This is a genomic window from Alphaproteobacteria bacterium, from assembly GCA_035625915.1.
In the GTDB taxonomy this organism is placed as follows: Bacteria; Pseudomonadota; Alphaproteobacteria; order JACZXZ01; family JACZXZ01; genus DATDHA01.
On the sequence record DASPOR010000205.1, the window covers coordinates 1 to 55235 of the forward strand.

At 62.9% G+C, this 55235-nt stretch carries 50 protein-coding genes; 32 read left to right on the forward strand and 18 right to left on the reverse strand.

The genetic code is table 11. The features are described from left to right. Positions 1–141: 141 nt before the first annotated feature. The 3 genes from coaBC to ubiE form a co-directional block, all read right to left on the reverse strand. Positions 142–1344 (reverse strand): bifunctional phosphopantothenoylcysteine decarboxylase/phosphopantothenate--cysteine ligase CoaBC, encoded by a 1203-nt coding sequence (gene coaBC, locus VEJ16_16340; GenBank protein HYB11232.1) that lies wholly within the window; start codon positions 1342–1344, stop codon positions 142–144. 121 nt (positions 1345–1465) lie between these two features. Then, the gene (ubiB, locus tag VEJ16_16345; protein ID HYB11233.1) at positions 1466–3016 is read right to left on the reverse strand and encodes a 2-polyprenylphenol 6-hydroxylase; all 1551 of its coding nucleotides are present in this window, start codon (positions 3014–3016) and stop codon (positions 1466–1468) included. Positions 3017–3028: 12 nt separating this feature from the next. Next, a complete protein-coding gene (gene ubiE, locus VEJ16_16350) occupies positions 3029–3820 on the reverse strand; it encodes a bifunctional demethylmenaquinone methyltransferase/2-methoxy-6-polyprenyl-1,4-benzoquinol methylase UbiE (protein HYB11234.1) in 792 nt (263 codons plus the stop codon). A 47-nt stretch (positions 3821–3867) separates the two neighbouring features. On the opposite strand from ubiE, the gene mutM reads away from it, so the two are divergent. From mutM to VEJ16_16395, 9 genes are all read left to right on the forward strand, one after another. Next, positions 3868–4701, forward strand: coding sequence for a bifunctional DNA-formamidopyrimidine glycosylase/DNA-(apurinic or apyrimidinic site) lyase (mutM, locus tag VEJ16_16355; protein HYB11235.1), 834 nt, complete (start codon positions 3868–3870; stop codon positions 4699–4701). Between the two features lie 17 nt (positions 4702–4718). Further along, the gene (locus tag VEJ16_16360; protein HYB11236.1) at positions 4719–5117 is read left to right on the forward strand and encodes a hypothetical protein; all 399 of its coding nucleotides are present in this window, start codon (positions 4719–4721) and stop codon (positions 5115–5117) included. A gap of 57 nt (positions 5118–5174) precedes the next feature. Further along, on the forward strand, positions 5175–5951 hold the full coding sequence (locus tag VEJ16_16365; GenBank protein ID HYB11237.1) for an enoyl-CoA hydratase: 777 nt from the start codon (positions 5175–5177) through the stop codon (positions 5949–5951). Between the two features lie 231 nt (positions 5952–6182). Then, positions 6183–6443 (forward strand): 30S ribosomal protein S20, encoded by a 261-nt coding sequence (gene rpsT, locus VEJ16_16370; protein ID HYB11238.1) that lies wholly within the window; start codon positions 6183–6185, stop codon positions 6441–6443. A gap of 579 nt (positions 6444–7022) precedes the next feature. Then, complete coding sequence (gene dnaA / locus VEJ16_16375) at positions 7023–8405, forward strand: chromosomal replication initiator protein DnaA (GenBank protein HYB11239.1); 1383 nt, start codon at positions 7023–7025, stop codon at positions 8403–8405. A gap of 397 nt (positions 8406–8802) precedes the next feature. Continuing rightward, positions 8803–9921, forward strand: coding sequence for a DNA polymerase III subunit beta (gene dnaN / locus VEJ16_16380; GenBank protein HYB11240.1), 1119 nt, complete (start codon positions 8803–8805; stop codon positions 9919–9921). Beyond that, positions 9918–11129 carry a DNA replication/repair protein RecF gene (recF, locus tag VEJ16_16385; protein ID HYB11241.1) on the forward strand — a complete coding sequence of 404 codons (1212 nt, stop codon included), beginning with the start codon at positions 9918–9920 and terminating at the stop codon, positions 11127–11129. Before dnaN ends, recF begins: the two co-directional genes overlap by 4 nt. A 33-nt stretch (positions 11130–11162) precedes the next feature. Next, entirely contained in the window at positions 11163–13607 is a 2445-nt protein-coding gene (gene gyrB / locus VEJ16_16390) for a DNA topoisomerase (ATP-hydrolyzing) subunit B (protein ID HYB11242.1), read from the forward strand. A 76-nt stretch (positions 13608–13683) separates the two neighbouring features. Next, positions 13684–14082, forward strand: a complete 399-nt coding sequence (locus tag VEJ16_16395) for a DUF1330 domain-containing protein (protein HYB11243.1) — start codon at positions 13684–13686, stop codon at positions 14080–14082. A gap of 17 nt (positions 14083–14099) precedes the next feature. Here the strand turns inward: VEJ16_16395 and VEJ16_16400 are convergent, their stop codons facing one another. Together VEJ16_16400 and alr are read right to left on the reverse strand one after the other, a co-directional pair. After that, on the reverse strand, positions 14100–14858 hold the full coding sequence (locus tag VEJ16_16400) for a glucosamine-6-phosphate deaminase (protein ID HYB11244.1): 759 nt from the start codon (positions 14856–14858) through the stop codon (positions 14100–14102). Positions 14859–15310: 452 nt separating this feature from the next. Next, positions 15311–16456 carry an alanine racemase gene (gene alr, locus VEJ16_16405; GenBank protein ID HYB11245.1) on the reverse strand — a complete coding sequence of 382 codons (1146 nt, stop codon included), beginning with the start codon at positions 16454–16456 and terminating at the stop codon, positions 15311–15313. Between the two features lie 284 nt (positions 16457–16740). On the opposite strand from alr, the gene VEJ16_16410 reads away from it, so the two are divergent. The 8 genes from VEJ16_16410 to VEJ16_16445 all read left to right on the forward strand — a co-directional run bounded on the left by VEJ16_16410 (position 16741) and on the right by VEJ16_16445 (position 25764). After that, entirely contained in the window at positions 16741–18039 is a 1299-nt protein-coding gene (locus tag VEJ16_16410) for an extracellular solute-binding protein (protein HYB11246.1), read from the forward strand. A 200-nt stretch (positions 18040–18239) separates the two neighbouring features. Further along, entirely contained in the window at positions 18240–19190 is a 951-nt protein-coding gene (locus VEJ16_16415) for a sugar ABC transporter permease (protein ID HYB11247.1), read from the forward strand. A 4-nt stretch (positions 19191–19194) separates the two neighbouring features. Then, positions 19195–20037: a carbohydrate ABC transporter permease gene (locus VEJ16_16420; GenBank protein ID HYB11248.1), complete on the forward strand. Its 843-nt coding sequence runs from the start codon at positions 19195–19197 to the stop codon at positions 20035–20037. Beyond that, on the forward strand, positions 20038–21174 hold the full coding sequence (locus VEJ16_16425) for an ABC transporter ATP-binding protein (GenBank protein ID HYB11249.1): 1137 nt from the start codon (positions 20038–20040) through the stop codon (positions 21172–21174). It abuts the gene before it with no gap. Positions 21175–21187: 13 nt separating this feature from the next. Then, a complete protein-coding gene (locus VEJ16_16430; protein ID HYB11250.1) occupies positions 21188–22015 on the forward strand; it encodes an amidohydrolase family protein in 828 nt (275 codons plus the stop codon). A gap of 4 nt (positions 22016–22019) precedes the next feature. Continuing rightward, a complete protein-coding gene (locus VEJ16_16435; GenBank protein HYB11251.1) occupies positions 22020–23054 on the forward strand; it encodes a Gfo/Idh/MocA family oxidoreductase in 1035 nt (344 codons plus the stop codon). Between the two features lie 115 nt (positions 23055–23169). Next, on the forward strand, positions 23170–23847 hold the full coding sequence (locus VEJ16_16440; protein ID HYB11252.1) for a MarC family protein: 678 nt from the start codon (positions 23170–23172) through the stop codon (positions 23845–23847). Positions 23848–23952: 105 nt separating this feature from the next. Continuing rightward, on the forward strand, positions 23953–25764 hold the full coding sequence (locus VEJ16_16445; protein HYB11253.1) for a potassium/proton antiporter: 1812 nt from the start codon (positions 23953–23955) through the stop codon (positions 25762–25764). Between the two features lie 63 nt (positions 25765–25827). Here VEJ16_16445 and VEJ16_16450 read toward each other — a convergent pair whose 3' ends face one another. Together VEJ16_16450 and VEJ16_16455 are read right to left on the reverse strand one after the other, a co-directional pair. Further along, positions 25828–26439: an HD domain-containing protein gene (locus VEJ16_16450; GenBank protein HYB11254.1), complete on the reverse strand. Its 612-nt coding sequence runs from the start codon at positions 26437–26439 to the stop codon at positions 25828–25830. Positions 26440–26522: 83 nt separating this feature from the next. Then, positions 26523–27386 carry a phytanoyl-CoA dioxygenase family protein gene (locus VEJ16_16455; protein HYB11255.1) on the reverse strand — a complete coding sequence of 288 codons (864 nt, stop codon included), beginning with the start codon at positions 27384–27386 and terminating at the stop codon, positions 26523–26525. A gap of 103 nt (positions 27387–27489) precedes the next feature. On the opposite strand from VEJ16_16455, the gene VEJ16_16460 reads away from it, so the two are divergent. The 6 genes from VEJ16_16460 (at position 27490) to VEJ16_16485 (ending at position 34519) form a co-directional block, all read left to right on the forward strand. Then, positions 27490–29295, forward strand: coding sequence for a cobalamin-dependent protein (locus VEJ16_16460; GenBank protein HYB11256.1), 1806 nt, complete (start codon positions 27490–27492; stop codon positions 29293–29295). After that, on the forward strand, positions 29292–30626 hold the full coding sequence (locus VEJ16_16465; protein ID HYB11257.1) for an aromatic ring-hydroxylating dioxygenase subunit alpha: 1335 nt from the start codon (positions 29292–29294) through the stop codon (positions 30624–30626). The genes VEJ16_16460 and VEJ16_16465 overlap by 4 nt, the downstream gene beginning before the upstream one ends. Before the next feature lie 114 nt (positions 30627–30740). Then, on the forward strand, positions 30741–31553 hold the full coding sequence (locus VEJ16_16470) for an IclR family transcriptional regulator (GenBank protein ID HYB11258.1): 813 nt from the start codon (positions 30741–30743) through the stop codon (positions 31551–31553). Between the two features lie 70 nt (positions 31554–31623). Further along, on the forward strand, positions 31624–32853 hold the full coding sequence (locus VEJ16_16475; protein ID HYB11259.1) for an FAD-dependent oxidoreductase: 1230 nt from the start codon (positions 31624–31626) through the stop codon (positions 32851–32853). A 9-nt stretch (positions 32854–32862) separates the two neighbouring features. Further along, complete coding sequence (locus VEJ16_16480; GenBank protein ID HYB11260.1) at positions 32863–33717, forward strand: DUF2272 domain-containing protein; 855 nt, start codon at positions 32863–32865, stop codon at positions 33715–33717. 151 nt (positions 33718–33868) lie between these two features. After that, complete coding sequence (locus VEJ16_16485; protein HYB11261.1) at positions 33869–34519, forward strand: nitroreductase family protein; 651 nt, start codon at positions 33869–33871, stop codon at positions 34517–34519. An 81-nt stretch (positions 34520–34600) separates the two neighbouring features. On the opposite strand, the gene VEJ16_16490 is transcribed toward VEJ16_16485, so the two are convergent. Genes VEJ16_16490 through pxpB form a run of 3 tightly spaced genes read right to left on the reverse strand, consistent with a single transcriptional unit; the run spans position 34601 to position 37208 of the window. After that, positions 34601–35395 (reverse strand): GntR family transcriptional regulator, encoded by a 795-nt coding sequence (locus tag VEJ16_16490; protein ID HYB11262.1) that lies wholly within the window; start codon positions 35393–35395, stop codon positions 34601–34603. A 59-nt stretch (positions 35396–35454) separates the two neighbouring features. Continuing rightward, a complete protein-coding gene (locus VEJ16_16495; protein ID HYB11263.1) occupies positions 35455–36489 on the reverse strand; it encodes a biotin-dependent carboxyltransferase family protein in 1035 nt (344 codons plus the stop codon). Beyond that, entirely contained in the window at positions 36486–37208 is a 723-nt protein-coding gene (gene pxpB / locus VEJ16_16500; GenBank protein HYB11264.1) for a 5-oxoprolinase subunit PxpB, read from the reverse strand. Before pxpB ends, VEJ16_16495 begins: the two co-directional genes overlap by 4 nt. Positions 37209–37422: 214 nt before the next feature. Here pxpB and VEJ16_16505 point away from each other — a divergent pair, with 214 nt between their 5' ends. From VEJ16_16505 to cofH, 6 genes are all read left to right on the forward strand, one after another. Beyond that, positions 37423–38199, forward strand: a complete 777-nt coding sequence (locus VEJ16_16505; protein ID HYB11265.1) for a 5-oxoprolinase subunit PxpA — start codon at positions 37423–37425, stop codon at positions 38197–38199. A gap of 99 nt (positions 38200–38298) precedes the next feature. Beyond that, a complete protein-coding gene (gene npdG, locus VEJ16_16510) occupies positions 38299–38976 on the forward strand; it encodes an NADPH-dependent F420 reductase (protein ID HYB11266.1) in 678 nt (225 codons plus the stop codon). 111 nt (positions 38977–39087) lie between these two features. After that, positions 39088–39861: a coenzyme F420-0:L-glutamate ligase gene (gene cofE, locus VEJ16_16515; GenBank protein ID HYB11267.1), complete on the forward strand. Its 774-nt coding sequence runs from the start codon at positions 39088–39090 to the stop codon at positions 39859–39861. A gap of 37 nt (positions 39862–39898) precedes the next feature. After that, positions 39899–40927 carry a 2-phospho-L-lactate transferase gene (gene cofD, locus VEJ16_16520; GenBank protein ID HYB11268.1) on the forward strand — a complete coding sequence of 343 codons (1029 nt, stop codon included), beginning with the start codon at positions 39899–39901 and terminating at the stop codon, positions 40925–40927. Continuing rightward, positions 40924–41655, forward strand: coding sequence for a 2-phospho-L-lactate guanylyltransferase (gene cofC / locus VEJ16_16525; GenBank protein ID HYB11269.1), 732 nt, complete (start codon positions 40924–40926; stop codon positions 41653–41655). Before cofD ends, cofC begins: the two co-directional genes overlap by 4 nt. A 1-nt stretch (position 41656) precedes the next feature. Then, positions 41657–44095 carry a 5-amino-6-(D-ribitylamino)uracil--L-tyrosine 4-hydroxyphenyl transferase CofH gene (cofH, locus tag VEJ16_16530; protein ID HYB11270.1) on the forward strand — a complete coding sequence of 813 codons (2439 nt, stop codon included), beginning with the start codon at positions 41657–41659 and terminating at the stop codon, positions 44093–44095. 97 nt (positions 44096–44192) lie between these two features. On the opposite strand, the gene VEJ16_16535 is transcribed toward cofH, so the two are convergent. From VEJ16_16535 to VEJ16_16550, 4 genes are all read right to left on the reverse strand, one after another. Continuing rightward, positions 44193–45146, reverse strand: a complete 954-nt coding sequence (locus VEJ16_16535) for a TIGR03619 family F420-dependent LLM class oxidoreductase (GenBank protein HYB11271.1) — start codon at positions 45144–45146, stop codon at positions 44193–44195. 61 nt (positions 45147–45207) lie between these two features. Next, complete coding sequence (locus tag VEJ16_16540) at positions 45208–45999, reverse strand: CoA-transferase (protein ID HYB11272.1); 792 nt, start codon at positions 45997–45999, stop codon at positions 45208–45210. Continuing rightward, positions 45989–46942, reverse strand: coding sequence for a CoA-transferase (locus VEJ16_16545; protein ID HYB11273.1), 954 nt, complete (start codon positions 46940–46942; stop codon positions 45989–45991). The genes VEJ16_16540 and VEJ16_16545 overlap by 11 nt, the downstream gene beginning before the upstream one ends. A 63-nt stretch (positions 46943–47005) precedes the next feature. Continuing rightward, entirely contained in the window at positions 47006–48478 is a 1473-nt protein-coding gene (locus VEJ16_16550; protein HYB11274.1) for a pyridoxal-phosphate dependent enzyme, read from the reverse strand. 276 nt (positions 48479–48754) lie between these two features. Between VEJ16_16550 and VEJ16_16555 the strand changes: the two genes are divergently transcribed. Continuing rightward, entirely contained in the window at positions 48755–49153 is a 399-nt protein-coding gene (locus VEJ16_16555) for a PPOX class F420-dependent oxidoreductase (GenBank protein ID HYB11275.1), read from the forward strand. A gap of 74 nt (positions 49154–49227) precedes the next feature. On the opposite strand, the gene VEJ16_16560 is transcribed toward VEJ16_16555, so the two are convergent. Beyond that, a complete protein-coding gene (locus VEJ16_16560) occupies positions 49228–49770 on the reverse strand; it encodes a cell wall hydrolase (protein ID HYB11276.1) in 543 nt (180 codons plus the stop codon). A 528-nt stretch (positions 49771–50298) separates the two neighbouring features. On the opposite strand from VEJ16_16560, the gene VEJ16_16565 reads away from it, so the two are divergent. Beyond that, the gene (locus VEJ16_16565) at positions 50299–50772 is read left to right on the forward strand and encodes a hypothetical protein (protein HYB11277.1); all 474 of its coding nucleotides are present in this window, start codon (positions 50299–50301) and stop codon (positions 50770–50772) included. A gap of 151 nt (positions 50773–50923) precedes the next feature. Here VEJ16_16565 and VEJ16_16570 read toward each other — a convergent pair whose 3' ends face one another. Then, complete coding sequence (locus tag VEJ16_16570) at positions 50924–51220, reverse strand: hypothetical protein (protein HYB11278.1); 297 nt, start codon at positions 51218–51220, stop codon at positions 50924–50926. A 311-nt stretch (positions 51221–51531) separates the two neighbouring features. Beyond that, a complete protein-coding gene (locus tag VEJ16_16575; GenBank protein HYB11279.1) occupies positions 51532–52824 on the reverse strand; it encodes an MFS transporter in 1293 nt (430 codons plus the stop codon). A gap of 212 nt (positions 52825–53036) precedes the next feature. On the opposite strand from VEJ16_16575, the gene VEJ16_16580 reads away from it, so the two are divergent. Continuing rightward, positions 53037–53474 (forward strand): DUF4399 domain-containing protein, encoded by a 438-nt coding sequence (locus VEJ16_16580; protein ID HYB11280.1) that lies wholly within the window; start codon positions 53037–53039, stop codon positions 53472–53474. A gap of 80 nt (positions 53475–53554) precedes the next feature. Here VEJ16_16580 and VEJ16_16585 read toward each other — a convergent pair whose 3' ends face one another. Further along, positions 53555–54958, reverse strand: coding sequence for an MFS transporter (locus VEJ16_16585; GenBank protein HYB11281.1), 1404 nt, complete (start codon positions 54956–54958; stop codon positions 53555–53557). Between the last annotated feature and the right edge of the window lie 277 nt (positions 54959–55235).

The window sequence follows — 55235 nt, forward strand, 5'->3', positions numbered from 1 at the left end:
GGGCCAGCTCGATCGGGCTTGCGATCGCTGCGGCAAGGTCGAGACCCGCGCTGCCCGGCGTCGCGTAGGCGGGCAAGGGGAGATCCGATCCGTGGGGGAGACGCTGGAGACGGATCGCCGGCATCGCACGGCCGTGAACCATCACGACTCATCTCCGAGCTCGATCGCCACGCGTGCTGCGATGCGCTCGGCGACTTGCGCCTTGGTCATGGTCGGCCAGTCCTCCACGCCATTCTCGGAGATCAGGTGGATCGTATTGGCGTCTCCGCCGAACGTTCCGGTTTCCGGTGAAACGTCGTTTGCGAGAATCCAGTCGCAGCCCTTCTTCTTGCGCTTGGCCTGAGCATTGGCGATGACCTTCTCGGTCTCCGCCGCGAATCCGACGACAAGGCGAGGGCGTCGATTGCCCGATTTGCTTAGCGTGGCAAGTATATCCGGATTTTCGACGAGCGAGAGCGACGGGGCCTTGCCGTCCTTCTTGATCTTCTGGGCGACGGCCTCGGCGGGACGCCAGTCGCTCACCGCGGCGGCGCACACCGCCACGTCGGCGGGCATGGCGGCGAGACAGGCCGACAGCATTTCGCGCGCCGACTCGATTCGCACGACCGTCACCCCCGGCGGATCCACCTCGAAGGTCGGCCCGGTCACGAGGGTCGTCGTGGCGCCGAGCCGCGCCAGAGCCGCTGCGATCGCATGACCTTGCTTGCCCGAGGAGCGATTGGCGATATAGCGGACCGGGTCGATCGCCTCATGGGTCGGGCCGCTCGTCACCAGGGCGCGCCGGCCCCGAAGGGGCGAGCGGTCATGGAAATGCGCCTCGATGGCGGCCACGATCTCCAACGGTTCGGCCATGCGGCCCGGGCCGTATTCGCCGCACGCCATGTCGCCTTCATTGGGGCCGACACGACGGACGCCGCGGGCCTCGAGAAGTGCGAGATTGGCTTTCGTCGCAGCATGTTCCCACATGCGCACGTTCATGGCCGGCGCCATCATCACCGCCTTGTCCGTTGCAAGCAGCGTTGTGGTCGCGAGATCGTCCGCAATTCCCGCCGCCATCTTCGCCATGATGTCGGCACTCGCCGGCGCGATCACGAGAAGGTCGGCGGAACGCGAAAGCTCGATGTGCCCCATCTCGCTCTCATCGGTCAGCGAGAAGATGTCCTGATAGACCTTTTCCTCGGTGAGCGACGCGACAGAGAGCGGGGTGACGAACTGGGCGCCCCCGTTCGTCAGGATCGCGCGCACGGCCGCGCCGCGCTCGCGCAGGCGCCGGATCAGCTCGAGACTCTTATACGCGGCGATGCCACCCGCGATGATCAGCAGAACGCGTTTGCCGACCAGCACTGTAATTATCTCCAAAATATACGTGCAAGACCTGTGAATAACCTATCGCTCAATACGCCGAGGCGCAACCTTCCCGTGGCCAATGGAGGCGCACCCGACGGCGCGCCTGGGTAACCGCGAATCAGAGGAGTATCAGCAGGATCAGCGCCAAAAGCAGCACGACGGCCCAGAGTGGGAGGAGCAGCGCCACCTCGCCCCGCTGTGCGGCCGACAGTACCTGTAGCGTTTCCGGATGCAGCATGAGGCCGATATTGGCGAGGCGCGAAATCGCCACTTCGGTCTCGCGGGCGAATTCGGGCAGGCGTTCGACGAGATCGACCAGCTCATACATGCTTTCGCGGATGCGCGCCTCCGGTCCCCGATTCGCGCGCATCCATTCCTCGACGAGCGGACGGGCGAGCGTCCACATATTGATGTCGGGGTTGAGCCTGCGACCGACCCCCTCGGCGAGCAGCATCGACTTCTGGAGAAGGAGGAGCTGAGGTTGGGTCTCCATTTCGAAGGTCTCGGTGATCTGGAAGAGCTGGGCCAGGAGTCGTGCGAGCGAGATTTCGTGGAGCGGCTTGTTCATGATCGGCTCGCCGATCGAGCGGCAAGCCTGCATGAAAGCGTCGACGGATTTTTCGCGGGGGATGTATCCCGCGCGGAAATGCACGTCGGCGACGGCCCGATAGTCGCCCTGAAGAAATCCGACAAGCATCTCCGCGAGATAGATGCGGGTTTTGCGGTCGACCCGCCCCATGATGCCGAAATCGACCATCACGAGGCGGCCGTCGCGATCGACGAAAACGTTTCCCGGATGCATGTCAGCGTGGAAAAATCCGTTGCGGAAAACCTGGACGAAGAACGTCTCGGCCGCCCGCGCCACGATCCGGTCGGGATCGTGGCCGGCGGCAATCAGGTTGTCGCGCTCGTCGATCGGGATTCCTTCGATGCGCTCGAGCGTCATCACACGGCGCGAGGTTCGCAGCCAATCGACCGTCGGAACATGCACGTTCGGATCGTCGGAGAGCGACTCGGCGAATTCCGACGCGGCCGCCGCCTCCATCCGCAAATCCATCTCGATGTGCACCGTCTCGCGAAACGTGGTGACGACGTCGCGCGGCTTGAGGCGGCGCAGGGAGGGCCTCGTTCGTTCGACGAGCCCGGCAAGCCAATCTAAGAGCGCTATATCGCGCTCGAAGGACGCCTCGATCCCGGGACGGAGGACCTTGACCGCGACGGGGTCGCCGGTCGTCGTCTCGGCATAGTGGACCTGTGCGATGGAGGCGGCGGCGATGGGCTTGTCGTCGAAACGCGCAAAAAGGGTCTCGACCGGTTTACCCAATTCCCGCTCGATTGTCGCCCGTACCTCTGCGCTAGCGAAGGGAGGAAGGCGATCCTGGAGCAAGGACAAATCTTCGGCGACCTCCTCGCCGAGCAGATCCGAGCGTACCGAAATCGCTTGGCCGAGCTTGATGAAGCTCGGGCCGAGTTCCTCGAGTGCTGCCGCAAGGCGTTGGCCGGGCCGCAGCACATTGTCCCCGCCACGCCGTTTTTTAGCCAATGCGCGCGCGAGGAATGTCACAATCGGTGCGATTTCCGCAGCCTCGAGCGGGAAAAGCGCGTCATGACGCGCAAGCGTGTGCGCGATAGCGAGAAGCCGGGCGACGTGACGTAAGGGTTCGAGCATCCGGCCCGGCGCTCAAAGCCGCCAAGCGGAATGCATGGCCGCGATCCCGCCCGACAGATTGCGCACGCGCACCTGGCCGAGGCCGGCGCGTTCGATCCGCTCGGCGAGCAAATGCTGGGGCGGAAAGCGGCGAATGCTCTCGACCAGATAACGATAGGCCTCGCGATTGCCGGTCACATTCGCGCCAATCCAGGGAATGACCGAGAAGGAATAGCGGCTGTAAAGATCGTCGAGAAGCGGCACCGTGACGCGGCTGAATTCGAGACACAAAAATCGCCCGCCCGGCTTCAACACGCGCTTGGCTTCGCGCAGGGCCGTTTCGATATCCGTCACGTTCCGAAGCCCGAAGGCGATCGTGTAGGCGTCGGCCGAGTTCGCAGCGACCGGAAGATCCTGTGCATCGCCGACAAGCCAGTCGATTCCAGAGAGCATGCCCCGGTCGAGCGCGCGGTCGCGCCCGATTTGCACCATCCGCTCGTTCGCGTCGCAAACCACGACGCGGCATGTCCGCTTTGTGCGGGCAGCGAGTCGAAAGGCGACATCCCCGGTGCCGCCGGCAACGTCCAGGATCGTTTGTCCCGAACGGGGCGCGAGCCAGTCGACCAATGCATCCTTCCAAAGCCGGTGGACGCCCGCACTCATCAAATCGTTCATCAGGTCGTAGTGGTTGGCCACCGTGTCGAAGACCTCGCGCACGAGATTCTTCTTGGCCCCGGCCGGCACGCGACGAAAGCCGAAATCCGCCTCCTCCCGCACGCGGGCCGAGGGCGAGTCGCGAGGTTCCAGGCCGCTTTTCTCCGACATGTAGCGGACCATAGCGCAGCGCCTATCTATAGGCTAGCTTGCCGCCTATGCCTGAGCTTCCCGAAGTCGAGACGGTTTGCCGAGGGCTGGCAGCCAAGCTGGTCGGCCGCCGCCTCGCGCGGGTCGAAACCCGTCGACCCGATTTGCGCGTTCCCCTGCCCCGAGGATTTGTCAATCGCGTTCAGGGCCTCACGGTCGAGCGCATCGATCGCCGGGCAAAATACATTCTCATGCGACTCGAAGGTGGGCTCGTACTTTTGGTGCATCTCGGCATGTCCGGACGAATGATCATCGCGAACGGCGCGCCACCCGATCGTCACGATCACGTAGTCTTCGTGACCGATGACGGCAGCGAAATCCGCTTCAACGATCATCGTCGTTTCGGGCTCATGCTTCTCACCCGAGAAGGCGAACTCGCAAACCATCCGCTACTTGCCGGGATCGGACCCGAGCCGCTTGGCAACAGCTTCAACGCCGAGGTTCTTGCGGCAGCACTCAAGGGCAAAAAGACGCCGATCAAGGCCGCCCTTCTCGACCAGACCGTCGTCGCCGGTCTCGGCAACATCTATGTCTGCGAAAGCCTCTATTGGGCCGATGTCTCGCCCAAGCGGCTGGCGCGCACTTGTATTGGCGAGCGCGCCGAGCGCCTGGTGCGCGCGATCCGCAAGGTCCTCACGGAGGCGATCGCGGCAGGCGGATCGTCGCTTCGGGATCATGTGCAACCCTCGGGCGAGCTCGGCTATTTCCAGCATAGCTGGGCCGTGTACGGACGCGAGGGCGAGGCCTGTCCGCGCTGTGTTGCAGATGCAGTGCCGTGCAAAATCAAACGAATCGTACAATCGAATCGCTCGACATTTCTCTGTCCACGATTCCAACGTTGAGGTGAAATCGTCTTCCAATGCGGCAGATATCGTTTTTTCGACCCTCGAAATTCGCACGCACCCTCGCGGCGACATTGGGAATAGCGCTCATCCTGACCATGCCCGAGGCGGCATCGCTCCGCGCCGCCGACGCCTTCGTATCGGGCACCGAGGATATTCCACTCATGCCCGGACTCGCCCCGATCGATGACGCGGACGTCATTTTCGACACGCCTCAGGGCCGGATCGTCGAGGCCTACGCGAAAGGCGACATGACGCGAAAATCAGTCCTCGAATTCTATGCGCGCACGTTGCCGCAACTCGGGTGGAGTGCGGCTGGAACGGGTGCTTACCGACGCGAGGGCGAGGTGCTGCGCCTCGAGCTCTACCAGGAGAAGGGGCGACTTACGGTTCGCTTTTATCTTTCGCCGAGTTGACGGCTGTGGACACGGCGCGCACGAGCGCGGTTGCATCGCCAACATAGGGGATAATCGATGGCATACGAGCATATCATCGCGGAGACGCGCGGAACCGTCGGGCTCATCACGCTCAATCGCCCGCAGGCGCTGAATGCACTCTGTTCGCCCCTCATCGTCGAAATGGGTGCAGCCCTCGATGCCTTCGAGGCGGACGAAGGGATCGGCGCCGTCGTCATCACCGGAAGCGATAAAGCATTCGCGGCGGGTGCCGACATCAAGGAGATGCAGCCGCAGGGCTATATGGATGTATATCTCCGCGATTTCATCACAAAAGGTTGGGAGCGTGCGACGACGTGCCGCAAGCCGATCATCGCCGCCGTGGCGGGCTTCGCACTCGGTGGGGGGTGCGAACTCGCCATGATGTGCGACTTCATCCTTGCGGCCGACAACGCGAAGTTCGGCCAACCTGAGATCAAGCTTGGAACGATTCCGGGTGCTGGCGGCACTCAGCGCCTTACACGTTTCGTCGGCAAATCGAAGGCGATGGAAATGGTGCTCACGGGACGCATGATGGACGCCGCGGAAGCCGAGCGTGCAGGGCTTGTAAGCCGCGTGTTGCCGCTTGCCGAACTTCTGCCTGAAGCGATCAAGACTGCGCAGGCGATTGCCAAACTTTCACGACCGTCGGTGCTTATGGCCAAGGAATCGGTCAATCGCGCATACGAGACCACGCTTACGGAGGGCATTCGCTTCGAGCGAAGGCTGTTTCACTCGACCTTCGCCTTGCAAGACCAGAAAGAAGGCATGCGGGCCTTCATCGAAAAGCGGGCACCCGATTTCAAGAACCGTTGAGCGCCCGGTTGGCGCTGAACCCCAGGGCTGAGGCGGGCTTCGCGCGCTTGACGGCGAGGGTCGCCGGAGGCTATAACCCGCGCCTTGTGCCGCCGGATGGGTCGATGGGGTGAGGTCGATGGAAGTTTCGGCGGCGGGCAAGCATGAGCGTTCAACAAGCATACGGTTTCGAACACCGCCCACGCGGGATTGATGTCCCAGGGGTTGGGGAACCGTCGCATCGGGTGAGAAATGGCGCACCATAAATCGGCGAAGAAAAGGATTCGACGGAACGATCGACGGCAAGACATTAATCGCGCGCGCACCAGCCGTCTGCGCACCTTCGTCCGCAAGACCGAAGCGGCAATCGCCAGCGGCGACAAGAGTGCAGCACAGGCCGCCTATCGGGAGATGGAGCCGGAGCTGCACTCTGCGGTCACGAAGGGCGTCATTCATCGCAACACTGTTGCGAGAAGCCTCTCGCGCCTCTCCGCGCGCATCAAGTCGCTGTAAGAATCTTTTCGCCCGGCGGCGCGAAACTGCAATCCTATCGTTGCGGTTTTGTCGTCTCTCGGTCACCGCAGGTTCACGGCGATGTACAGATTTATCCGCACGGCCGTCACGAAAGCGCAAAATTTTTCAATCGTTCCCTTTTCGTCTTATTGCATGGCGACGGCGGCGCGAGTAGATTCGATTTTACGCGGCGGTCATTGCGCAGGCACCCCATTCGCTGACAAATTCCGAGTCGATTCAATAGCTCGAAGAAGAGCTGCGGGTGTCTCGTGCGATAAAAGAAGAAGTCGATCTCAACCGATCCGAGGACACAAAAATGCAGCCGGCCACGGTAACAAAGAGGGCCGGCGTACAATAAAGCGGTAATCAAATTAATTCGGTTGCCGCGGGGGGCAGTCAGTGGTCCAGAATTCGATATTCGGCGCTCTAGCTGCGAATAGCACAAATCCATTTCCGACTTCTCACGGGCCCACGCGAATTGTGGTGGGGGCGAAGGTGCAAAATGTGCGCGAGCTCGCCGGGTCAGGTGTCGGATTGTGCCGGCGAGGGGCCGGTGATGATTCCAGGTAGGGGCGAGTGATGGCGGAAAGCGAATTTCGCGGCGGAGTCGATGCGCAATGGGCGCGGGTTCGTGGACGTCTCAGGGCCGAGTACGGTGAAGCAGCATACAAGAGCTGGTTGAAGCCGCTTACCTTCAAGTCGATGGAGGGGGGGCTCGTCCGTCTTTCAGCGCCGACGCGATTCATGCGCGATTGGGTTGCCAACCACTATGCCGACCGCATCCGCACGTTCTGGACCGGCGAGAATTCCGGCGTCCGTGCCATCGACATCCTCGTTGAATCGACGCGGGACGCCGCGGCCGGGAAGCTCAAGGCCAAGGCCGAGCGGGAGCAAGCACCCGACACTTCCGAACCCGAGCAGGACGGCCGTAGCAATTTCTCGGCGCCCCTCGATCCGCGCTTCACGTTCGAAAATTACGTGGTCGGCAAACCGAACGAGCTCGCGCACGCCGCGGCGCGCCGGGTCGCCGAGTCCTCGACCGTGCCGTTCAATCCCCTCTTCCTCTACAGCGGGGTCGGCCTCGGCAAGACGCATCTGATGCACGCCATCGCGTGGCATATCAAAAAGCGCGATCCCGCGCGCCGCGTCATCTATCTCTCGGCCGAGAAGTTCATGTATCAGTTCATCCGCGCGCTCCGTTTCAAGGACACGGTCGCGTTCAAGGAGCAGTTCCGCTCGGTCGACGTCCTGATGATCGACGATGTCCAGTTCATCAGCGGCAAGGAATCGACCCAGGAGGAATTTTTTCACACCTTCAACGCCCTGGTCGACCAGAACCGCCAGATCGTGATTTCGGCCGATAAATCGCCGTCCGATCTCGAGGGACTTGAGGAGCGCCTGCGCTCCCGCCTCGGCTGGGGCCTCGTCGCCGATATTCATCCAACGAGCTACGAGCTGAGGCTCGGCATCCTCCAGTCCAAGGCGGAAAGCATGGGCGTACAACCCATACCCGCCAAGGTGATGGAATTCCTTGCGCACAAGATCACGTCCAACGTGCGCGAACTCGAAGGTGCGCTCAATCGCATCGTGGCGCACGCGACCCTCATCGGCCGCTCGATCACGCTCGAAACGACGCAGGAAGTGCTCCATGACCTGCTGCGGGCGAATGATCGGCGCGTGACGATCGAGGAGATTCAAAAGCGTGTCGCGGAGCACTTCAATATTCGGATCTCGGACATGCACTCGGCACGCCGTGCGCGCGCGGTGGCGCGCCCGCGCCAGGTCGCCATGTATCTCGCCAAACAATTGACCGCGCGCTCGTTGCCGGAAATCGGGCGCAAATTCGGCGGGCGCGATCACACGACCGTTATGCACGCGGTGCGCAAGGTCGAGGAATTGCGTGCGACCGACTCCGGATTTTCGGACGACGTCGAACTCCTGCGCCGAATGCTCGAGGGTTAACGGTCCGATCCCCGCGGCGCGCTCATCATCGTGGTGCGTGGAATCGATCACCCGGGACATTCAATTCCCGCTTATCGCACATCGTCGGCCGGAATGATGCCGACACGTAAAGAATCGGCCATCTGAAACAGAACGCTGGCGGGTGCGTGCAATTCTACGCGGGCAAGCCGCCGCGCGAACAAGGCGCACAAATTACACGCACCGGTCGTCGGACCGAAGGGCGAATCATCGGCGGAAATTAGTTCGGACTCCAAAAGGTTATGCTATACTACACGACCGTTCAAATAGCGCCATTTCGGTGCTGTCGGATGGGGCAATCGGCGTCGGGCGATTGCCGTGTTTTTTCCCGATTGCTGGCTGGATTTCCCTAGGGTCAATTGCTCGGCTCCGTTCCGCCATGAAGATAACAATCGAACGCGCGGCCCTCTTAAGGTCGCTCGCCCATGTCCAGAGCGTCGTCGAGCGCCGGAACACGATTCCGATCCTCGCAAACGTGCTCCTCGAGGCGAAGACGGGTTCGGTAAGCCTTACGGCGACCGATATGGACCTCGAAATCGTCGATCGCACGGCGGCCGAGATCGGCCAGGATGGGGCCACGACCGTTTCCGCACACACTTTCTACGACATCGTACGCAAGCTGCCGGAGGGTGCGCAGGTGCGGCTTGAGTCGAACAGCGAGCGATCGATGCTGTTCATCAAGTGCGGGCGTTCCCAATTCACGCTCCAGACGCTCCCCGCCGAGGATTTTCCGGTCATGACGGGAGGCGAGCTGCCGACCCAATTCTCGTTGGCTGCAACCGAGCTCAAGACGCTCGTCGATCGCACCGGTTTCGCGATTTCGACGGAGGAGACGCGGTACTATCTGAACGGCATCTATCTCCACGCCGCCGAACAGGGCAAGGTCAAGTTTCTGCGCGCGGCGGCGACCGACGGCCATCGTCTCGCGCGCGTGGAGATGGCGCTGCCTGCTGGGGCCGAGAGCATGCCAGGCGTCATCGTACCGCGGAAGACGGTCCTCGAAGTGCGCAAGCTCATCGACGCGAGCGAGGCGGCGGTGCAGGTCGGCCTTTCCGAGACACGGATCCGTTTCGGCTTGGAAGACATTGTGCTGACGTCAAAGCTCATCGATGGGACATTTCCCGATTACGAGCGAGTAATCCCGACGAACAACGACAAAGTCCTCGAAGTCGCACGCCACGAATTCGCGGATGCGGTCGACCGAGTGTCGACGATTTCGACCGAGAAATCGCGCGCGGTGAAGCTCGCACTCGCGGACGGTGTGCTGACCCTCTCGGCCAGCAGCCCCGACGCCGGCAGCGCCACCGAGGAGATCGAGGTTAAGTACAATTCGGGTGCTCTCGAAATTGGATTCAACTCGCGATATCTCCTCGATATCACCAAACAGATCGAAGGCGATTACGCCCAATTCGCGATGTCCGATGCCGCCTCGCCGACGGTCGTTCAGGACGCCGCGGACAAAAGCGCGCTTTACGTGCTGATGCCGATGCGAGTGTGAAGGACGCAGCGCTCCATTGCGTGACGGGTTCGATGGCAGTGCCGGTTGCCGATGCTGCCTCGGCGAGCGCGCCCGCGGGCCGGCTTGCGGTACGCCGCCTGGCGCTCACCGATTTTCGCGGCTACGCAAGCCTGAGGCTCGAATCGGGGATTCAGCCGGTCGTGCTGACCGGCCCCAACGGTGCTGGCAAGACCAACCTCTTGGAAGCCCTTTCGCTCCTCGCACCCGGCCGCGGGATGCGGCGCGCCCGCCTCGACGAGATCGATCGCAGGGCCGGTGCCAAGAAAACGTGCTGGGCCGTTGCCGCGTCCCTTGCGACGCGGCGCGGCCCGCTCGAGATCGGGACAGGGCGCGATCCCGAGGCAAGTGCCGATTCGCCCCGGCGCGTTGTGCGCATCGACGGTAAGCCGATGCGCGGCCAGGCCGAGCTCGCGCGGCTTCTGAGCATATTGTGGGTGACGCCGGATATGGATCGCCTGTTCCAGGAAGGTACTGGCGGCCGCCGGCGCTTTCTCGATCGGCTGATCTATGGTGCGGATCCCGATCATGCCGGGCGGGTTGCCGCCTACGACCATGCGCTGCGCGAGCGCGCGCGTCTTTTGCGCGACGGCATTCGCGACGAGGCGTGGCTGTCGGCACTCGAAGCGGCCATGGCGGAAAAAGGCGTTGCAATCGCCGCGGCGCGTCGTGCTTTCGTTCGCCGGCTCCAAGAGGCCCTTCATCTTGGCATTGCCCCTTTCCCGCGCGCACGTGTGGCACTTCGGGGTAACGTTGAAAGCTGGCTCGACGAGGCGCCCGCCCTCAAGGTCGAGGATCGGTTCAAGACGCATCTTGCGGCTTCGCGTACACAGGACATCGAGGCGGTCGGCGGACTCGACGGACCGCATCGCACCGATCTCGCCGTCCAGCACGTCGAAAACGGGATGCCGGCCGCGCTTTGTTCGACGGGCGAGCAGAAAGCGCTCCTGATCGCCCTCGTGCTGGCCCACGCGCGGCTCTTGGCACTCGAGCACTCGGCACCCCCGATTCTGCTGCTCGACGAGGTCGCGGCACACCTCGATCACGTGCGACGCACGGCACTTTACGATGAACTACGCGCATTGGGTGCGCAGGCCTGGATGACCGGCACGGATGAAGCGCTCTTCGAAAGCATGGGCGACAATGCGCGATATTTTCGAGTAGCCGGTGGCGAGGTCGCACCGCGTTGAGCGCTGCGACAGCGATGAAAGAAGGCGAGAGGGATGGCTGACAAGGCAACCGATCCAGTAGCACCGCAGGGTGACGAGACCTATGACTCGCACTCGATCAAGATCTTGCGCGGCCTCGATGCGGTGCGCAAGCGCCCGGGCATGTATATCGGGGATACGGACGACGGCTCGGGCCTCCATCACATGGTCTACGAAGTCGTGGACAATGCGATCGACGAATCGCTTGCCGGTTATTGCGATCGCATCGATGTCATTCTGAACGCCGACGGCTCGGTCACCGTGCGCGACAACGGCCGGGGCATTCCGGTCGACATCCACGCCGAGGAAGGCGTCTCGGCGGCCGAAGTCATCATGACGCAGCTCCACGCAGGCGGGAAATTCGATCAGAATTCCTACAAGGTATCGGGCGGCTTGCACGGCGTGGGGGTTTCCGTCGTGAACGCGCTCTCCGAAACGCTCGATTTGCACGTGTGGCGCAACGGGGCCGAGCACTCCATGCGCTTTCGTGACGGCGAGCCCGAGGCACCTTTGGCCATTGTCGGCCCCCATGCCGGCCGCTCCGGTACGGAAATCACGTTCCTCCCGTCACGAAAGGTCTTCACAAAGACCGAATTCGATTTCGCGACCCTCGAGCATCGGCTGCGCGAACTTGCCTTTCTCAATTCAGGCGTGTTTCTCAACCTGACCGACGCACGCGGGCTTCAACCGAAATCGGTGGCCCTCCATTATGAGGGTGGGGTTGAGGCGTTCGTAACCTGGCTCGACCGCTCGAAGACAGCACTCCACCAGGGGCCGATCGTGGTCGGCGGCGAGCGCGAGGGGATCGGCGTCGAGGTAGCTCTCCAATGGAACGACAGCTATCACGAGACGATGCTGTGCTTCACGAACAACATCCCGCAAAAGGACGGCGGGACGCACCTTGCGGGATTCCGTGCGGCCCTTACGCGCACCATCAACAACTACGCGAACGAGCAAGGGATCGCCAAGAAGGAAAAGATCGCCCTGACCGGCGACGACATGCGCGAAGGGCTGACTTGCGTGCTGTCATGCAAAGTGCCCGACCCGAAATTCTCTTCCCAGACCAAGGAGAAGCTCGTCTCCTCGGAGGTCCGCCCCGTCGTCGAGAGCATCATCGCAGACAAGCTCGCCCAATGGTTCGAGGAGCATCCGGCCGACGCAAAGCGCATCGTCGGCAAGGTGGTCGAGGCCGCCGCCGCCCGCGAGGCGGCCCGCAAGGCCCGTGAGCTTACGCGACGCAAGGGAGCGCTCGACATGGCCTCGCTCCCCGGCAAGCTCGCCGATTGCCAGGAACGCGACCCGGCCAAGGCCGAACTCTTCATCGTCGAGGGCGACTCGGCGGGCGGATCCGCCAAACAGGGGCGCGATCGCGCGACCCAGGCGATCCTTCCCCTGCGGGGCAAGATTTTGAACGTGGAACGCGCGCGTTTTGACAAGATGCTGGGCTCGGCCGAGATCGGCACCCTCATCTCGGCACTCGGCACGGGGATCGGGCCCGAGGATTTCAACCCCGAGAAACTTCGCTACCACAAGATCATCATCATGACGGACGCCGACGTTGACGGCAGCCACATCCGCACGCTCTTGCTCACGTTCTTTTATCGCCAGATGCGCGAACTCGTCGACCGCGGCAACCTCTACATTGCACAGCCGCCCCTCTACCGCGCCAAACGCGGCTCGTCCGAGGTCTATTTGAAGGACGATCGCATGCTCGAGGACTACCTCATGAGTGCCGCCCTCGAAGACGCGGTCTTCACCTCCCACGACGCGGTTCAGCATGCGGGTGCGGATTTCCGAGACATCGTGCAGAAGGCGCGCACGGTGAAGGCGCTGCTCCAGCCGCTGATCCGCCATCTGGGAAACGCCGCCGTCGTGGAGCAGGCCGCGATCGCAGGTGCGCTCAATCCCGATATCCTCCAGAATCGCCAGCAGGCGCAGGACGCGGCGAACTATATCGCAGCCCGCCTCGATCGGCTGGCCGCCGAACACGAACGCGGTTGGAAGGCAACACCGCTTCCCGACGGCGGACTCGAATTTGCACGCACGCGTCGCGGCGTCACCGAGCGTCATGTCATCGACGGAACCGTGATCCGCTCGGCCGAGGCACGCCGGGTCGACGCCTTTGCGGGCGAGCTCCAGGCACTCTATGTGAAACGCGGCAAGCTCACTGCGAAGGACAAGGAATTTTCGATCGCCGGTCCGATCGGCCTCGTCGATGCGGTACTCGAGCTCGGAAAGAAAGGTGTGGCCATCCAGCGCTACAAGGGCCTGGGCGAGATGAATCCGGAGCAGCTGTGGCAGACGACCCTCGATCCCCACGCGCGTTCGCTGCTCCAGGTGCGTGTCGAGCATATGGACCAGGCGGAGGAAGTGTTCTCAACGCTCATGGGCGACATCGTCGAACCACGCCGCGACTTCATCCAGCAAAATGCGCTCAAGGTGGCCAACCTGGACGTGTGAATGGCGGGATTGCGGGGTCGTGCGTGCTGGCGGCGCCAGCGCGCGAGGGTGGCGGCATTCGGCACGGAGGGGTGCGATGATCGGGAGCGTCGACAAATCACTCGTATTGGCCCTCGTGGCGGGTGCGGCAATCGGTGCTACGGGTGTCAAGGCGCTCCATGCGCAAGGCGGCATCCCACCGGCCTATGTCGTCGTCGAACAGGACATCGTCGATCGTCAGGCGTTCCAGAAGTTTTCGAAGGCTTATACGGCGGCGGTGGCTCCCTATAACGCGCATTTCCTCGCGGCGAATGGGCGGAAGGCGCCGGTGTTCGGCTCGCCCCCCCTCGGCCAGGTTGCAATCGTCGAATTTCCAAGCATGGCCGAGGCGCAGCGCTTTTACGCCTCCCCCGCCTATGCGGAAATCAAGCCCCTCCGCGACAGTTCGGTTTCCGACAAATCACGGGCGTTCATTATCGAGGGCCGCTCTCCCTGAAATGTGTCAGGTGGCACTCAACCCGACGCCTGCAGCGACGACGGTGCGAGGAGTTGGGCCGAATCGCTATCGAGGAAGAGTGTACATGCGGCGTGCTTGCGTAGGATCGAGGCCGGCGCCATCGGCCCGATGGGGCCTTCGACGCATGTCTTGACCGCTTTGGCCTTCCGCGCCTCCGGCACGGTGCAGACGATCGCGGTCGATTTCACGATTTGCCGCACGGACATCGAAATGGCGACCTTCGGCACGTCGGCGAGCGAGGCGAACCACCCCTCGCCGAATTGCTGGTTGCGGCATTCCTCGTCCAGGATCACGGGAATGTAAGGCAGGTCGGTCTCGAAGTCCGCCGGCGGGTCGTTGAAGGCCAAATGACCGTTCTCCCCGATACCGACGAACGCGACATCGACCTCCGTCGCCCTCAAGAGCGCATTCAGCCGCTCGATTTCCTGCCTGAGATTCGGCGCATCGGTCTCGATGAAGTGCGCCGTCCCGATCGGAACCTTGCCTGTCAGGCGTTCGCGCAAGTAACGGCGAAAGCTCGCGGGGTGATCGGCGGGAAAGCCGATATACTCGTCGAGATGGAACATGGCCGTCCGCGGCCACGCGATTCCCGGCGCCGCGGTGAGATGACGCAGGAAAGCCATTTGGGAAGCACCGGTCGCCGCGATAAATGCAGCGCTTCCCTTGCGGGCGAGTGCCGCACGAAGAATTTGCGCTGCCGCCTCGGCGGCGGCTTTCGCCATTTCGTCGGCATTCTTGTGTACCGAAATCCTCATCGTTGCGATCCTCCCCATAGAGCAATCCGATCGCCATCGACGACACTATGCCTGCCGAAGGCAGCGCGTGCAAATCGCGCATTGTCTTCAGAGTGCGCACGAAATTAACCGCTCGTTAAGCACTCCCCCGTTCAATTCGACTGTTCCTTTATCGCTCCGGTGCGAGGTCGCCTCCATGCATCCTTCGCGCAAGAAATCGACGGACATGCCAATCGCTGCGGCGGGAGCCTGGGCCCTTCACGCCGATCCCGCCGCCCGCTGGAATATCGCTAGCCCTGCCGAGCCTATGCCCGTGCCGTTCGCCCGCACGCTCGAAAGAGCAGGCGAATTGGTGGCCGCCGGGCTGGACCTCTCGAATCGCGCAATCGCATGCGCAAGCCTCATCGGCCGCCGGAGGATTGCAAAGCCGGGCTGAACCGCCCCGCCGTGTGGCCGAACGCGCGTAGTTGTCTCTATTCGATGTAGCGGCGCGGAATCCTCGCACCGACAGCCATGGCGAGATCGCTGACGCGCGCCAACCGATGGCGTGCGACCACGGCCTCGGGCGGAATGGCCTCGCCATCCCGTTCGCCGATCAGTACGACCTCATCGCCTATCGCGGCGTCGGGCAAGCCACTGAGGTCGATGCGCATGTGTTCGAGCGAGGGGCCGCCCAATACGGGGGCTTTCTGTCCGCGCACAAGGACGGCACCCGCGTTGAGGCATAGAGCGCCATCTGCCGAGCCGATGGGGATGACACCCATGCGCACGCCGGCACGGATCGGAAACGGCGCCTCAGCGAGGAATTCACGGCGCTCCAAGGTGCGCACGTGGATGAGCCGGCTCGACAACCTTCGGAAAGCCTGGCGCGTCGCCGGCCACGGCACGTCGCCTTGTTCCTTGAAGGGCCCGAAAAACATCTGTCCCGGATCGACTGCGTTGAATTCGAGCCGCCCGAGGATGGCAAGCAATTTTGAACTCGCGAACATCCGAACGGGGATATCGATCCCGCGACTCTTGACTTCCTGGCACACCGCGGCGAATCGCCCGAGCTGCCAATCGAGGTACTCCGACGACGGTGGCGACGGCACGTTGGGATGCGTATTGACGATCTCGACGCGAAGGTTCCGCATGCGGGAGATCGCCGCGATCGCTTCCGCCGCCATCTCGGCGGGAAAGCCAAGCCGCTCCTGCCCAACATCGACCTTCACGGCGACGCTTAGCACGCGTGTCGCATGGCGCGAAAAGAGTGCCGCCGAATCCAAATCCACGACTGTCGGAACGAGATCGTAGGCCTCGACGGCGTGAACCGTCTGAGCCGACACGACCGATCCCGGATAAACCAGGATCGGTGCTGTGATGCCGGCCTCGCGCAGCCGGATGGCGTCCCCGCCATCGACGACCGCAACGGCATTCGCACCTGCGCCAAGCACCGTGCGCGCCACGGGAATGAGCCCGAAGCCATACGCGTTGCACTTGAGAGCCGCGAAGATCGTGGCCTCCGCCCCGACGAGCTTTCGGATATTGCGCGTGAATTGCGAAACGGCGCCGAGGTCGATCTCGAAAAGGTTCGGTCTCGATTGAGCGAGGGCGACGGCCTCTGTGGGATCAGGCTGCATCGCTCGACTATCGGCGATGGGGAATGAAATGGCAATTGCGGCGACGAAGTGGATGCGCGCGAGTGGTGTATGCGCTTGCATGGATGCGCGCGCGAAGGTGCATGAGGTGCTACGGAAGAGCCGTTGGACGAATCGAATTGTTTCATTGCCAAGCGCACGTTATGCTGGCGGACGATAGCTTCCGATCCGATCGTACGATTCCGTGCTTCGCTACAGGGCGTCCCGAACCATGGGGCGCCGCGTTCGCCTTCATTGGTAAAAACGTGCTCAGGGGGGAAGCCGCAATGACGACATTCAATCGAATTGGTTTGGCCGCGGCGGCGGCATGGGCCGTTGCCGCGACGTTCACTTGCCTCACGCCCAAACTGCATGCCGAGGACGTGACCTTGACGGTGTGGAGCCATGAAGCCGATGAGGACGCGAAGGTCGCCTTCCGCGAACTCGCCGCGCGCAACCTGGAGAAGTCGCACCCGGGGGTACACGTCAAGATCACGTGGTACGAGAAGAATCCCATGCTCGCGGCACTCAAGACAGCCCTTCCCGCGGGCGAGGGCCCCGATGTGTTTTATATCGAGCCGGATTGGACCGAATACGTGACCGCCGGTTATCTCGCCCCGCTCGACAACCTCGTCGACTGGAGCAATATCCAGGATTGGGCGCGCCAGGTATGGGTTCATGACGGCAAGACCTACGGCCTGCCGCAAGAGGCCTATACCAACGAGCTTTATTACAACAAGGACCTCTTGAAAAAGCTTGGCTTCGAGCTGCCGGCGAATGCGCAATTCACCCAGTCGCAGTTCCTCGAGATCGTCAAAAAGGCGAAGGAAGCCGGCATTACGCCGATTGCGCAGGGCGTGGGCGACCGGCCCTATCCCGGCGCTTACATCGTCGGCGAGGCGTTGTTGAGAAAGCTCGGCAAGGACGATTACCGAAAACTCTTCACTGGCAAGTTGTCATTCGACGATCCGCGCGTCGTCGACGTGCTCAAGTGGACGAAGGAACTGGTCGATGCCGGTGCATATCCCAAGAACTTCATGACGCTGAAACTCGGCGAATCCCACTATTACTTCTATAGCAAGCCCCTTGCGTTGATGCTGCCGATGGGAAGCTGGTACACCGGCCGCGCCTTTGTCCCCGAGGACAAGGGCGGCCAGCCCAAGGACTTTCCGATCGGCATCATGCAATTCCCGGCAATGGATGGCGGGGCGTGCAACAATTGCAAGACCTCGGACATCGGCGCCAGCTTCGGAATCAATGCCGCAAGCAAGCATAAGGAACTCGCAGCCGAATTCCTCAACGCGATGTCGACGCCGGAAATGGGCAAACGGTGGATCGAGACGATCTATCTGCAAACTGCCGTGAAGGCCGAGGTGAAGGAGTTCAGCGGTCCCTACGCCGCCTACTTCACGGAACTCATGGCACGCCAGAAAGGGATGGACTATTTCATCGGCGGCCCGCTCGACATGGTGCAGGGGCAATGCAAGGACACCTTCACCCAAGTCTTGAACGCAGGCTTCCCGGGTGGCCTTTTGTCGGTCGATCAGACGGTCAAGATGATGAATTCCGGGTGTTATAAGGGCTAGGGAGGCGGACTCCGCCGGCGGGGGCGGGCGGAATCCCTTTTGACGGACGAAAGGAAGAGACCAATCGCGGGACGGTCCAAAGTGCCCTGTGAGCGGCCTTGTCAATGGGCCGGTGCCTGCAGTCCGCCGGCGCACGCGAGCGGTTTGCGTGAGGGCCGATACAGTTTCGACGCCCGCGGCGTCGTCCTGGCGCATCTGCCGTGACGTTCGCTGCAAGAGTGGCAGGTGTCGACCGGCACCGGCCCGCTCATTCGGAAGTCGATGCGCGCCGCGCCAAACTCGGCACGCTGCTGCTCTTTCTCGCGCCGGCCCTCTTGATCTATGCGGGTTTCACCGTCTATCCCGTGCTGCGCACGTTCTACAACAGCTTGCATGTCATCAAGCCGCACGGTGTCGTGGAGTTCGTCGGATTTGCGAACTTCATCGAGCTGATCACCCGCGACCCGGTCTTCTGGACCGCCGTCCGCAATACGGCCGTCTTCGCCCTCGTCGGAACGACCGCCGACGTATTCGGCGGCCTCCTGTTGGCGCTCTGTCTTTTTGCGGGCGCACCCTTCGCAAAGCTCCTTCGCATCGTGTGGTTCACCCCTGTCCTCATGTCATACGTCGTCGTCGGAATCATATGGGTGTGGATCTACGACTACGATTGGGGCCTCGCCAACGTCGTGCTGCGAAGCATCGGGCTCGGGGCATTCGAGCAGTCGTGGTTGGGCGATCCCTCGACCGCCTTGGGATCGGTCATGGTGACGCACATCTGGAAGTGGCTCGGCTTCAACATGATCATTTTCCTCGCGGCCCTTTACGCGTTGCCGAGCGAAGTGCTGGGTGCTGCGGAGCTCGACAACTGCGGCTGGTTCGCCAAGCTCGTCCACATCATCATCCCGATGCTGCGTCCGACCATCGTTAATCTTTTGGTCTTGTCCTTCATCGGCAAGATGATGCTCTTCGATCTCGTCTGGATCATGACTGGCGGCGGACCCCTATGGTCTACCGAGACGGTCTCGACTTACGTCTATAAGCGCGCCTTCGACTGGAACACGTTCGATCTCGGCTATCCCTGCGCGATCGCGGTGCTCTGGTTCGTCATCATCATGGTCTTCGTGGTCGCGATGACACGGATCTTCCGTCAGCGCGACAAGCTTGAGTATTGAGCCGATGATATCGCCGCTCAGCCTTTGGCTCGGATATCTGAGGCGCGCGCCGCTTATCCTGTTCGTCGTTATCTACACCGTCGTGACGGGTGGGCCGTTCCTGTGGGTCGCACTCATGTCGCTCCGCACCACGCCGGAGATTTTCGGCGATCCCTACGCACTGCCGCAGCATTTCCATTGGGAAAAATTCGCCGACGCCTGGACGAAGTCCAATTACGGCACCTATTTCTGGAACAGCGTCATCGTCGTCTTCAGTGCCGTCGCAATTCTTACGGTGATTGGCGCCATGGTGGCGCATTGCCTCGCGCGTTATCGCTTCCGCGGCAGCCGTTTCGCGCGCCTCGCGATCCTCTCGGGCCTGATCCTCCCGCCCCAGCTTCTTATCCTTTCGCTCTTTCAGATCTTGTTGGAATACCGCCTTTACAACACGCTTATGGGCCTGATCGTGGTCTACGTTGCCGCGCACATCGCAATGACGGTTTACATCCTCGAGGGTTTCTTCGCGCAGATACCGCAGGATCTGTTCGATGCCGCGCGCATGGACGGCTACGCCGACTTCGAGATCTTCTGGCGCATTACGCTCCCGATCGGAGCGCCCGCGATCTTCACGACGGTGACGCTCAATTTCATCATCCTCTGGAATGAGTTCCTCTACGCCGTTGTCCTGTTGACCGACGACGACATGCGCACGTTACCCCTCGGCATCATGCATTTCATGGGCGGCCACCAGCTCGACGTCGGCATGGTGGCGACCGGGCTCATGATCGCCATAGCGCCGATCATTTTGCTCTATGCGTTCTTCTCCGAGACCATGATTAAGGGCATGACCGCGGGGGCGGTTCGCTAGATGGCGTGGGTGGCTGTCGAGAAATTGTGCAAACGCTACGGCGCAAGCGCCGATTTGGCGGTCAGGGACGTAAGCTTCACTGTCGCCGAGGGCGAATTCATCGTTCTCCTCGGACCCTCCGGATGCGGCAAGTCGTCGGTGCTGCGCATGATCGCTGGGCTCGAGCCGATCACCGCCGGTAACGTGTCGATCGACGGCCGAGTCATAAACGACGTCCCGGCAAAGGATCGCGATATCGCAATGGTGTTCCAGTCCTATGCGCTTTACCCGCATATGGATGTGTACAACAACCTTGCGTTCGGCCTGCGCCGGCGCGGCTTCTCCCGGGATGAGATCGATCGGCGTGTGCGGCTTGCGGCCGGAAAACTCGGGCTTGAGCCGTTCCTTGCGCGCAAGCCCCACGCCCTCTCGGGCGGGCAGCGCCAGCGGGTGGCACTCGGCCGCGCCATCGTGCGCCAGCCCAAGGTCTTTCTCTTCGATGAGCCGCTTTCAAACCTCGATGCAGCACTGCGCGTCTCGACTCGCAACGAATTGATCCGCCAACAACTCGAGATCGGCGTCACGACGATCTACGTGACCCATGACCAGGTCGAAGCGATGACCATGGGACATCGCATCTGCATCATGGACAAGGGCGAGGTCGTCCAGATCGGCCCGCCGCTCGAAGTCTATCGCAATCCGGTCAATACGTTCGTCGCCCGATTTCTCGGCAATCCGCCCATGAACATCCTGCAGGCGAAATTGAACAGGGGAAGCGATCGCCCCGACGTGCTGCTTGGCGATGTCCGCATTCCGCTTTCCGTTCACGTTGCGGCGGAACTGACGTCGTCCCTGGGACGCGAGGTTTTGCTCGGTATTCGCCCCGAAGACCTCTACGAAACAGCGCCCGCGGCCATCGCAGAACGGGCCGAGCCTGTCGCGGTGCGCGTCGCGGCGGTCGAACCCCTCGGTGCCGAGACTCTACTCTTGCTGACGCTCGGCGAGACAGGGCAGGAACTGACCGCCCGAATCGGACGCGAGACGAAGCTCAGGCCCGGCGCGCATGCGACAATGGCGCTCGACACCGGGGCAATCCAACTGTTCGACCCGATGACGAAGCGCGCGATCGGCGGGTATGCTTCGTCGTCAAGTGCCTGAGGGAGGCAGGAAAATGGCCGAGCCCAGCATCGTCGACACCCATGCGCACATCATCGACCCCGCGCGGTTTCCTTTTCCGACCGGCCCCGGTTACAAGCCAACCTCCGGCGAGACAGCGACGCGCGAGATGTTCGCCGCCGAGCTCGACGCGCATGGCGTCCGCCACGCCCTGCTTGTGCAGCTGAGCGGCTACGGCTACGACAATTCGGCCCTGCTCGACGCGATGTCGCATTATCCGGGACGGTACAAATCCATTGCCGTCGTCGATCCCGAAACGCCCGAGCGCGATCTCGTGGCCCTCGGGGAGCGCGGCGTCGTCGGCGTGCGCTTCAATCTCGTGACTTACCAGCCCGACGCACTCGCGGGGCGGGGTGCCGAGCGCTACCTTGCCCGGCTCAAGGCCCTCGGCTGGTTTGCCCAGGTCTTTGCCGACGACGCCCAGTGGCCTGCGGCGGCCGAAGTGCTCGGGCGAAGCGGGGTCCGCGTGCTCGTCGACCATTTTGGCGTGCGCGACCTCGCGCTCGGGATCGGCCAACCGGGTTTCCAGGCGGTACTCCGCCTCGGTCGGCAGGGCAAGGCGGCGGTCAAGCTCTCGGCCCCTTATCGTATCTCTCGCCAAAAGCAAGGCTTCACGGATCTCGACGACTACGCCGAGGCCCTTATCGAAGCGTTCGGAATCGATAATTGCGTCTGGGGTTCGGACTGGCCGTTCGTCAATTTCCCGGGCGGTTTCCGCTACGATACCGCACTCCGGTCCATCGAGCGCTGGATACCGGATCCGGTAAAGCGCGAGCAGGTGATGTGGCGGAACCCTCTCGGGCTCTTCGGTTTCGGAGGATAGGGCCATGGCGAAAAGGCGGAAACGGCCTCTGAACGTAGCCCTCGCGGGGGCCGGAATGATCAGCTGGTATCATCTGACCGCCTGGCGAAAATTGGGCTCGCGCGTGCGTCTTGTCGCGGTGTGCGATCCGGATGCGGGGCGTGCGAAGAAACGTGCCGATGAGTTCGGCATCGGCAAGACCTATCGCGAGCGCGATGCCATGCTCGACGAGGAAGAGATCGACGCACTCGATGTCGCCTCGCCGCGCGAGACCCACGCCGCCTGGGTCGAGGCGGCGGCGGCCCGCGCGATCGACGCGTTGTGCCAGAAGCCGATGACGCCGACACTTTCCCAGTCGGAGGCCCTCGTGCGCCGCGTCGCCGGCAAAATGCGGTTGATGATTCACGAAAATTGGCGCTTCCGGCCCTGGTTCCGGGAGCTCAAGCGCTGGATCGCCGGCGGCGACATCGGCGAGATCGTGCTCGGACGCATGGCGATGATCAATTCAGGGTTCCTGCCCGACTCCACCGGCCAGCGCCCGGCCTTCGTGCGCCAGCCCTTCATGCAGCACGAAGCGCGCCTGATGATCGCCGAGGTGCTGATCCACCATCTCGACACCATGCGCTATCTGTGCGGCGACCTGCGCGTCGTGGGCAGCCGCGCAACGCGCACCCTCGCGGACGTCACGGGCGAAACGGTTGCGGCGGTCTTTCTCGAAACGCCGTCGGGGGCGCCGGTCACCGTGACGGGTACGATGGCGGCAGTCGGCTATCCCGTGCGCCCGCCGGACCGGCTCGAGATCGTGGGGACGAAGGCGAGCGTCATGTTCGAGGACAACGAGCTGCGCCTACTCGGGTCCGAGCAGCGCTGCGTGAGCTACGACGCCGCCGAGGGATATCAAGGGAGCTTCGATGGCGTGATCGCGCACTTCGTCGATTGCCTGGAAAGTGGGGCGCCCTTCGAGACCGGCCCCGAGGATAACCTGGAGACCCTTCGCCTTGTCGAACATGCCTATTGGGCGGCGGGTTTGCACCAGTTGGGCGTAACACCGTCTTCCTGACGCAGCGCGTCCAAATCGCGCGCAAGCTAGTCGCATCCCGACACGCCATGTTATCGTCCTGCTGCGGCGAGAGTTTTTCGCCACGGTGATCTGAATCGCGATGTCGGGAGGCGACTTGGAAAAGGAAATCCTCGACAACCTGATCAATCCGTTCCTCCTGGTCTATGCAGCGCTTTTCCCCATCGTCAATCCGCTCGGCTCCGCACCCGTATTCCTGAGCTTTACACGCCACTGCTCGGCCCCGATCCGCCACGCACTTGCCTGGCGCATTGGTTTCAACGGATTCTTGCTGCTGCTCGGCTCCCTTTTTATCGGGTCCCACATTCTCAGTTTCTTCGGCATCACCCTGCCGGTCGTACGCATCGCGGGTGGTTTCGTCGTCACGGCAATGGGCTGGAAGATCCTCAATGAGGGCGATCAACCCAAGGAGGGTCAAGGTTTCAGCAGCATTACGGACGAAGGCTACGTCGAGGCGGCGTTCTATCCCCTCACCATGCCATTGACCGTCGGTCCGGGCTCGATCGCCGCCGCCGTGACGCTCGGCAGCCAGAGACCGCGCATCTTTCAGAGTTTCGCGCACCTTGCGCTGATCGGCAGTGCTGCCATCGTAGGACTCGTCGCGATCGCCGCGACGATCGTCATATGTTACCGGTTCGCCGAAAACATCGAACGGATGCTCGGCAGGACGGGAACCAACGTCTTCGTGCGCCTCTCCGCCTTCGTCCTTCTCTGCATCGGCGTGCAGATCATGTGGAACGGCTATAGCGGGCTGATCGTGCCGCCGATCGATTGAGGCTCGCTCGCCCCCGGCGAACGAACGCTGCCGCTTGCCGCCGCTCGTGTCATTATGGGTGCGGGCAAAGGTCGAGCGCGGACGCGTCATCGCTTCGGGGGTGCGATGGAGCTTGCGAACCAGTTCATCCTGCTCGGCGGCGCGCTGCTGGTGATAAGCATCCTTGCCGGCGTTGCGTCGTCGCGAATCGGCGCACCCTTGCTGCTCGTCTTCCTCGGCCTTGGCATGCTCGCCGGCGAGAACGGGCCTCTCGGCATCCCCTTTGACGACTTCAAGAGCGCCTACCTCATCGCGAGCGTGTCGCTCGCCATCATCCTCTTCGATGGCGGGCTCCGGACGCCCTTGGCGGCCTTGCGCATTTCCTGGCTGCCGGCGTCGCTCCTCGCCACCTTGGGGGTGCTCGTCACGGCAGGGGTTACGGGCGTGTGCGCGCGCTACGTCTTCGGCCTCGGCTGGCTCAACGCGTTTCTGATGGGGGCAACGGTGGCCTCCACGGATGCGGCGGCCGTATTCCTCCTTCTCCACCAGCACGGCATGGACCTGAAGCGTCGCGTCGCCACGACCCTCGAAATCGAATCGGGCGCCAACGATCCGCTGGCCGTGCTGCTCACGGTTCTTCTCGTCGGCATCATCGCGGCGGGCGGCAGCCGGTCCAGTTGGGAAGTGGAAGGCGAATTCCTGCGCCAAGTCGGTCTTGGCACGGCACTCGGCGTCGCGGGTGGGGGTGCTCTGGTGTGGGCGCTCAATCGCCTTGAGCTGGCACCCGGCCTCTACCCTGTCTTCGTTGCGGCCGGCGCCCTCGTCGTCTTCGGCGGCACGCAGGCGCTCGGCGGCAGCGGGTTTCTCGCGATCTATCTCGCGGGGATCATCGCCGGCAATCAGCGCCTGCGCGCGAACAAGCTCGTGCGGCGCTTTCACGACGGGATTGCCTGGGTCGCACAAATCGTCATGTTCGTGATGCTCGGTCTGTTGGTGACACCGCGCGAACTCGTGCCGGATCTGGTTCCCGCGACGATCGTGGCGCTCGCACTCATCTTCGTGGCCCGGCCAGTCGCCGTCTTCCTCTGCCTCGCCTTCTCGCGTTTCAATTGGGAGGAGCGGTTGTTCATCGCCTGGGTGGGCTTGCGCGGTGCCGTCCCGCTCTTCCTCGCGATCATCCCGATCCTCGGCGGCGTTCCCGACGCCCACCGCTACTTCAACGTCGCCTTCATCGTGGTCCTCGCATCCCTTCTCCTCCAGGGCTGGACGGTTCCCTGGATCGCGCGCCGGTTGGAAGTCGAGGTGCCGCCCATGCCGGAGCCGCTCGGCCGCATGGAGATCGACCTGCCGTCCCAGATGGATCGCGAAGTCGTCGGCTATACGGTGCGGAGCGACAGCCCCATCGCAAAGAGGCCACTCGACCGGATTGCACTGCCCAAACGCACGCGGCTCCTCGCTGTCATCCGCGATCGGAGTGTCATTCCCTTGCGCGAACTCGGCGAATTGCAGCCCGGCGATTCCGCCCTCCTGATCTGCCCTCCCGAGCATGCCCTTGCCGTCGACCGCCTTTTCTTGCCCCGGCGAAGGCAACGCAGCACCCGCGCCGAGGTCCAGCTCGCCGACTTCGTCTTTCGCGCGGACGCCCCTGTGGGCTCGATCGCGCACGAATACGACTTCCCCGCCACACGCGAGGAACTAGCCATGAGTCTCGGTCGGTTCGTCGAAAGCCGTCTCGACGAACAACCCTCGGTCGGCGATACGGTCGCGGCCGGTGCGGTGGAGCTCGTCGTGACCGACATGGACGGCGAGGAAATCGTCACGGTCGGCGTGCGTCTGGAGCACGCCCATCTCCATATCCTGCCCGAGGCGTTGGTACGCCGTCTCACCGGAACGCGACGGCGGCTCGGGCGTTCCATCGCTCGCTCCCTGAGGCGCTGAACGTTTCCGGTCGTCATGCCGCCAGAACTCGGATCCGGGGACTCGTCCCGATAAATAGCCTGCTCAGTACCGGCTATCGTATCCGCCCTGCTCCTTCGTGTGGGGTCCCCACGGTTCGCGCGCAAAGATACGGCGCACCATCGGCTCGAACGCCTCGAGCGGCATCGTGTCATAGTCCGGATCGAAGGACGTCTGATCGTACTTGGCGCAGAACTCGACGCACATCTCGTAGGCGGGGTGGCCACGATGCTTGTCGCGCGCGTTCCGGTCCAGCCCGAAGTGATGGAAATAATAATAGCCCTGGAAAAGCCCGTGCTGGCGGACTGTCCAGTGGGTATAGGGCCGGACATAGGGCTTGAGCATCGCGGCGGCGTATTCCGCGTGGTTCTCGGTCGCGAGCAAATCGCCGATGTCGTGGATGAGGGCGGCCACGACATATTCCTCGTCCCGGCCGTCGCGCTGCGCGCGTGTGGCGGTCTGGAGCGAGTGGACGAGTCGATTGACCATTTCGCCGCTGTAACTGTCGCGCAGAAGCGCCATGGCGGTCATGATGCGGTCCGGAAGCTTCGCTTCGAACGGCTTCATGTGCTCGAAGACGCGCTTGTATTCCTCTTTCGTGCCGTCCTCCATGCGCCGGTACTGCACAAGGGGTTGGGTCCTCACGTCGTCCGGCATTTTGGTCTCCCTTCCAGAAAGGTCTTCGACGACCGGTGAAATCGTAATGCGCCCATCAGCATAGCACCATTCCGTGACGCCGTTCAGCCGCCCGTCGGGGGCTTGCCGCTCGTCATACCCTTGAGCGCGCGTGGCGGGCGGGCCGCACCCCGAAATAGCACGCTCGCCTGGATTTCGACAGCGCGCTCCCACGCCGCAAGCTCGGCCGTACCCAGCTCAACCTCGGGCCTTGGATCGGCGTCGAAGTGGCCATAATCGTCGCGGCCGCGGACAAGGACCGCCGACTCGCGCGGATAATGCTGATAGGCGCGCGTCGGAATCATCTCGAGGAGGAACAGAATACGGCGGTCGGCACCGCGGTTCGGCTTGGACGAATGGATGATGGCGTTGTTGAACAAGGCGATCTCGCCGGGATCGAGCTCGAAGTCGACCGCGGCGGCACTTTCGACGGGGGCGTCGATATATTGCTCGCGCGAGAGGAGGCTGTCGGTTCCGAACGCTTCCTTGTGGGGCAAGAGAGGCCCGCGGTGCGAGCCCGGAATCGCGCGAATGCAGCCGTTTACGGCACGGCATGGGGAAAGTGCCAAGGCGACGATCACGACGATGGGCCGCACGTCGGCATAGGCCGTGTCCTGATGCCAGCCGGCAAAGACCTTGCCGTCCGCCGCCTTCGCGCGAAGCGAGGTACCCCAACACAGGATGTCAGGTCCGATCAGGTCCTCCGTCGCGTCCAGGATTCCCGGTTCGCGGATCATCTCGTCGACCCAAGGGCAGATCATGTGGGCCTTCTGGTCGAGCTTTATGCGCGCCTTGGGATAGTTCGCTTCAAACGCCTCGAGTCGCTCGCGATAATAGCGGGCGCGCGCCTCCGAGATCGCACGGATCGGCGACAGAAAGCCGTCACGCTCGAACGCAGCGACTTGGCTTTGCGACAGCATCCTCGGCATGGTTCGCCGTCCCATGTCGTTCGTATATACGAACGACGACCATATATTTGAACACTCTAACGTATGACACTATAGTAGGAAAGCCGGTCGGATGGAGCGCCAAATGGCATCGAGGCTCGATCGCAAGCAAATCTTCCCCGAGGTCGTGCTGCCGGACGCCCAGGCGCTGATCGCCGAAGGGCGCAAGACGGCCGAGACCGTGAGAGTCGGCCGCTCGCCCTTTCTCGAGACATACAGTGTCGAGTCCGAGGCGGCGTACAAGCGCCGGTGCGTGGCCGACGGCCGCATCATGATGCATGCCCAAATCGGCTTTCGCGACCATGACAAAAGCCGACGCGCCTATGCGGAAATCTGGGAGGCGCTCGATAAGGCCGGCTACCGTGTCGACCGCTATGGGATCTGTCTCGACTGGAGCATGGGTTATCCGAGCACCCTGAGGAAGAACATGCCGCGCGGCACGGGTCTCATCATGGACAGCGTCGAGGATTGGATCGCGATGACGAGCATGGCGCCCGCGGCCCCGCATTTCGGCGATTTCGTGATCGGCACGCCGGCGGCGTTCGAGAACACGGTCGCGGCATTGCTCTGCGGATCGACCTCGGTCGGCAATCTCGGGCAATATTTCGCCTTTCGCCAGCCCCATTGGGATGACGATGTTTTCACGACCGCCGAATCCCTCAAGGCGATCGCATTGACTGCGGCACAGCCGGTCGAGGTGATCGTTCACTCGAATCTGGATGACGGTTTCGCGTCCCTTTTCACGGATCTCGCCTGCTCGCTCGGCGCCATCCTGATCGAGCAATACATCGTGGACGAGCTGTGCGGCGGGCATGCGAGCTATTCCTTCGGCAACACCTACGCGCAGCCCTATCTCCGGCATGCGTTTCAGCGCGCCGCCCACAAGGTGACCCGCACGCCGGGCACGATGATCTATGGGGCGACGACCATGTACGGCCAGAGCCACGCGGCGAATTACGCGGCACTTGCGACCTATCTGCGCATCGATATCTATGGGCAGAAATCGCGCCCGGCCGGCCATGCCGTCAATCCGACGCCAGTGACCGAAGCGCAGCGGATTCCCGATATCGACGAGGTGATCGACGTCCATATCTTTGCGAACAAGCTCGTGGAACTGGACGAGCCGCTCCACGAGCTTTATCGAGACGACGAAATCGACGTCGTCGCGGAAAAAATCGTCGAGGGCGGCGAGCGCTTCAAGGCCAACGTGCTCGAAGGATTCGCCGAGGCGGGCATCGACATCCGCAATCCGTTCGAGATGCTGCTCGGGATTCGTCGCGTCGGCTCGAAGCGGCTCGAGGAACTCTTCGGGCCGGGCCAGCCGACCTCGGGCCGGTTGCGCGGGCGAACGCCCGTCGTCAAGTCCTACTCCATCGAGCAGTTGGAGGCGGCGGCAGGCGGCCTCGTGGCGGGGATGGAGGACCGTGTGCGGCAGAGGATTCGGAATGCGGGCTTCCGCGCCTGTGTGGCGACGACCGATGTTCATGAGTACGGCAAAATCCTGCTTGAAGCCGCTCTCGGCAAGCTCGGGGTAACCGTCATCGACGGCGGAACCTCGACCGATCCGAACGACCTTGCCCGGCAAATCGAGGCCGCAAATGCCGATTTCGTGGCACTCTCGTCCTATAACGGCGTCGCGCTGAATTTTGTCGCGGATTTGAAGTGCCACTTGGGGGATCTCGGCGTGACGGTGCCCATTTTCGTGGGCGGCCGGCTCAATCGCATTCCCGATGGAAGCAACACGAGCCTGCCCGTCGATATCGGCGATGAGCTTTCCGCCGCGGGTGCGGTCGTGTGCCGGAACGTCGAGACGATGCTCGGCCGGATGGAGGAAATGGCCCGGGAGCGGCTTGCGGCGCAGTCCCCTGGCGATGCGAAGGTTCTCCAATGAGGATCATCACGAACGAAAATGCGGTGGCGCGCGAAATTGCGAACCTGGTTGCGCGCCGCAGGCGCGGCTACAGCCTGGAAGCGCCTCTATACCTCGACGACGACGTGCTCGATTTCGACATGAAGGGCATTTTCGCCCGGCACTGGATTCATGTGGGTGCAACGCCGGAGGTGCCCGAGCCGGGGGACTACATCACGATCGAGATGGGGAACTATTCCCTGATCGTCGTTCGCGGCGATGACATGAAGGTGCGCGCGTTTCACAATGTGTGCCGCCATCGTGGCGCGCGAATCCTGACCGAGCCGAGAGGCTCTTTGCGCAAGGTGGTCTGCCGCTATCACAACTGGACCTACGAATTGACCGGCGCGCTCTGCCAGGCCGAGCACGTAGCCCCGGACATCGAGCGCGATTGCCTAGGCCTCAAACCCGTCCATCTGCGCGATCTTTGCGGCTTGATTTTCGTCTGCCTGGCGGACGAACCGCCGGCCGATTTCGATGAGATGGCGTGCATCGTCGAGCCCTATTTGGCGCCCCATCGGCTGGAGCAATGCAGGCTTGCGCACCAGATCGATCTGATCGAGGACGGAAACTGGAAGACCGTCATGGAAAACAATCGGGAATGCTATCACTGCAGCAGGCATCCCGAGCTCATGAAGACGTTCTTTCAATTCTTCGCCCACGCGGCGAGCGACGTGAAGCCGCGCCAAGCGGCGTATTACGAGCGATATAGGCGAATCCAGGGCGAGTTCGTCGACACCTGGAATGAGCTCGGGCTTCCCTGGAAGCTCGTCGAGCATCTCGATCACAGGGCGACAGCGTTCCGGGTCGAGCGCCTCGCTCTCGACAATCGCGGCGAATCCTACACGATCGATACGGCGATCGCGTCCAAGCGGCTCGTTGGCGGGTTTTCTGTCCCGCGTCTCGGCGCCCTTTCGCTCCACACGCAGCCCAACTCCTGGAATCACTTCTTGAGCGATCATGCGGTCATCTTCTCGGTCTTCCCGCTCGCACCCGAGCGAACCCTGGTGCGCACGAGCTGGTTCGTCCACAAGGACGCGGTCGAGGGCAAAGACTACGATCTCGACAACCTGACCCGCGTTTGGCGCAAGACGAACGAGCAGGACGCCACGTTCGTCGCCTGGTCCGGGGCCGGCGTGCGAAGTGCGGGCTATGAGCCCGGCCCTTTCTCGCCGAACGAAAACCAGGTCGAGAAATTCCTCGACTGGTACATCGAGCGCATGGCCGCCTATCTCGACGAGCGGCTCGCGATCCCCACGACTCCCGCAATCGCGCAAGGTGCGGGACGCGGTTCTCTTGCGACACATATTTAGATCGCGGCAGGTCGACAGGGCCGTGATCCACAGGCCCGTGATCCGATGCCGGCCGTACCGACGGAGTCTCGGCGTTCCCGCTCCCCTTCCGCGACGGCTCTGGCGTCGCGTTCAATGACGACTGCGGAACGCACGCGACTTTCGCGACGACAGCCCGCGCCTCGTGCGGCGACCCGAATCCCGAGACTCCTCTGCCTTCTGGCCGGAGAGCCCGAGGGGACGACGCTTTCCCGCCTCAGTGCAACGAGCGGCACGCCCAAGAGCAGCCTCCTTGCCTTGCTGCGCGCGCTGACCGAGAGCGGCTTCGTGCTTCATCGCGACGGGCGATATGCGATTGGCCCGGAGGCGGTCAAATTGGCGTCCTCGATCGTCGCACTCAGATCCTTTCCCGACATCGCCATTCCCGTTGTCGATGCGCTCGCCGACGCGACGGGTGAAAGTGCATTGCTGGCGGAGCTTGCCCCCGACGGCGCCGCTGCAGTCTATATCTATAAGGCCGAGAGCAAGAGCGCCTTGCGCTTCATCGCCGAGGTCGGCTCGCGAGAGCCGCTTTATGCGTCGGCCGTCGGCCGAGTCCTGCTCGCGTTTCAGCCGAAGGTGTTTCGGGACCGCTACGTCGCGCATACCAAGCTCATCCCCCTCACGTCCAGAACGACGAAGTCCAAGGCGGAACTTCGCCGGATCGTGGACGCCGTGTGCCGCGAGCGTCGGGCTGTCTCGTTCGAGGAAACGATCGAGGGGGTTGCCGGTATCGCTGCACCTGTTTTCGACAGGACGGGCAATCTTCTTGCGGGCCTCGTGATCGGAGCGCCCGTCGCACGTGCGCAGCCGCGCGTCGAAGCCTTGGCGAATGAGGTTGCCAACGCGGCCGACGAGATTTCCCGCCTGATGGGATATTCGAAAAATCGCCCATCTAGCGCCTCGTGAAGTTTGGGGGTTATCGTGGGTCTCGATTTGGCGCGCTATCGACGCCATTCAATCGCAAGGGACGGTAGGCATGGAAGCGATCGCGGTGCAGTGCTGCATTGCTGGCGGCGGTCCCGCCGGAATGATGCTTGCTTATCTTTTGGCCCGCGCCGGCGTCGAAGTACTCGTTCTCGAGAAGCATGCCGATTTTCTCCGCGACTTCCGCGGCGATACGATCCACCCTTCGACCCTCGAGATCATGGCCGAGTTGGGGATTTTGGATGAATTCCTGAAACTGCCGCACCAGAAGGCATTTTCGCTCGGCGCTCAGGTCGGCGGCGCCGAATTCACCTTTGCCGAATTTTCCCATCTGCCGACCCGCTGCAAGTTCGTGGCATTCATCCCCCAATGGGACTTTCTCGACTTCATCGCCGAGCAAGGAAAGCGCTATCCGTCGTTTTCACTGCGCATGTGCTGGAATGTGACGGGCTTGATCGAGGAGTCCGGCGGCGTTGTTGGTGTACGGGCGACGACGCCGGAGGGTGAGGTTACGATTCGTGCGGACCTCGTTGTCGGTGCAGATGGCCGGCACTCGACCGTGCGAAAGGAGGCCGGACTCGAAACACTCGATCTCGGCGCTCCCATGGACGTGCTCTGGTTCGGCATCCCGCACCGCCCCGGCGATCCGGATGAAACCATGGGCCGCTTCGATGCAGGGCGGATCTTCATCATGATCAATCGCGGCGATTCGTGGCAATGCGGCTTCGTCATTCCGAAGGGCACGATCGAGGGAATACACGCGAAAGGCCTGCCGGCGTTTCGCAACGAGGTCGCGGCACTCGCACCCTTTGTCGATGACCGTGTCGAGGCACTCGACGACTGGGCGAAGATCCAGTTGCTCACCGTTCGCGTGGACCGCTTGCGCCGATGGTATCGCGCCGGTCTTCTTTGCATCGGCGATGCGGCCCATGCGATGTCGCCAATCGGCGGCGTCGGGATCAATCTCGCGATCCAGGACGCGGTGGCTGCCGCCAACGTGCTTGCCGCACCGCTCCGGCGAGGCCGCCCGGTCGGCGATCTCCTGCGCCGCATCCAGGAAAGACGCATGCTGCCCACGCGGATCACCCAGCGGGTCCAGTTGGCGATCCAGGATCGCGTCGTCAGCCGCATCTTCGAGCGCAAGGTGGCCATCGCACCCCCACTCTTCCTACGGCTCGCGGCCCGCTTCCCGGTCTTGCAGCGGATCCCCGGCCGCTTCGTCGGCATGGGTTTCCGGCCCGAGCATGTGCAAAGCCCGGAAGCGGAAAGAATCAGTGGCTAGTGTGTGGCCTTGAATCCGAAATTCGCTCACGATCCCGCACTCAGCCGTGGCGAATTTCGGATTCGCCACACGAGAAAGCTCGCCGCACTTGCGTTGCCGCTCGCCCTCGGCGCTTGTGCGCCGGCTCACGTGCCGGATTTCGCCGAGAAGCCCTTCGAGCCTTTCAATCGAGAAGATACGGTGGCGATCGCGATGCGCGAATGGCGGCTCTTCGGCGAGCCCGTCGACGATGCCCCACCCGACGCGCGGCCGAATCCACCACCGGAGCAAAAGCCCGAGCGCTGGCCCGGCCTTTGGGAGCGCGTCGGCGAATATTGGTGGATTGGGCAGGACCCCGGCATCCCGGAAGTGGGGTGGACCGGCAAGCACGACCAGAATGGCCGGGTCTTTCCCTATCTGGAGGACGGCGAATACGCGTGGTCGGCGGCGTTCATCTCCTACGTGATGCGCATCGCCGGGGCTGGCTCCCGCTTTCCCTACTCGCCAAATCATTCGACCTACGTCAACGCCGCCGCGGCGCACCGCTCGCCCATCCTGCGCGCCTGGTCGCCCGAAGCCTATGCGCCAAAACGCGGCGACTTGATCTGCCGCGGGCGTCTTTGGGCGAGGAAGCTTCGCTTGAGCGACCTTCCGACCGCCGATTTCTGGCCGGGACACTGCGCCATGGTCGTCGCGGTCGATCGCGAGACGCTGGGCACGCTTGGCGGCAACGTCAATGACGCCGTGACCATGGTTCACGTCCCCGTGACTTCGAGTGGAACGCTGGCGACACCCGACGGCGCGGTCCTCGACCAGCGCTACCATTGGTTCGTCGTGATCGAGGTTCTCTATGACGCCGAGGCCGAGCCGGAAGCGGACAAGTGAGTCGGGAGTCACGACGCGGCATCTCGTTCGGTGGGCATGAAGTTCCCATGATTTTTGGCGGCGGCCACATTTGGGAACTTCCAGTCCGAAGCGCACGCTGGAATCGATATATTGATCGGGTGGCGCGGGTCCCGTGCAGGAGGATGAGTTTATGATGGCGGTTGAAATTTCCCCTCGCGCGGCGATCTGGCATGAGCTCGTTGCGGGCCGGCGTTCCATCCGTCGCTATGACGCGACACCGGTTGCGGCCGACATGATTCGCAGGATCCTGAGCGCCGGCTGCTGGGCGCCGTCCGGCCACAATCGCCAACCCTGGCGATTTGCGGTACTCGAGGGTTTCGAGCAGAAGGACCGTCTCGCCCGCGCCATGGGCGAGCGATTACGCGCCGACCGCGGTCGCGATGGCGACGCGGCGGCGGCGGTCGAGCAGGACGTGGCGCGTTCCTATCGGCGAATTACCGATGCGCCCGTTGTGATCGTGATAGCGCTCGACATGGTTGACATGGACCGCTATCCCGATGAGCGGCGCCGGAAGGCCGAATATTTGATGGCCGTGCAAAGTACGGCGATGGCCGCACAGAACCTCCTGCTGGCATCCCATGCCGAGGGTCTCGGTGCGTGCTGGATGTGCGCCCCGCTCTTCTGCCAATCGACGGTCGCGGAAGCACTGGCACTGCCACCGGGATGGGAGCCCCAGGCCCTCGTCACCTTGGGTTGGCCGGCGGATGGGGGCAAGCCGGTCACGCGAAAGCGCCTCGATGACGTGATCTGGACGGCGGGCGGCGGGCGGGTGCCCGAATGAATGCGGTTCCCGTCGATACCTCGCGGTGCGATATCGCGATCCGGTCCGATGGGATCGGCTCACGCTCTCGCAGCTTCGCTTTTACGGGATTTTCAGCGACGGATCGGCGGTTCCTTCGTCGGACGATGCCACGAGTTGCGAGGGTTCGAGCAAATCGGTTTCGATCGATATGCAATCCCCGCGATAGATGATGTCGGCCACATAAATGGCGACCCCTTTGCGGTTGGTCACGACGCAATGAGCCTCCGCCGTCGGCGCGTTCAGCGGCACTTCGAGAAGCCGGGCCGTTTCCGGGTCCGCGGTTCCAATGACAAGGGTCTGGCGCGCCCGAGCGATCTGGATGTTTGGCAATGACGCGACGATGGGAAGGGCGGTGCGGGTGCGGAACCCATAGGGGTCCTGTTTGAAGACATCCTCGGCAATATGGAGGCTGACCAGCGAATAGGGATGCCTGTGGCGCGACTGTAAGCTGCGCATGTACACGTAGTCCTTGGCAGGCACACCGTCGCCGAAATTGAGCTTGGGCGGTCGTACCGGCAAGCTCACGGGAAGGAACTTGGGAACGTTCCCTTTGATGGTTTCGATCAACGAGGACCAGGTGGTGTTGAGCTTGAGCCAGCGGCGATCGCCAGCCCCCTCGGCGACAAAGGTTCCCTTGCCTTGCTGACGGCGGACCCAACCCTCCTTTTGCAGGAGATCGACAGCCTGTCGCGCCGTCACGCGCGCGACCTCGAATTCTTCCTGTAGCTCCTCGAGCGTGGAAATCTGAGCGCCGGGCGTCCAATGCCCTTCCTCGATGCGACGGCGCAGCGTCGTCGCAAGCTGGATGTAAAGCGGCACCCGGCTCAATCGGAATGTCTTTGCCCATGGACCCATTTTCGATCGCCTTTATCTGGTTTTCGTTTGCACCCAATCGATCGGCGCATGTTCATTCTTTACTCATGGCCCGATACCGCGCCGCTGATCAGGTTGGTGCGGTAGAGCACATCGAGATCGAGCCCGGTCGCCGCTGCTGCCGGCGCCACCGTCGACATGAGCGCTTGAAATTCCGCCTCCTGATCGCGGCGAAGCCGCTCCGCCGTCGCGACGTCGACGATTGAAAATCGCATCGTGTCGCCCGTCCGGCGGCGGCCGACGGCCGCAAGATCGGCCGACACGACGGTCGCGATCTTGGGATAGCCGCCGGTCGTCTGATGGTCCGCCAGGAGAAGTATCGGCTGGCCCGATCCCGGCACCTGGATGGCGCCCGTCGCAATGCCATCGGACACGATGTTGTATCCGTCGCGATGCTGGAGGAGAGGCCCGTCGAGTCGCATGCCCATGCGGTCGGCATTCTTGGATACGCGATATTCGGCGCCGACCAGGCATTCGATGGCCTCGTCCGTGAAGTGATCTTCCTGTGGACCGAGCACGATCCTGACCGGTCGGTCGCGCTCGTGCGGTGGAGGATGCGGGATGCGGATTTCGCCGCGATCCTCGACACGCTCCCGGTGGAGTGCTAGCAGATCGCCTTGGCGCAAAGGACGACCATTGAAGCCGCCGAAGCCGCCACGCACGTAGCTCGAGGCACTGCCTAGGCATGGCTCGACCGCGAATCCGCCCTCGACCGCCAAGTAGCAACACGCGGAATCGCCGAGCTGCGTTGCCCGGAAGACCTCACCCTGCCGAAGCGAAAGGCTGCGCCATCCGCCAAGCTGCCGGGGGCGCTCGCCGACCAGCTCGAGTTCGGCATCCCCGCCGGCAAGGCCGACGCGAACGGAGTCGGCGCGCACTTCGAGCACGGGAGACTGATAGAGAATTTCGAGGGCCGCCGTATTTTCCGGATTGCCCGCGAGGCGATTGGCGGCGCGAAGACTGAGCGCGTCGAGCGCACCCGAAACCGGCACACCGACATCCTGGTAACCGAACCGGCCAAGGTCCTGGATCGTGGTGTAAAGGCCGGGTGCGACGACGCTGAGCGAGGCGTTCACGCAACCATCCTCTCGTGCGGGACCTCATATCGCCCATCTGCCACGGCGGCACGGATCGCCGCATAGTCGTCCTCGCCGATCGGATCGAACTTGACGGCATCGCCGGGTGCAAAGAGTGCGGGTCGGGTCGAGGCGAGGTCGAACATGACGATCGGCGTCGTCCCGATGAGATGCCAGCCGCCCGGGCTTTCGATCGGATAGATGGCGGTCATCGCCATCGCGATGGCGACCGAGCCCGCCGGCACGCGCAAGCGCGGATCGACCTGCCGTGGCAACGCGAGACGCTCGGGCAAGTCGCCCATATAGGGAAATCCCGGCAAGAAGCCGATCATGTAAACGTGGTATTGAGTACGCGAATGAAGCTCGACGACTTCCGCCGTCGTGAGATTCGTCCGCTCGGCGACGGTGGCGAGATCGGGGGCGTAATCGCCTTCGTAGCAGACCGGGACCCGCCAGAGCCGCTGGCGCTGCTCGAGCCGCCCCGCCGCATCGAGAAGGGTGCCGATTGCGTCGACCAGTGTTGCGGAACTCGTTTGCAAGGGGTCGTAATGGACCATGAGCGAGCGAAATGTCGGGACTGTCTCGATCACGCCGGTGAGGCCTGAGGTGCGTATCCGCATGCTCAGGCGCAGGACCCGCTCGCTGACGCCGCGGTCGATTTGCGAGCCGAACTCGACGACGATGGCGCTATCGCCGGAAGGCAGAAACTTGACCGTCAACGTCCTGCACCCGATCCCGCAAGGCCCTGGCCGAGCGGCCTTGGCGACCGACGAACCAGTTGATTCGCCAAGAAGGCCTATCTTATTATCGTCTCAATGTTGGTACCACATGGGGCGGAAAAAAACCAGCGCCCGCTCCACCGACCCATGTGAGCGATGGGCGGCGGTCAGCGAGGCCGGGCAGCCCAACGAAGCGGCGAGGAAGGATCGAGCGATGGCCAAAGAAGTCAATCTGAACGCGGACATGGGCGAAGGCTTCGGCGCCTACAAGATCGGGAACGACGATGCCCTTCTCGACATCATCGGCTCCGCCAGCATTGCCTGCGGCTTCCACGCGGGCGACCCCAACACCATGCACCATCTGGTGACCCAGGCCAAGGCGAAGGGCGTGAGTGTCGGCGCCCATCCGGGCTTCAACGACCTCTGGGGTTTCGGTCGTCGGCGCATCGACATGTCCGTTCGCGACCTCGAATACATGGTCGCCTACCAAATCGGCGCACTCCAGGGCTTGGCCGCCTACGCCGGCACCAAGGTCACGCATCTCAAAGCGCACGGTGCACTCAACAACATGGCCGCGGAGAACCTGGAAATCTCGCTCGCGATCGGGCGCGCCATCAAGACGGTCGACCCGGCCATCATCTACGTGGCCCTCGCGGGTTCGCAAATGGAGGCGGCTGCCGTTAAACTCGGGCTTCGCCTCGCGCGCGAGGGGTTCTGCGACCGGCTCTATGACGACGACGGCAATCTTACCTCGCGGAAGATCGCGGGTGCGGTGCTGCACGACGCAGAAGAAATAAAGAATCGGGTCGTTCAAATGGTGCTCAACGACGAAATCGTGTCGCGCAACGGCAAACGCCTGCCGCGCAAAATCGACACACTCTGCGTGCACGGGGACGAGCCGAGTGCGGTCGAGGCGGCGCGCGCCGTGCGCAAGGGCCTCGAGGCCGCGGGCGTGCGGGTCATTCCGCTCACGGAGATGAGACTTACTTAGTGTGGCGAATCCGAAATCTGCCACACTAGGGTTGACCTCCGCCGCTCGGGCGGCGTGCCGTCGCCTTCATAAGGGATGCGCGGGAAAGGAGGCGGCACGATGAATGGAAAACGTCCGATTTTGTCGATCATCGGCGGTACGGGGACGCTCGGCACCGGGCTTGCGATGCGCTGGAGTGCAGCCGGATATCCGGTGATCCTGGGCTCCCGTTCCGCCGAGAAGGCGGATGCGGCGGCAAAGGCGATTCGCGTGAGCCCAGGTACGGCTTCCGTCCGCGGCATGGACAATGTCTCGGCGGCGAAGGCGGGCGAAATCGTCGTCGTCACCGTCCCTTATGCAAATCATGAGACGATCTTGCGGGAAATCCGCGATGCGGTCGCGGGAAAGATCGTGGTCGATGCCACGGTTCCCCTCGTTCCGCCCAAAGTCGCGACGGTTCAGCTTCCGCCAGAAGGATCGGCCGCGCGCGCTGCACAAGCCTTGCTCGGTGACGGTGTCCATGTCGTCGCGGCCTTCCAGAACGTGGCGGGACACAAACTTCAGTCGCCGCAGAGCATCGATTGCGATGTGCTGGTTTGTTCCAACGATCGCGCTGCCCGCGAATCGGTCATCGCCCTTGCCGGTGCGGCCGGCCTCCGCGGCATCGACGCGGGACCGCTTGCGAACGCGGTCGCGGCCGAAGCACTCACCTCGATCCTTATCGGAATCAATCGGCGCTACAAGGTCGACGGTGCTGGCATTCGGATAACCGGCGACCTCGTCGCCTCGGCGGGCTAGATCATGACCGGCTCGGCTCGAATCCTATCCTGCAGCCGGCCGAGTGTTTGCACGCCGTGGGTTGGGGCGATCGAGCCCTATCCGGTCCAACGCTAGCGGCCGCACGTCTCGATGGCCACGAGCACGGTCACCCTCTCTGCACTCTCGGACATTCCGCTCGTTGAGCCGGGTGACGATCTCGGCGCCATACTGATTGGGGCGATCGAAGGTGGAGGGTATTGCCTGCATGATCGGGACGTGTTGGTGATCGCGCAGAAGATCGTATCGAAGGCGGAGAACCGCTATGTCGACCTCGCCGACGTGGCCCCCTCCCCGCGTGCGGTCGAGCTTGCTTCGGCGGTGAAGAAGGATCCGCGCCTGGTCGAAGTGATTCTCTCGGAGTCGACCGAAGTCGTCCGCCATCGAGGCGAGGTGCTGATCGTCGCTCATCGGCTCGGCTTCGTCATGGCGAACGCCGGCGTCGATCAATCCAATATCGAGCATCCCGGCGGGAGGGATCGGGTGTTGCTCCTGCCTAAGGACCCCGACGGGTCCTGTTCTGTGATGAAGAACCGCCTCGATGCGCATTTTGGCGTCGAGATCGGGGTCGTGATCAACGACAGCTTCGGGCGCGCGTGGCGCAATGGCGTCGTCGGCGTGGCACTCGGTGCTGCGGGGCTTCCTGCGATCGTCGACATGGTGGGCGAGCCGGATCTTTTCGGACGGCGGATGCGGGTGACGCAAATCGCCTTGGCGGACGAGGTCGCGTCGGCGGCCTCGCTCTTGATGGGACAGGCGGCGGAAGGCCGGCCGGCGGTCCTCGTGCGCGGTCTCGATTGGGGCGCGCGGCGCGCCATCGCGGCGCGCGAGCTCGTTCGACCCAAGGAACTCGATCTTTTTCGTTGAACGGCAACAAGGGGCCTCGATGTCGTGAGTAGTTGTCGTGAATAAAGGGCCGAAAGACGTCTTCCCCGATACGTCCGGCAAGGTGCTTGCACTTTGCGGCGGCGTTGGCGGGGCCAAATTGGCGCTCGGGCTCCATCGCATATTGCCGCCGGAAAGCCTCGCGATCGTCGCGAACACCGGGGACGATTTCGAGCATCTCGGCCTTCACGTTTCGCCCGATCTCGATACCGTCCTCTATACGCTTGCCGGGTTGAACAATCCCGAGACGGGTTGGGGCCGTGCGAACGAGACCTGGACGTTCATGGAGGCGCTCAGCACACTTGGCGGCGAGTCGTGGTTCATGCTGGGCGATGGGGATCTTGCAATCCATGTCGAGCGCACACGCAGGCTCCGGGCGGGTGAGACGCTGACGGAGGTAACGCGCGATTTCGCATCTCGCCTTGGGCTCAACACGGCACTTCTTCCCATGAGCGACGATCCCGTGCGCACGCTCGTCCGCACCGACGAAGGGGTACTGGAATTCCAGCGCTACTTCGTCCAACTGCGCTGCGCACCCATTGCGCGAGGCTTCATCTACGAGGGTGCTGCCCAGGCAGCACCCAATCCTGCCTTGATGGCGATGCTCGGCGCACCCGATCTTGCGATGGTGGTGATCTGCCCCTCGAATCCCTATTTGAGCGTCGATCCGATCCTGGCCCTGCCGGGCGTTCGCGATGCGCTCGCCACTTGTGCGGCACCCGTCGTCGCAGTGTCGCCGATCGTCGCCGGGCAGGCGGTGAAGGGGCCGGCCGCCAAGATCATGGCCGAACTCGGCGTGCCGCGAACGCAATCCGCCATCGCCCGGCATTATGAGGGCTTGATCGACGGCCTCGTGGTCGACGAGACCGATGTGGCGGAAAGTCGCGATCTGGCGCTCCCCGTCGAGGTGACGCATACTCTCATGAAATCTCTCGATGACCGCATGGCGTTGGCGCAGCACCTCATCTCGTTTGCCGCACGGCTCAGGAATTCCGGCAACAGAAGGCGACCCACAGGGCGCCAGCGCGCGGGAAGAGGTGGCGCATGAGCGTTCCCGGCATTTGGGCCGTGGTTCCGGCCAAGGATCTGGCGCAGGCAAAGCGGCGGCTCGCCGGTGTGTTGAGTGCCGCAGAGCGCCAAGGCTTCGCACGCGCCATGTTCGAGGACGTGCTCGACGCACTCGTTCGCGCGCCGAACCTCGCGGGCGGCCTCGTCGTGACGCGCGATGCAGCGCTTGCGGCCCTGGCGCGTGGCTACGGGCTGCGAGTCATCGCGGATTTGCGACATGAGGGACCGAACGGGGCGATCGCACTTGCGGCGAAGACGCTCGCGGCCCAAGGGGCCGCGGGTATGATTGCGATCCCCGCCGACGTGCCGCTCGTGAGTGCGGAGGATATCGCCAGTATCCTCGCCGGCATTTCGAAAGGGCCGTCGGTGACACTCGCACCCGCATTCGCGGACATGGGTACGAATGGAATTGCACTCGCACCACCCGATGCAATTCCACCCTGCTTCGGTCCGCAAAGCTTCTTTCGCCATCAGGAAGTAGCGTTGAAACGTGGCATCGAGCCGCATGTTCTGCGGCTCCCCAACCTCGGGCTCGATGTCGACCGGCCTGGAGACCTCGCGCGATTCATCGCTCGGCCGTCGGCGACACGGAGCTATCGCTGCCTGGAGGCAAGCGGGGCGCTCGCGCGCTTGCGCCACGCGCTATCGATGTCGCCTGACGAAAACGCCAGTCGCGGCGCGCTCCAGCCGCGCGAAGGGAACGGTTAGAATGTCAGAGCCAGTGCCGAGCCTCCTTCGGAAGGCAATGGACGGCGGCCGATTGAGCGAGGCGGAGTCGCTCTCGCTTGCGGGGTGTGAGGACCTTTCGGCCCTAATGCGCGCCGCGGCAGCCCTTCGCGACGCCGGCCACGGCCGAAACGTCAGTTACTCCCGCAAGGTATTCATTCCCCTCACCCAGCTCTGTCGCGACGTTTGCCACTATTGCACGTTTGCGCATCCGCCGCGCCGGGGGGAACGTGCCTACATGACGCAGAAGGAAGTGCTCGCCGTCGCAAGGGCCGGTGCGACCGCCGGGTGCAAGGAAGCGCTCTTCACCCTCGGCGACAAGCCGGAACTTCGCTACGCCATCGCACGCGAGGAACTCGAGGCACTCGGCCATCCCAGCACGATTGCCTACCTCACCGCCACGGCGAAGCTCGTCTTCGAGGAAACCGGGCTTCTGCCCCACGTCAATCCAGGGGTCCTTACCGCCGACGACATCGTGGCCCTTCGGGCCGTCTCGGTGTCCCAGGGCCTCATGCTGGAAAGCAGCGCTGAACGCCTTAGCGCGCGAGGCGGGCCGCATTTCGGCTCGCCCGACAAGCATCCCGCCTTGAGGCTGGAGACGATCCGCCTCGCCGGCGAATATGCCGTACCCTTTACATCGGGACTCCTGATCGGCATCGGCGAGACGCGCCGGGAGCGCATTGAATCCCTTTTGGCGTTGCGCGCCGCCCACGAACGCCACGGCCATATTCAAGAAGTGATCGTCCAGAACTTCCGCGCCAAGCCCGACACGATCATGGCCGATGCCGAAGATGCGAGCCTCGACGAGCATCTTTGGACGATCGCGATCGCCCGCCTCGTGCTTGGAGCGGCCATGAACATCCAGGCCCCACCCAATTTGAGGCCAGGCGCGCTCGAACCGCTGATTGCCGCAGGCATCAACGACTGGGGTGGGGTCTCGCCGGTAACGCCCGATCACGTCAATCCCGAGGCGCCCTGGCCGCATCTCGAGGCACTCGAGCGCGCGACGAACGAGGCGGGCAAGGAGCTCGTCGAGCGGCTTGCGATTTATCCGGACTATGCGCGAGCGCCGCAGCACTGGGTCGATCAAGGGCTCGCGGCTTCCGTCTTGCGCAACATCGACGGCGAGGGGTTCGCGCGCGTGGGGCCTTGGTCGCCGGGTGCGGACGAGCGTGTTCCCGAAAAAGACATGGCGCTCATCGCAGCGTCCAAGCCTGCGACGATCGAGCACGGCCTCATGAGGACACTGGCCCAGGCGGAGCGCGGCGAGGCGCTTTCAGAGCAAGAGATAACGCGCCTTTTCAGGGTGCGCGGTGCCGAATTCGGTGCGGTCTGCGCTGCCGCCGACGAGCTTCGTGCGAACGTCAATGGCGATCGCGTAAGCTACGTCGTCAATCGGAACATCAACTACACGAACGTCTGTTATTTCCGCTGTCAATTCTGCGCCTTCTCGAAGGGCAAGCTGAGCGAGAACCTGCGCGGCCGGCCGTATGACCTCGCACTCGAGGAGATCGAGCGGCGCACGCGCGAGGCATGGGCGCGCGGGGCGAGCGAGGTCTGCATGCAGGGCGGCATTCATCCCGAATACACGGGTGCGACCTATCTCGATATTTGCCGCGCGGTCAAAAGGGCGGCCCCGGATATCCACGTGCACGCCTTCACCGCCCTCGAGGTCTGGCAGGGCGCCCGCACGCTCGGCATGACCGTCTCCGATTTTCTTGCCGAGCTTAGCGATGCGGGGCTCGACACCCTGCCCGGTACGGCCGCCGAGATCCTCGACGACGAAGTACGAAGGACGATCTGCCCCGACAAGATCGATACCGCCCAATGGCTGGAAGTCATGGAAGCCGCCCACGGCATCGGTCTGCGCAGCACGGCGACCGTCATGTTCGGCCATGTCGAGCGCTACGAGCATTGGGCGCGGCATCTCCTCAGGGTGCGCGAGCTTCAGGCACGCACGGGCGGATTCACCGAGTTCGTACCCCTGCCGTTCGTGCACATGGAAGCGCCGATCTATCTCAAAGGGCGCGCGCGGCGGGGGCCGAGCTTCCGCGAGGCCGTGCTGATGCATGCCGTGGCCAGGCTCGCCCTAAATCCCCATGTGCCGAACATTCAGGCGTCCTGGGTCAAGATGGGGCCGCGCGGGGTGGAGGCGTGCCTCAAAGCCGGCGCCAACGATCTCGGCGGCACTCTCATGAACGAAACGATCACCCGTGCGGCAGGTGCGGTGCACGGCCAGGAAATGTCGCCCGCGTCCATGGAAGCGGCGATCCTGCGGCTCGGCCGTGTGCCTGTCCAGCGCACGACCCTCTATGGGAAGGCGACGGCAGAGCGTCGGTGCACATCCTTTGCCGCGGCCCCGCTCGCGGAAATCGTCAACACCCCGGCACGGCGCTACGACCGCGTTCAACCGACGGGATAAACCTTCACCTTCGACCGCCCGCAGTACCTCGCACGCATACGCTCGGACTATCGCGTGGCCGAAAAAGGCGGCCGGTTGAGTCGGTGGCGGCCGCACGTCATCGCTTGAGGCGCGGAATGATTTCCTTGGCGATGATCTCGACCTGGTCCGAGCGATACTGGTAGGGCACGAAGATGAGCTTCTGCACGCCCACCTTGAGATGGGCCTGGAGCTGCGCCACGCATTCGTCGACCGTCCCCATGATTGCGGAGTCCTTGGTCGACTCGCTCCACGCCGCATAGTCCCACTCCTTCGAGAGCCATTCGTTCATCGGCCCTTCGACCGCACTGCGGGACTTGCCGACCATGATCGGCAGTTGGTTGCCATTGAGAAGAGTTCCCGGGTCCTTCCCGGCGTCGGCTGCAAAAGCGCAAACCTTGCTCCACGACTTGGTGAAGCTCTCCGGCGTGTAGAAATAGGTCAACCAGCCATCGCCCGTCACACCCGCACGCTTCAGGACCCGATCGACATAACCGCCGATGAGGATCGGCGGGCGAGGGCGCTGATAGGGCTTCGGGAACATCACCGCACCACGCATGTGATAGGGCGGGTAATCGCCGACCACGAGGTCCTCCGTCCAGAGGCGCGTCATGATCTCGAGGTTTTCGTCCATGATCTTGCCGCGCTTCTCGAAGGGAACGCCGATCGAATCGAATTCGCGCTTGTACCAGCCGGACGCCATGCCGAGCAGAAGTCGTCCGCGCGAAAGCTGGTCCATGCTCGAGAGCTGCTTGGCGAGCACGAGCGGGTTGCGCAGCGGCAGCACGAGTATCCCAGTGCCGAGCTTGATTCTTTTCGTGCGCGCCGCGACCGCGGTGAGAAGCGAAAGCGAATCGATGATCGGAAAATGCGGGTCGACGCCAAGCAGGATGTGATCCCAGACCCAGAGTGAGTCGAAGCCAAGTTCCTCCATCCGCACCCCGTAGTCGACGAGTTCCTGTGCGTCGGGCAGTTGGGGGAACGCGGTGAAGTTCCGCATCGCGATTCCAAATGTGTTCGAAAGTCCGGCCATGGTTTTTTCCTGCTGAGGGTCGAAGTCGAGATGCGGTGCCGATTGCGGCGGCGGTCGGGGTTCAGGCAATATAGAGCTTGTCGGGATCGAGATTGCGCAGCACGGCAAGCTCCCGATCGCTCGGCGCCTCGGTGACGGTGAGATTGCGGCTCACGAGAAGGTCGAAGCCCGTGTTGTCCCGAACCTCTTCCACACTCGCGCCGGGGTGCAGTGCGAGCACCTCCATGCACTTGGTCTTGTCGTCGAAACCCATCACGGCCAAGTCGGTGACGACACGGTACATGCCGCCGGCGAGGAGGCCGGACTGGCGCCGGCTGGCACCACCGCGGATAAATCCGGGGCTCGTGATGAAATCGACTTTCTCGACGAAGCGGCGCTTCTCGTGCTTCATCGCCACGATCATCTGGGTCAGGCTGGAGATGTCATTGCCCCCGCCCGTGCCGGGCAGCCTTGTCGTCGGATTTTCCGCGTCACCAATGAAGGAGCTGTTGAGGTTGCCGTGCCGGTCGATCTGAGCACCGCCCATGAAGCCGATATCGACGTAGCCGCGCTGGAGGAGGAGGAGCACATCGGTGCTGCTCAGCACCATGTTGGCGCGGCGCGTGCATCGCTGCTCATTGGTCGAGGGTGGGAGCTGTCCCGGCTCGACGAAGGCGCCGATGGTGCCGCCCTCGAAGAGGATCGTGAGCCCCGGCCCATGAAGGCGCTGGGCGAGCGTTGCCGCGAGGAGCGGAATGCCGACACCCGCGAAGACGACCTGTCCGTCCTTGAGCAAGCGGCCCGCCATCACCGCAAGAAGCTCGCTTGCCGTGTAGTCGCACGCCTTCGGTATGGTCATGGTTTCAATCGTCATAGATACGCCTCCCGCGGCGGGCCGCATCGAGGGCCTGATCGATACCGAGAAGATCGAGATACCCGGTCCAATCTTTCGGGCCATAAACGTAACGGTCGAGATAGGTCTTCATGCCCTTTTCGGGGTCCTTGCGGATCAGCTCCGCGTACATGTCGAGATGTTTGAAGAACGGCTCGTAGACGCCATAGCATTCGTGCGGCGCACACCCGAAGGGTACCTCGACCACCGCTTCGACGGCGAGAAAGGGAATCTTCGTCCGGTCGGGCGCCCGTCGGATTTGGTCGTTGGACACGATGCGCTCCGTTGTCAGGATGACGCGATTCGCGGCCATGGCGAGATCGATATCCATGAACTGAAGCCCATCCATCTGCGCGTTGCCGTAGGCGTCGCAACGCTGGACGTGGATCAGGGCGACGTCGGGATTGAGGGCGGGCACGAGCACGAGCTTCTCGCCGGTGAACGGACAATCGATTTCCTTTGCCTCCGGCAGGCGGCCGATGACGTCCGAACCCAACATCGAGCGCATCGGCAAAAACGGCACACCCATCGCACCGGCGCGGAAACGCATTCCAACGGCCATGTGACTCCACTCCTCGAAGCGCGCGCGCTTCGATTCCGTGTATTGGCGCATGACCTTCGATACGCCCCAGACGATTCCCTGGCTGAACCAGCTCGTCAGCACGTGCGCAGAGACGCCCGAGCCGAAAAGCAGCTCGCCCTCGCTCGACATGATGCTGCGCGAACACGAAAGCCCTTTGCGCCCAGCCCGGATGAGCGCCCAGATCATCGCCATGGGCGTGCGCGAAAGCGTGCTGCCACCGATGCCGACCTTTTCCCCGTCCTTGACGAGCCGAGCGGCCTCCTCGAGGGACGTCACCTTTTCGTGCAGGCTTCGGTCGCGCTCGGCGGTCCGTCGCCGCAGCTCCAAATACGCCTCTGTCAATCCTATCCTCCGTTCATCCGCCGTGGCGCACCCTCGGCGCCGGCTGTGTCGGCGAAGGCTCCCCTAGCCGGGGCGGTTCAGGCCGGTGCGTGCGTTGAATTCTTCAATCAGCCGGTCCCACCCCGCAACCGCACTTTGAAGCCCGCGCCAGAACCCTTGGTCCCGACGCCGATCGAATGCGTCGAGCGGCACGCCCTGCTGCTCCACCCACGTGTAATAGCCTAGATTGTAAATGCGATTCCGGTCGATTTCCGTGAGCTCGATCGTGTGGTCGACGCTAACGCCCTCGAGGTGCGCGCCCAGGACCTGGCCCGCGGCGACCTCATCGAAACCGCGAGGATAGTGCGCCGATTCGTATTTGCGGGCCTCGCTCGCGTACATCGCGGCGCTGTCGGTCGCCACTGTCACGATCGCGTCGCCGGCACCCAAGCCGAGATGCTTCGCGATCTTGATTGCCGCAAGCACGTTCGCGATGCTCGAGAGGCCTAGGCCGTCGAGACGGTCGATCAGTGCGGGATCGAGCTTGCGACGCGCCGAAAGGAAACGCCGCCCGACCTCGCTGTTGAAGAGGAGATTGAGCGAATCGGTGCTCCGGTCGGAAATGCCGATCACGAGGTCGGTATTCATCACATTGTGGATGAAGGGAATGTGCTTGTCGCCGATGCCTTGGATGTTGTGCTCGCCATAGCCGTTATAGAGCATGGTCGGACATTCGACGGCCTCGACGGCGGCGATCTTGGTGCCATAGGCATTCTTGAGATAATCGCCGGCGCCGAGGGTGCCCGCCGAGCCGGAGGCGGCGACGAAGGCGCTCAGGCGCAATTTGGGATCGCGGTTGCGCATATCCTCGAAAACCGTGCGCAATGCCGGCCCGGTGCAGACATAATGCGCGAGGTAGTTCCCGAACTCGGAGAATTGGTTGAGGATGACGTTGGCTCTGTCCTGCGCAAGCTCCGCGCACTTGTCGTAGATTTCCTTGACGTTGCTTTCCGTCCCTGGCGTGCGGACGATATCCTCGGGCTTGCTCACCCAGCGCTTGAGCCAGTCGAACCGCTCCTGGCTCATGCCAGCAGGCAGCACGGCTACCCCACGGCAGCCGAGGATACGCGAGATCGCAACCCCGCCGCGGCAATAGTTTCCAGTCGACGGCCACACGGCCTTCTGATGCTCGGGGTCGAATTGCCCCGTCACGAGCTTCGGCGCGAGGCAGCCATAGGCCGCAAGCACCTTGTGGGCGCCGATCATGGGGAAGTAGCGCCCAAGGGCGACGAGGATGCGCGCTTTCACGCCGGTCAGCGCGTCCGGAAGCTCGAGATAGCTCGGCACTTTCCCTTGCCCGGCGCGGCGCTCGTCATTGTACCAGTGCACGCGGAAGAGGTTGGCGGCGTGCGGCGCATCCGGGTCGACCCCTCCGAGCTCGGAGACGATCGAGCCCGGGATCCGCGACGGATCGCCAAGCTCCGAGAAGGTCGGCAGCACAACCCGCGCCGCACGCAGGTGGCGCACTGCGCGCTCATGAACGCCGCGATCGAGCACCTCGGTCGCAAGCTCGGTCCATTTCTTCAAGTCGTTCGATTGCAGCGCCACGCGTCGCCCTTCCTGCGGTCGACGGCACTCGGCCGAAGTCGACCTATCGTATTATCGTCCTATTTTTAATACCATAGCGGTGCGAAACCCCTCAACTGCTTTCCTGCGCCCGCCCCTGCCGTGCTAGTGTGGCGAGGCAAAACGGCGGGGGTGCGGACTGCATTGGCAATCCCATCCTGCGGCCGCAACGCCCCTTCCGAAAACTCTCTCGAGGAGCATACGACGATGGCAGCGATACCCGACAAGTATCTCGATCTGCTGCGGCAAAAGAAGGCATTCGCCAATCTCGCCACGGTGATGCCGGACGGTTCACCCCAGGTAACGCCGGTCTGGTTCGACTACGATCACGGCGTCATCCGCGTGAACACGGCGAAGGGACGGGTGAAGGCGCGCAACATGAAGGAAGGGTCGGCCGTGGCGCTGGCGATCATGGACCCAGACAATCCCTACCGCCACATCCAAGTCCGCGGGCGCGTGAAGCGGATGACCGAAGAGGGTGCCAGCAAGCACATCGACTCGCTCGCGAAGAAGTACCTCGGTCAGGATAAATATCCCTACGCGCAACCCGGCGAAGTTCGGATCATGTATGAAATCGAGCCCATGTCGGCCTCGGTGATGGGCTGACACGGGACCTCTCCTGGAGCCGGGTCCCGTGCTCGCTCAAGGTTGGGGCCGCGAGCCGGCATCTTTTAGAGGGGTCAGCCGGGATTCGCCTGACCGTGAGGCGGGGTGCTGCGCACATAGAACCTGTGGTGGCCGATCTCGGCCGTAAGCGCCTTGTCGGCTACCCAGGAAGGCCGGGCGCTCGCCGCGTGAAAGTCGGTCGCACCCCCCGTCGGGTCCTCAGTCAAGCCCGAGAGTGCGAGTCGGGCGATCATGGCCGCAAGGGACCAGGCGTCGTCGTCGAAGGGGGCCGCCTTTTTGCCCTTGCGATGGCCTGTCCAGGAGAACGCGTTTCTTTGATAGACGACATCGCAGATCGTCCGCGCGAACCCGTGTGCGCGGGATCGGTTGAGGGTTACGTGGGCGACGGCAAGCTGACCCTCCGGAGCCTCGCCGCGCGCTTCGTAGTATATATTCATAGTAAGGCAATGAAGCTCAACCCTGTCGACCGTGACGACCGGCCACGTCGGCAACGGTGGCGTGCGGTCCTCGGGCGCATAGGATGACACGGCCTCGTGCGATGGAATCGTCGCGAGGAGGGAGATGCAAAACGCCAGCGCGCTGAGGGGCCATCGCATGTGGACCGCCTCCAAATTTGCTGCGACATCTTTCAAAAAAACCGATCGCAATCACGTCGGGTCCGCCCCCTTGAGGGCGAGGCCGCAAACAATCCCCGGATGTGCATTGCGCGGGTCCGGGCCGAATTTCGCCGATGCTTCCTACCGTGCATCGCTCAATCCGGCCGTCCGCGGCGGATAGCCGCGCCTTCTCGGCCTCCGACAGCATCCTGGGCGCGCATCGAATTAACTTATATTCGGGCAAGGATTGTGCCAGGGAAGGCACCGGAGCAACGCATTGAGAAGGCCGCGAAAAAGAAGTGTGCATCGCGGCGAAAGGTTGCGTCGGTGGAGCGCTGGGTTTCAACGCTGAAACATCGCGCGGCAAGCAGCGGAACGCGAGGTAGTTAATCAATAGCCGGCTATCTATTATCGATCTCCGCTACGGCGCCCGCGACGCGTGCCCGAGCGCACCGGCCGGCCCTGTGAAATGGTTAACACCGCCGGGGCCGCCAACCGTGCTACGGATAATGGGCGAGGGGTACGACCATGGCATACGGCACAGCCAAACGCACGTACAGGCTCCATTATTCGCAGCGATTCGAGTCCGATTTCCGGCGCCACGGATTGCCGCGCGTGCAGAGACGCCGGCACTTTCGTCTCGGGAGCGCGCACCCGGCGCCAACCGGCAACGATCGGCTAACCCCCGCGGCACTCAAGAGAAGTCATGCGGTCCCGTCGACGACAGTGGTGCTGCCGCCGGACGCACCGGCCGTAGAACGTCCGCTGGAGACAGCGGCCATATCGCACGTTGCGGCAAGATCACCCGCATCCGACGCGTTCGGAGACCGCGATCGCGCGGCCGGCACGTGGCCGAGTGCCTGGGCAGTCGCGGCCGCACTGTTGCTCGCACTCGTCCTGGTGTCGTCGCTTTCGACGACGAAGTCATCGCTCACGCAAAACGACATCGCGCGCGCCGCCCATCATATGCCGCGCGATCACGGGACCGAGCACCGATTGTAGAGCGAGGTCGGCTCAAGTCGAATAGGCTAAGGCAGCCGACCCCACCCTGGCGGCCATAATCGGCGTCTACACGACGCGGCACGTGCGATGCGCGCACGTTGCGGCGGTGGCAGTCCCCTCGGACGTCCTTATCGAATGCGCGGGAGAACTGTCACTTCATTTCAGAGCAGGACAATCCGAAGCCTTCGAGCTTGGTGCGGAATTGTTGCGCCTCCGCCTCGCATTGATCGATATGGGATTGATAGTGCCAGAGCTCCTTGCCAAGCCCCGACTCCGATGCCGACTTCTTGTAGTAGACGCTGCATTGGGCGGGTCCCGCCTTCGAATACTCGACCGTGACCGTGCGGACATCACCGTCCCTTTGGCATTGATAAGACTTGTCGTCCTGCGCGTAAGCGGCCCCCGACACACACGCCGCCGCAATGGCAGCGATCAAAAGATGCTTCACAACCGGCCTCCGTTTTTCTAGCCTGCCTCCCGAAGATCGACGCACCTCCACCCACGCGCTCGCGACCCTGTGTCACGCCAGTCATGATGCCTCGACCATTGCATCCGTAGGGCTAAACGGCGGCCAAAATCTTGTCCAGTGAAATAAATCCTGCAGCCGCATATATAATTTATAAGTAATAAATCATTCATTACATAATTTTTTACTAATACAAAAGCTCTAGCAACACCGCCGAATGCGCGTCAAGGATTGCGCTCCGAACTAAACGTCGGAGCCCACGCGCCGCGATCGGCTGTACGAGATTGTCCGGCCTATTCGGCAATGACGGCGGCCGGCCGCATCTCCGGCTGAGGTCTCGCCAGGAGTGACGCCACGAGGCTGCACGCCGCGGCGAATGACAGCCACACGCCTGGCATCGCCGGATTTTTCGTCACATGGATCAGCAACGTGCTGACATAAGGCGTAAAGCCGCCGAAGAGTGCCGTGGCAAGGCTGAAGGCGAGCGAAAAGCCCGCCGTTCGCACATGCGCGGGCATGATCTCCGTGAGATAAGCGACCATGGCCCCGTTATAGCTGCCGAAGAGGAACGAAAACCAAAGCAGGACCGCGAGCAATCGTGAAAAGGAAGGTTCGGCAACCAGCCAGGTCATCACTGGGTAGGCGGTCACGAGGGCGAGCACCGTGCAAGAGATCAGGAGCGGCCGGCGCCCGACCTTGTCGGAGGCCGCACCCATGATCGGAAGCCACATGAAGTTCGAAAGTCCCACGCACAACGTGACGATAAGGCTATCGTTTGCCGTGAGGTGCAGCACATTTCGACCGAACGTCGGCGTATAGGCCGTGATCATGTAGAAGGTGACCGTGGTCATCATCACCATCATCATGCCGATGATCACAATCCCCCAATTCTCGGCGAGCGAGACAAGGATTTCCGATATTGTCGGGCGGTGCTTGCGCGCGAGAAACTCATCGGTTTCCTTGAGCGAGCGCCTAAGCATGAAAATGAGCGGGACGATCATGCACCCGATGAGGAGCGGAATGCGCCAGCCCCACGCGTCCATCGTTTCCGGAGGAAGGGCGGTGCTCAGGATGACGCCGACCAAGGCCGCGAACATGACGGCGACCTGCTGGCTCCCCGATTGCCAGCTCGTATAAAAACCCTTTCGGCCGGGTGTCGCGATCTCGGCCAAGTAAACGGATACGCCGCCGAGTTCCATGCCCGCGGAGAAGCCTTGGATCAGACGACCGATCACCACCAGGATCGGTGCTGCGAGTCCGATCGTCTCATAACCCGGCATGCAAGCGATCGAAACGATGCCGATCGACATCAGGCTCAACGTGAGAATGAGGCCGGCGCGCCGCCCGTGGTGATCGGAATAGGCGCCGAGCACGATGGCGCCGAGCGGCCTCATCAGAAATCCCACGCCGAATGTCATGAACGCCGACATCAGCGAGGAATATTCGCTGTCGCTCGGGAAGAACGTGCGGCCGATGGCGGTGGCGTAATAGCCGAAGATGAAGAAGTCGTACATTTCGAGGAAGTTGCCGCTCGCAACGCGGATCACGGCCAAGATCTTCGACTTCCGGCTCTCTCCAGCACTCATGACGCCTCCCGATCGGTCATGTAATTTTTTTGACTCTTGGGGCCATTGAGGAACCAACCGAGTACGTTGTCAATCGCCCCGATTCTGCGGTACATGCCCTTTGAATCCCCCGCACCACTCGATACACTCCATGCGGGATGGCCATGAGCGAGCGCCCGCGACAACAGGGCAAGTCAGGGGACGCTTATTTCCATAGCAGAATCGAGGTACCGATGTTCAGACGAACGCTATTCGCGGTCATCGCGGGCCTAGGTCTCGCGCTTGCGCTTTCGGGTGCTGCGGCAGCACAACAAACGCCTTCGACGCCGGGTGCGAAGGTGTACTTCGTCAATCTCAAGAACGGGGCCACTGTCACGAGCCCGTTCAAGGTCGAGTTCGGCATCAAAGGCATGACGATTGCGAAAGCCGGTACTTACGAGCCGGGTACGGGCCATCATCATCTGCTGATCGATACCAAGCTGAGCAAAGCCGACCTTGCCAACCCGATCCCGAGCGACGCGCAGCATATGCATTTCGGCGGCGGGCAGACCGAAGCAACACTGACATTGCCGCCCGGCAAGCACACATTGCAGCTCGTGCTGGGCGACGGCAACCACGTCCCGTTCAAGCCGCCGGTGATGTCGAGGGTGATTACGATCACGGTCAAATGACTCGCAGTTGGCCAGGGGGCGATTGAACAAAGAGGCCGTCGGACTGCGGCCCGTGCGATCGGAAGGGGAAGGTACGGCACTCAACCACGGTGGCCGCTAACCTCCGCACCGGCATCGCGGGCCAGGCGATAGAAGAAGATCATCGATGCCAGCGAAAGCACGCCGACGATTGCGAAGGCGTATCGCAGGTCCACGGCCGCGAGCAAATCCGCGGCCGCACCGCGCTGCGCGAGGAGGCCGTGCAGCAAAACAGCACCCAACGCCACGCCCATCCCGTTCGAGAGCTGCTGCATCATGCTTGAAATGCTCGTCGCGCCGCTAAGCTTGGCAAATGGCACGTCCGCGAAGGCCAGCGTGTTCAAGCTCGTGTATTGAAGCGAGCGGAAAAATCCGCCGATCAGCAACACGATGAATATGGCGGCGGTCGGCGTAAGCGCCGTGAAGAGACTGCATGCGACGAGCGAGCACGCGCAGATGACGGCATTCACGATCAGTACGTTGCGGAAACCGAAGCGCTGCAGAATGGGCCGCGTCGACATCTTCATGGTGAACGATCCAAGAGCGCTTGCGAAAGTGAGAAGCCCGGAGGCAAACGCCGTCATGCCGAAGGCGACCTGCAACATGACCGGCAGCAGGAACGGCAGCGCACCAGCACAGACGCGAAAGATCGACCCGCCCGTGACCGAGATCGAGAATGTCGGAATCCTGAGGAGCGAGAGATCGATGAGGGGGTGGGGATGGCGGCGCGCGTGAAAAAAACTCGCACCTCCCCCCGCGCCCGCAACGCCGAGCAGGAGCCACGCGAATTCCACGTTTGCGCCCGGGTGGCCGATCTGATCGATTCCATAAGTCAGGCAGGTGAGCGAAATCCCGGTCAGCAAAAAGCCGACCCAGTCGAGCGGCCAGGTCTCGGCCGCCCGGTAGTTCTCGATCAGGAGCGTTACCAGGACCAGGCCAAGGATACCCATGGGAACGTTGAGAAAGAAAATCCAGCGCCAGGAGAAATAGGTGGTGATGAAGCCGCCGACCGGCGGGCCGAGCACGGGGCCGATGAGTGCCGGCACCGTCAAATAGGCCATGGCGCGCACAAGCTCGGATTTCTCCACACTTCGAATCATGATCAACCGGCCGACCGGCACCATCATCGCGCCCCCGCAGCCTTGCAGCACGCGGGCCGCCGCGAATTCCGCGATCCCATTGCAAAATCCGCAAAGGACCGACCCGAGCGTGAAGATCGCGATTGCGGTCCGAAAGGTAGTTCGCGCGCCGAAGCGGTCGGCGACCCAACCGCTTACCGGCACGAACACGGCGAGGCTCAGCATATAGGCGGTAATGCCAATGCTCAGATGAATGGGGCTCGTGCCGAACGAAACCGCCATTGCGGGCACGGCCGTGGTGATTACCGTGCCGTCGAGATTCTCCATGAAGAGGGCGCATGCGACGATCAGCGGGACGACCATGGGTTTCGAAAAAGCAGCGGGCATTTCATCAGTCCCGGAAAATGCAACTGGCGACCGGAAAATTGTGGGGTAAATCTCTGGCGTCGGCCGCAGCGGCTTTGGCGCCTCGCTCCATCATGGCCTTCCCATGGTCCTACGCGCCCAAAGCATAAAACAGGTGCTCGCCCGCGTTAGAGGCCGTCGGCGCGCTTTGCGCGCCTTCTTTTGCGCCACGCAAAGCGGCGGCCGGAAACGGCCGCCGGCGCGCTTTGCGCGCCTTCTTTCGCGCCACGCAAAGAGGCGGCCGGAAACGGCCACCGGC

What these genes read in the sequence shown, in the direction of transcription:
- VEJ16_16505 (HYB11265.1), top strand. Translation starts at nt 37,423, where the DNA reads ATGGCCAAAGAAGTCAATCTGAACGCGGACATGGGCGAAGGCTTCGGC.
- dnaN (HYB11240.1), top strand. Translation starts at nt 8,803, where the DNA reads ATGAAGATAACAATCGAACGCGCGGCCCTCTTAAGGTCGCTCGCCCAT.
- VEJ16_16410 (HYB11246.1), top strand. Translation starts at nt 16,741, where the DNA reads ATGACGACATTCAATCGAATTGGTTTGGCCGCGGCGGCGGCATGGGCC.
- VEJ16_16360 (HYB11236.1), top strand. Translation starts at nt 4,719, where the DNA reads ATGCGGCAGATATCGTTTTTTCGACCCTCGAAATTCGCACGCACCCTC.
- VEJ16_16450 (HYB11254.1), bottom strand. Translation starts at nt 26,439, where the DNA reads ATGCCGGACGACGTGAGGACCCAACCCCTTGTGCAGTACCGGCGCATG.
- VEJ16_16425 (HYB11249.1), top strand. Translation starts at nt 20,038, where the DNA reads ATGGCGTGGGTGGCTGTCGAGAAATTGTGCAAACGCTACGGCGCAAGC.
- VEJ16_16490 (HYB11262.1), bottom strand. Translation starts at nt 35,395, where the DNA reads ATGGGTCCATGGGCAAAGACATTCCGATTGAGCCGGGTGCCGCTTTAC.
- cofC (HYB11269.1), top strand. Translation starts at nt 40,924, where the DNA reads ATGAGCGTTCCCGGCATTTGGGCCGTGGTTCCGGCCAAGGATCTGGCG.
- cofH (HYB11270.1), top strand. Translation starts at nt 41,657, where the DNA reads ATGTCAGAGCCAGTGCCGAGCCTCCTTCGGAAGGCAATGGACGGCGGC.
- VEJ16_16565 (HYB11277.1), top strand. Translation starts at nt 50,299, where the DNA reads ATGGCATACGGCACAGCCAAACGCACGTACAGGCTCCATTATTCGCAG.
- VEJ16_16485 (HYB11261.1), top strand. Translation starts at nt 33,869, where the DNA reads ATGATGGCGGTTGAAATTTCCCCTCGCGCGGCGATCTGGCATGAGCTC.
- VEJ16_16455 (HYB11255.1), bottom strand. Translation starts at nt 27,386, where the DNA reads ATGCCGAGGATGCTGTCGCAAAGCCAAGTCGCTGCGTTCGAGCGTGAC.
- VEJ16_16465 (HYB11257.1), top strand. Translation starts at nt 29,292, where the DNA reads ATGAGGATCATCACGAACGAAAATGCGGTGGCGCGCGAAATTGCGAAC.
- VEJ16_16430 (HYB11250.1), top strand. Translation starts at nt 21,188, where the DNA reads ATGGCCGAGCCCAGCATCGTCGACACCCATGCGCACATCATCGACCCC.
- ubiB (HYB11233.1), bottom strand. Translation starts at nt 3,016, where the DNA reads ATGCTCGAACCCTTACGTCACGTCGCCCGGCTTCTCGCTATCGCGCAC.
- VEJ16_16365 (HYB11237.1), top strand. Translation starts at nt 5,175, where the DNA reads ATGGCATACGAGCATATCATCGCGGAGACGCGCGGAACCGTCGGGCTC.
- VEJ16_16400 (HYB11244.1), bottom strand. Translation starts at nt 14,858, where the DNA reads ATGAGGATTTCGGTACACAAGAATGCCGACGAAATGGCGAAAGCCGCC.
- VEJ16_16580 (HYB11280.1), top strand. Translation starts at nt 53,037, where the DNA reads ATGTTCAGACGAACGCTATTCGCGGTCATCGCGGGCCTAGGTCTCGCG.
- dnaA (HYB11239.1), top strand. Translation starts at nt 7,023, where the DNA reads ATGGCGGAAAGCGAATTTCGCGGCGGAGTCGATGCGCAATGGGCGCGG.
- VEJ16_16540 (HYB11272.1), bottom strand. Translation starts at nt 45,999, where the DNA reads ATGACGATTGAAACCATGACCATACCGAAGGCGTGCGACTACACGGCA.
- VEJ16_16470 (HYB11258.1), top strand. Translation starts at nt 30,741, where the DNA reads ATGACGACTGCGGAACGCACGCGACTTTCGCGACGACAGCCCGCGCCT.
- VEJ16_16460 (HYB11256.1), top strand. Translation starts at nt 27,490, where the DNA reads ATGGCATCGAGGCTCGATCGCAAGCAAATCTTCCCCGAGGTCGTGCTG.
- VEJ16_16445 (HYB11253.1), top strand. Translation starts at nt 23,953, where the DNA reads ATGGAGCTTGCGAACCAGTTCATCCTGCTCGGCGGCGCGCTGCTGGTG.
- VEJ16_16435 (HYB11251.1), top strand. Translation starts at nt 22,020, where the DNA reads ATGGCGAAAAGGCGGAAACGGCCTCTGAACGTAGCCCTCGCGGGGGCC.
- VEJ16_16555 (HYB11275.1), top strand. Translation starts at nt 48,755, where the DNA reads ATGGCAGCGATACCCGACAAGTATCTCGATCTGCTGCGGCAAAAGAAG.
- VEJ16_16420 (HYB11248.1), top strand. Translation starts at nt 19,195, where the DNA reads ATGATATCGCCGCTCAGCCTTTGGCTCGGATATCTGAGGCGCGCGCCG.
- VEJ16_16560 (HYB11276.1), bottom strand. Translation starts at nt 49,770, where the DNA reads ATGCGATGGCCCCTCAGCGCGCTGGCGTTTTGCATCTCCCTCCTCGCG.
- rpsT (HYB11238.1), top strand. Translation starts at nt 6,183, where the DNA reads ATGGCGCACCATAAATCGGCGAAGAAAAGGATTCGACGGAACGATCGA.
- VEJ16_16535 (HYB11271.1), bottom strand. Translation starts at nt 45,146, where the DNA reads ATGGCCGGACTTTCGAACACATTTGGAATCGCGATGCGGAACTTCACC.
- alr (HYB11245.1), bottom strand. Translation starts at nt 16,456, where the DNA reads ATGCAGCCTGATCCCACAGAGGCCGTCGCCCTCGCTCAATCGAGACCG.
- VEJ16_16395 (HYB11243.1), top strand. Translation starts at nt 13,684, where the DNA reads ATGATCGGGAGCGTCGACAAATCACTCGTATTGGCCCTCGTGGCGGGT.
- mutM (HYB11235.1), top strand. Translation starts at nt 3,868, where the DNA reads ATGCCTGAGCTTCCCGAAGTCGAGACGGTTTGCCGAGGGCTGGCAGCC.
- VEJ16_16585 (HYB11281.1), bottom strand. Translation starts at nt 54,958, where the DNA reads ATGCCCGCTGCTTTTTCGAAACCCATGGTCGTCCCGCTGATCGTCGCA.
- npdG (HYB11266.1), top strand. Translation starts at nt 38,299, where the DNA reads ATGAATGGAAAACGTCCGATTTTGTCGATCATCGGCGGTACGGGGACG.
- gyrB (HYB11242.1), top strand. Translation starts at nt 11,163, where the DNA reads ATGGCTGACAAGGCAACCGATCCAGTAGCACCGCAGGGTGACGAGACC.
- cofE (HYB11267.1), top strand. Translation starts at nt 39,088, where the DNA reads ATGGCCACGAGCACGGTCACCCTCTCTGCACTCTCGGACATTCCGCTC.
- VEJ16_16475 (HYB11259.1), top strand. Translation starts at nt 31,624, where the DNA reads ATGGAAGCGATCGCGGTGCAGTGCTGCATTGCTGGCGGCGGTCCCGCC.
- ubiE (HYB11234.1), bottom strand. Translation starts at nt 3,820, where the DNA reads ATGTCGGAGAAAAGCGGCCTGGAACCTCGCGACTCGCCCTCGGCCCGC.
- VEJ16_16575 (HYB11279.1), bottom strand. Translation starts at nt 52,824, where the DNA reads ATGAGTGCTGGAGAGAGCCGGAAGTCGAAGATCTTGGCCGTGATCCGC.